The sequence below is a fragment of the Streptomyces sp. NPDC088350 genome (assembly GCF_044753545.1).
Lineage (GTDB): Bacteria > Actinomycetota > Actinomycetes > Streptomycetales > Streptomycetaceae > Streptomyces.
The window spans coordinates 1-57,671 of sequence record NZ_JBIVNL010000023.1; the positions used below are offsets into that span (position 1 = coordinate 1).

At 68.9% G+C, this 57,671-nt stretch carries 45 protein-coding genes and 7 pseudogenes (1 of these 52 running past the window's edge); 31 read left to right on the forward strand and 21 right to left on the reverse strand.

The genetic code is table 11. The features are described 5' to 3' along the window. Positions 1-300, forward strand: a 300-nt coding sequence (locus ACIQBL_RS46665) for a hypothetical protein (protein WP_401954825.1), incomplete at its 5' end; no start/stop codon positions are given. Positions 301-384: 84 nt separating this feature from the next. After that, positions 385-750: a DUF6193 family natural product biosynthesis protein gene (locus tag ACIQBL_RS46670; protein WP_401954828.1), complete on the forward strand. Its 366-nt coding sequence runs from the start codon at positions 385-387 to the stop codon at positions 748-750. Between the two features lie 104 nt (positions 751-854). On the opposite strand, the gene ACIQBL_RS46675 is transcribed toward ACIQBL_RS46670, so the two are convergent. Then, positions 855-1,202, reverse strand: coding sequence for a hypothetical protein (locus ACIQBL_RS46675; RefSeq protein ID WP_401954830.1), 348 nt, complete (start codon positions 1,200-1,202; stop codon positions 855-857). Positions 1,203-1,466: 264 nt separating this feature from the next. Here ACIQBL_RS46675 and ACIQBL_RS46680 point away from each other — a divergent pair. The 3 genes and pseudogenes from ACIQBL_RS46680 to ACIQBL_RS46690 all read left to right on the forward strand — a co-directional run bounded on the left by ACIQBL_RS46680 (position 1,467) and on the right by ACIQBL_RS46690 (position 6,026). Further along, a pseudogene (locus tag ACIQBL_RS46680) lies at positions 1,467-2,845 on the forward strand (IS1380 family transposase). Between the two features lie 1,722 nt (positions 2,846-4,567). After that, positions 4,568-5,113 (forward strand): RICIN domain-containing protein, encoded by a 546-nt coding sequence (locus ACIQBL_RS46685; RefSeq protein WP_401954833.1) that lies wholly within the window; start codon positions 4,568-4,570, stop codon positions 5,111-5,113. Between the two features lie 685 nt (positions 5,114-5,798). Further along, the gene (locus tag ACIQBL_RS46690; RefSeq protein WP_401954836.1) at positions 5,799-6,026 is read left to right on the forward strand and encodes a hypothetical protein; all 228 of its coding nucleotides are present in this window, start codon (positions 5,799-5,801) and stop codon (positions 6,024-6,026) included. 238 nt (positions 6,027-6,264) lie between these two features. Here ACIQBL_RS46690 and ACIQBL_RS46695 read toward each other — a convergent pair whose 3' ends face one another. Continuing rightward, on the reverse strand, positions 6,265-8,496 hold the full coding sequence (locus ACIQBL_RS46695) for a tetratricopeptide repeat protein (protein ID WP_401954839.1): 2,232 nt from the start codon (positions 8,494-8,496) through the stop codon (positions 6,265-6,267). Positions 8,497-8,627: 131 nt separating this feature from the next. Continuing rightward, on the reverse strand, positions 8,628-9,095 hold the full coding sequence (locus ACIQBL_RS46700; protein ID WP_401954842.1) for a hypothetical protein: 468 nt from the start codon (positions 9,093-9,095) through the stop codon (positions 8,628-8,630). Positions 9,096-9,686: 591 nt separating this feature from the next. Between ACIQBL_RS46700 and ACIQBL_RS46705 the strand changes: the two are divergent. Next, positions 9,687-10,433, forward strand: a pseudogene (locus ACIQBL_RS46705) (transposase family protein); the annotation flags it as partial. Between the two features lie 102 nt (positions 10,434-10,535). Here ACIQBL_RS46705 and ACIQBL_RS46710 read toward each other — a convergent pair. Together ACIQBL_RS46710 and ACIQBL_RS46715 are read right to left on the reverse strand one after the other, a co-directional pair. Continuing rightward, positions 10,536-11,141: pseudogene (locus ACIQBL_RS46710) on the reverse strand (IS3 family transposase); the annotation flags it as partial. Between the two features lie 840 nt (positions 11,142-11,981). Continuing rightward, positions 11,982-14,450 (reverse strand): SpoIIE family protein phosphatase, encoded by a 2,469-nt coding sequence (locus ACIQBL_RS46715; protein ID WP_401954844.1) that lies wholly within the window; start codon positions 14,448-14,450, stop codon positions 11,982-11,984. A gap of 73 nt (positions 14,451-14,523) precedes the next feature. Here ACIQBL_RS46715 and ACIQBL_RS46720 point away from each other — a divergent pair. After that, positions 14,524-15,250: pseudogene (locus ACIQBL_RS46720) on the forward strand (IS5/IS1182 family transposase). Beyond that, a complete protein-coding gene (locus ACIQBL_RS46725) occupies positions 15,237-15,545 on the forward strand; it encodes a transposase (protein WP_401954846.1) in 309 nt (102 codons plus the stop codon). Before ACIQBL_RS46720 ends, ACIQBL_RS46725 begins: the two are co-directional and overlap by 14 nt. A gap of 198 nt (positions 15,546-15,743) precedes the next feature. Here ACIQBL_RS46725 and ACIQBL_RS46730 read toward each other — a convergent pair whose 3' ends face one another. From ACIQBL_RS46730 to ACIQBL_RS46740, 3 genes are read right to left on the reverse strand one after another with little or no spacing between them, the layout of a single operon-like run. Continuing rightward, positions 15,744-17,264 (reverse strand): APC family permease, encoded by a 1,521-nt coding sequence (locus ACIQBL_RS46730; RefSeq protein ID WP_401954849.1) that lies wholly within the window; start codon positions 17,262-17,264, stop codon positions 15,744-15,746. 39 nt (positions 17,265-17,303) lie between these two features. Further along, a complete protein-coding gene (locus ACIQBL_RS46735; protein ID WP_401954852.1) occupies positions 17,304-18,662 on the reverse strand; it encodes an aspartate aminotransferase family protein in 1,359 nt (452 codons plus the stop codon). A gap of 50 nt (positions 18,663-18,712) precedes the next feature. Next, complete coding sequence (locus tag ACIQBL_RS46740) at positions 18,713-20,203, reverse strand: aldehyde dehydrogenase family protein (protein ID WP_401954855.1); 1,491 nt, start codon at positions 20,201-20,203, stop codon at positions 18,713-18,715. Between the two features lie 165 nt (positions 20,204-20,368). Here ACIQBL_RS46740 and ACIQBL_RS46745 point away from each other — a divergent pair, with 165 nt between their 5' ends. Further along, a complete protein-coding gene (locus ACIQBL_RS46745; protein WP_401954858.1) occupies positions 20,369-20,977 on the forward strand; it encodes a TetR/AcrR family transcriptional regulator in 609 nt (202 codons plus the stop codon). A 491-nt stretch (positions 20,978-21,468) separates the two neighbouring features. Here ACIQBL_RS46745 and ACIQBL_RS46750 read toward each other — a convergent pair whose 3' ends face one another. From ACIQBL_RS46750 to ACIQBL_RS46765, 4 genes are read right to left on the reverse strand one after another with little or no spacing between them, the layout of a single operon-like run. After that, positions 21,469-22,617, reverse strand: a complete 1,149-nt coding sequence (locus ACIQBL_RS46750; protein WP_401954861.1) for a M20 family metallopeptidase — start codon at positions 22,615-22,617, stop codon at positions 21,469-21,471. Then, positions 22,617-23,291, reverse strand: a complete 675-nt coding sequence (locus tag ACIQBL_RS46755) for a DUF1028 domain-containing protein (protein ID WP_401954864.1) — start codon at positions 23,289-23,291, stop codon at positions 22,617-22,619. Before ACIQBL_RS46755 ends, ACIQBL_RS46750 begins: the two co-directional genes overlap by 1 nt. Further along, on the reverse strand, positions 23,288-23,758 hold the full coding sequence (locus ACIQBL_RS46760; RefSeq protein ID WP_401954866.1) for a RidA family protein: 471 nt from the start codon (positions 23,756-23,758) through the stop codon (positions 23,288-23,290). The genes ACIQBL_RS46755 and ACIQBL_RS46760 overlap by 4 nt, the downstream gene beginning before the upstream one ends. 9 nt (positions 23,759-23,767) lie before the next feature. Continuing rightward, positions 23,768-25,054: a flavin-containing monooxygenase gene (locus tag ACIQBL_RS46765; RefSeq protein ID WP_401954868.1), complete on the reverse strand. Its 1,287-nt coding sequence runs from the start codon at positions 25,052-25,054 to the stop codon at positions 23,768-23,770. A 205-nt stretch (positions 25,055-25,259) separates the two neighbouring features. Between ACIQBL_RS46765 and ACIQBL_RS46770 the strand changes: the two genes are divergently transcribed. After that, the gene (locus tag ACIQBL_RS46770) at positions 25,260-26,180 is read left to right on the forward strand and encodes a LysR family transcriptional regulator (RefSeq protein ID WP_401954870.1); all 921 of its coding nucleotides are present in this window, start codon (positions 25,260-25,262) and stop codon (positions 26,178-26,180) included. Between the two features lie 26 nt (positions 26,181-26,206). On the opposite strand, the gene ACIQBL_RS46775 is transcribed toward ACIQBL_RS46770, so the two are convergent. The 3 genes and pseudogenes from ACIQBL_RS46775 to ACIQBL_RS46785 all read right to left on the reverse strand — a co-directional run. Then, positions 26,207-27,742: a GMC family oxidoreductase gene (locus ACIQBL_RS46775; RefSeq protein ID WP_401954873.1), complete on the reverse strand. Its 1,536-nt coding sequence runs from the start codon at positions 27,740-27,742 to the stop codon at positions 26,207-26,209. 1 nt (position 27,743) lies between these two features. Beyond that, positions 27,744-29,165, reverse strand: coding sequence for a purine-cytosine permease family protein (locus ACIQBL_RS46780; protein WP_401954876.1), 1,422 nt, complete (start codon positions 29,163-29,165; stop codon positions 27,744-27,746). A 236-nt stretch (positions 29,166-29,401) separates the two neighbouring features. After that, a pseudogene (locus ACIQBL_RS46785) lies at positions 29,402-29,677 on the reverse strand (transposase); the annotation flags it as partial. On the opposite strand from ACIQBL_RS46785, the pseudogene ACIQBL_RS46790 reads away from it, so the two are divergent. After that, a pseudogene (locus ACIQBL_RS46790) lies at positions 29,629-30,005 on the forward strand (IS701 family transposase); the annotation flags it as partial. The pseudogenes ACIQBL_RS46785 and ACIQBL_RS46790 sit on opposite strands and share 49 nt — an antisense overlap. A 160-nt stretch (positions 30,006-30,165) precedes the next feature. On the opposite strand, the gene ACIQBL_RS46795 reads toward ACIQBL_RS46790, so the two are convergent. Beyond that, positions 30,166-30,621: an Lrp/AsnC family transcriptional regulator gene (locus tag ACIQBL_RS46795; protein WP_401954878.1), complete on the reverse strand. Its 456-nt coding sequence runs from the start codon at positions 30,619-30,621 to the stop codon at positions 30,166-30,168. Between the two features lie 113 nt (positions 30,622-30,734). On the opposite strand from ACIQBL_RS46795, the gene ACIQBL_RS46800 reads away from it, so the two are divergent. Beyond that, on the forward strand, positions 30,735-31,352 hold the full coding sequence (locus ACIQBL_RS46800) for a LysE family translocator (RefSeq protein ID WP_401954880.1): 618 nt from the start codon (positions 30,735-30,737) through the stop codon (positions 31,350-31,352). Positions 31,353-31,686: 334 nt separating this feature from the next. Here the strand turns inward: ACIQBL_RS46800 and ACIQBL_RS46805 are convergent, their stop codons facing one another. Then, positions 31,687-32,235, reverse strand: coding sequence for a Uma2 family endonuclease (locus tag ACIQBL_RS46805; protein WP_401955002.1), 549 nt, complete (start codon positions 32,233-32,235; stop codon positions 31,687-31,689). Positions 32,236-32,526: 291 nt separating this feature from the next. Between ACIQBL_RS46805 and ACIQBL_RS46810 the strand changes: the two genes are divergently transcribed. The 10 genes from ACIQBL_RS46810 to ACIQBL_RS46855 all read left to right on the forward strand — a co-directional run bounded on the left by ACIQBL_RS46810 (position 32,527) and on the right by ACIQBL_RS46855 (position 41,309). Further along, a complete protein-coding gene (locus tag ACIQBL_RS46810; protein ID WP_401954883.1) occupies positions 32,527-32,859 on the forward strand; it encodes a transposase in 333 nt (110 codons plus the stop codon). Beyond that, the gene (locus ACIQBL_RS46815) at positions 32,843-33,937 is read left to right on the forward strand and encodes a transposase (protein ID WP_401954886.1); all 1,095 of its coding nucleotides are present in this window, start codon (positions 32,843-32,845) and stop codon (positions 33,935-33,937) included. Before ACIQBL_RS46810 ends, ACIQBL_RS46815 begins: the two co-directional genes overlap by 17 nt. 249 nt (positions 33,938-34,186) lie before the next feature. After that, positions 34,187-36,001, forward strand: coding sequence for a hypothetical protein (locus ACIQBL_RS46820; protein ID WP_401954889.1), 1,815 nt, complete (start codon positions 34,187-34,189; stop codon positions 35,999-36,001). After that, a complete protein-coding gene (locus ACIQBL_RS46825) occupies positions 35,989-36,477 on the forward strand; it encodes a hypothetical protein (protein ID WP_401954892.1) in 489 nt (162 codons plus the stop codon). Before ACIQBL_RS46820 ends, ACIQBL_RS46825 begins: the two co-directional genes overlap by 13 nt. Positions 36,478-36,560: 83 nt before the next feature. Then, positions 36,561-37,040, forward strand: coding sequence for a hypothetical protein (locus tag ACIQBL_RS46830; RefSeq protein ID WP_401954894.1), 480 nt, complete (start codon positions 36,561-36,563; stop codon positions 37,038-37,040). Between the two features lie 197 nt (positions 37,041-37,237). Then, a complete protein-coding gene (locus tag ACIQBL_RS46835; RefSeq protein ID WP_401954897.1) occupies positions 37,238-37,621 on the forward strand; it encodes a hypothetical protein in 384 nt (127 codons plus the stop codon). Between the two features lie 292 nt (positions 37,622-37,913). Then, positions 37,914-38,246 carry a transposase family protein gene (locus ACIQBL_RS46840; RefSeq protein WP_401954900.1) on the forward strand — a complete coding sequence of 111 codons (333 nt, stop codon included), beginning with the start codon at positions 37,914-37,916 and terminating at the stop codon, positions 38,244-38,246. Beyond that, on the forward strand, positions 38,231-38,665 hold the full coding sequence (locus ACIQBL_RS46845; RefSeq protein WP_401954903.1) for a hypothetical protein: 435 nt from the start codon (positions 38,231-38,233) through the stop codon (positions 38,663-38,665). Before ACIQBL_RS46840 ends, ACIQBL_RS46845 begins: the two co-directional genes overlap by 16 nt. A 328-nt stretch (positions 38,666-38,993) precedes the next feature. Beyond that, positions 38,994-40,124 carry an IS4 family transposase gene (locus tag ACIQBL_RS46850; protein ID WP_401954906.1) on the forward strand — a complete coding sequence of 377 codons (1,131 nt, stop codon included), beginning with the start codon at positions 38,994-38,996 and terminating at the stop codon, positions 40,122-40,124. A gap of 435 nt (positions 40,125-40,559) precedes the next feature. After that, positions 40,560-41,309, forward strand: a complete 750-nt coding sequence (locus ACIQBL_RS46855; protein WP_401954908.1) for a DUF429 domain-containing protein — start codon at positions 40,560-40,562, stop codon at positions 41,307-41,309. Positions 41,310-41,571: 262 nt separating this feature from the next. On the opposite strand, the gene ACIQBL_RS46860 is transcribed toward ACIQBL_RS46855, so the two are convergent. Together ACIQBL_RS46860 and ACIQBL_RS46865 are read right to left on the reverse strand one after the other, a co-directional pair. Beyond that, positions 41,572-42,192, reverse strand: coding sequence for a hypothetical protein (locus ACIQBL_RS46860; protein ID WP_401954911.1), 621 nt, complete (start codon positions 42,190-42,192; stop codon positions 41,572-41,574). A 323-nt stretch (positions 42,193-42,515) separates the two neighbouring features. Then, positions 42,516-43,271 (reverse strand): DsbA family protein, encoded by a 756-nt coding sequence (locus tag ACIQBL_RS46865; RefSeq protein WP_401954913.1) that lies wholly within the window; start codon positions 43,269-43,271, stop codon positions 42,516-42,518. Between the two features lies 1 nt (position 43,272). On the opposite strand from ACIQBL_RS46865, the gene ACIQBL_RS46870 reads away from it, so the two are divergent. Beyond that, positions 43,273-43,503 (forward strand): DUF6009 family protein, encoded by a 231-nt coding sequence (locus ACIQBL_RS46870; RefSeq protein WP_401955004.1) that lies wholly within the window; start codon positions 43,273-43,275, stop codon positions 43,501-43,503. Between the two features lie 33 nt (positions 43,504-43,536). Here the strand turns inward: ACIQBL_RS46870 and ACIQBL_RS46875 are convergent, their stop codons facing one another. After that, a complete protein-coding gene (locus ACIQBL_RS46875) occupies positions 43,537-46,281 on the reverse strand; it encodes an FG-GAP repeat domain-containing protein (protein WP_401954916.1) in 2,745 nt (914 codons plus the stop codon). Between the two features lie 623 nt (positions 46,282-46,904). Then, a pseudogene (locus tag ACIQBL_RS46880) lies at positions 46,905-48,677 on the reverse strand (IS481 family transposase). An 831-nt stretch (positions 48,678-49,508) separates the two neighbouring features. Between ACIQBL_RS46880 and ACIQBL_RS46885 the strand changes: the two are divergent. The 8 genes from ACIQBL_RS46885 to ACIQBL_RS46920 form a co-directional block, all read left to right on the forward strand. Next, positions 49,509-51,107, forward strand: coding sequence for a Mu transposase C-terminal domain-containing protein (locus ACIQBL_RS46885; RefSeq protein ID WP_401954918.1), 1,599 nt, complete (start codon positions 49,509-49,511; stop codon positions 51,105-51,107). Next, complete coding sequence (locus ACIQBL_RS46890) at positions 51,104-51,928, forward strand: AAA family ATPase (protein ID WP_401954920.1); 825 nt, start codon at positions 51,104-51,106, stop codon at positions 51,926-51,928. The genes ACIQBL_RS46885 and ACIQBL_RS46890 overlap by 4 nt, the downstream gene beginning before the upstream one ends. Further along, a complete protein-coding gene (locus ACIQBL_RS46895) occupies positions 51,922-52,764 on the forward strand; it encodes an AAA family ATPase (protein WP_401954922.1) in 843 nt (280 codons plus the stop codon). Before ACIQBL_RS46890 ends, ACIQBL_RS46895 begins: the two co-directional genes overlap by 7 nt. Positions 52,765-52,766: 2 nt before the next feature. Then, positions 52,767-54,239 carry a hypothetical protein gene (locus tag ACIQBL_RS46900; protein ID WP_401954924.1) on the forward strand — a complete coding sequence of 491 codons (1,473 nt, stop codon included), beginning with the start codon at positions 52,767-52,769 and terminating at the stop codon, positions 54,237-54,239. A 29-nt stretch (positions 54,240-54,268) separates the two neighbouring features. Then, positions 54,269-55,051: a hypothetical protein gene (locus tag ACIQBL_RS46905; protein WP_401954926.1), complete on the forward strand. Its 783-nt coding sequence runs from the start codon at positions 54,269-54,271 to the stop codon at positions 55,049-55,051. Beyond that, positions 55,048-56,202 (forward strand): hypothetical protein, encoded by a 1,155-nt coding sequence (locus ACIQBL_RS46910; RefSeq protein WP_401954928.1) that lies wholly within the window; start codon positions 55,048-55,050, stop codon positions 56,200-56,202. Before ACIQBL_RS46905 ends, ACIQBL_RS46910 begins: the two co-directional genes overlap by 4 nt. A gap of 21 nt (positions 56,203-56,223) precedes the next feature. Further along, positions 56,224-56,907 carry a hypothetical protein gene (locus tag ACIQBL_RS46915; protein ID WP_401954930.1) on the forward strand — a complete coding sequence of 228 codons (684 nt, stop codon included), beginning with the start codon at positions 56,224-56,226 and terminating at the stop codon, positions 56,905-56,907. 171 nt (positions 56,908-57,078) lie between these two features. Further along, a protein-coding gene (locus ACIQBL_RS46920; RefSeq protein WP_401954932.1) for a hypothetical protein crosses the window boundary here: on the forward strand, positions 57,079-57,671 show its 5' end (the start). It continues 727 nt past the right edge of the window; the window shows 593 of its 1,320 coding nt (coding positions 1-593); it begins with the start codon at positions 57,079-57,081; its stop codon lies off the right edge, out of view.

A 57,671-nucleotide genomic window follows, 5' to 3' on the forward strand; every position in this document is an offset into this window, starting at 1 on the left:
GCTACCTCACCCCGCATCAGGCACGGACCCTCTATCGGCAACGCCTCGACCTCGCGGCATAAAAAGGAAGTGTCGGACCTCAAGGGGTCACTTCAGATAGTCGACATGATCGACCTCGTCGTCACGAAGAAGGGTAAGATCTCCTTCAACATGCAGGGCATCATCAACATCGACGAGATGCTCTCAGGGGCTCAAACGTACGCCGGGCAGTCTGTAACGGCGGATGAACTCAGATACGTCTGCGGAAACGCAGCTGCGCGTGCCATCACCACGTTCTACAACGGCGACGCACCCTGCTAGTCCGGTGAAAGGCGTCGCCCGCATCACAGGGCGGCGCCTTTCACGTGTGTTGACGGAATGCCGCTGAAATCGGATGATTCTCCTATGCGAACACGCGAAGAAGAGTGGAATGCAATCCTGGATGAATACAGGCCGCCGCATCTGCCAGGCGGTCGTGCCACGGAGGAAATGTGGCGAATGCTTTCGGCCGCCTATAATGATCCGACGTTTCGCGCCCTTTACCCTTCTCTCTCTACGTGGTCGCTGACCGTGTCGGATGCCGACTCGTTCGCCGACATCAAAGACGAGTTCCCTGCCATCTCCGCAGCATCGGGAGAGTATCGCGTTCTCGCCTGGCCGCATCGTGAAGGTATATGCCTGTTTCTGACCAGTGATGCCCTGGAGGCAGTTGAATTTGCCGCCGAACTCATCGAGGATCGGCGCGCAACCACATCCGAGAATGGGCTCTGACGAGGTTTGCTGATCAGGTTGGTGCTGGGTGGATTTCGAGTCTGGTATGGGCGAGGAATGCAGTCGGCAGGGCGGGGTCGTGCTGGATCAGGGGCGATGCGCTCTCAGTCCTGCTGGACATTGCCATCACGGACTCCTATCCGGTCAACGAGGATTCGGATGTCGACCTCGCGATGCGTATCGGTTTCGCGTCGCGGCTGCTCGATTTCATCGATCGTGAGCTGCAGGTTCCCGACTGGAGTCGTATCGCCGACGAGTACGTGGGTTTCGCGCGCAAGGCAATAGAGGAGGGGATGCAGGAGATACATCCGAATCTGCAAGTGGATTCGGTGGTGGGGCGAATACTGGATTGCTCCTCCCTTACTCGCCAGCAGGCCATGCAAGTCGGCGATGCGAGACGCGAGCGTTACCAAGGTTGAATCGGCGATGTCCGGGCGCAGGGTCCCTTGCATGATCGAGGTCTGTCCGGATTCATCCGGTGAGTCCGAGGGCAGCCAGGGACCCTGTGTCCGGGCGGTCGTGACGAGTGGTGATCCCTGCGGTACGACGACCTCATGCAGTATGCGCAAGGGGGCGGGCGGACGCCCGCGGAGCAGGAGAAGTGGGAGGCCGTGCGGTTACTGTAGTTGCCTCGCGCTTTCATGGGCGTGCTCGTCCGCGTCTTGATCAAATAAGCAGAGAGTCCTGTTGGCTGCACGGAAAGAAGCACTCTCCAGGTGAGCAAGCGTATCGGGTTGTACCCGCGTGTCCGCGTCGAGGGCGGTGGCCGAGGGGCGGTCTCGCAGGCCGGGGCAGTGATGCTGGTCGAGACGGTCCGCAAGTGCGGCCTGGACACCGCGATATCGGCGGCACTGGCGCCGTGGCGCAAGCTGCGGGCGGTGCACGACCCGGGCAAGGTCCTGCTGGATGTCGCGCTCGCAACGGCTCTGGGCGGGGACTGCCTCGCCGACGTCGCCCTGCTGCGGGCCGAGCGCGGCGTGTTCGGGCCGGTGGCATCGGACCCCACGTTCTCCCGGCTCATCGACGCCCTCGCCTCAGCCGGGCCGAAGGCGCTCACCGCGATCCGCGCGGCGCGAGCCGAAGTACGGTCGCGGGTCTGGGAGTTGGCCGGTGCAGACAGTCCGGCCGCCGGTGGCAGCGTGATCGTGGACATCGACGGGGTGCTGGTCCTTGCGCACTCCGAGAAGCAGGACGCCACCGCGACCTGGAAGAAGACCTTCGGCCACCATCCGCTCGTCGCGTTCGTCGACCACGGCCAGGCCGGTTCCGGAGAGCCGGTGGCCACGCTGCTGCGGCCCGGCAACGCAGGCTCCAACACCGCCGCCGACCACATCGAAACCGCCAACTCACCCTGGCCCAACTCCCTAAACACCTGCGGCGGGGACACCAGACGCTGATCCGCACCGACTCCGCCGGCGGCACCCATACCTTCCTCAACTGGCTCTCCCGGCCCGGCCGGTGGCTGTCGTATTCCGTCGGAATGACCATCACCGATGCCATCCACCAGGCCGTCCTGAAGATCCCGAAGAAGGCATGGACACCGGCCTACGACGCCGACGGCGCCGAGCGGCCCGGCGCCTGGGTCGCAGAGATCACCGACATGCCCGACCTCTCCTCCTGGCCCAAGGGCATGCGGCTGATCGTCAGAAAGGAACGCCCGCACCCCGGCGCCCAGTTGCGCTTCACCGACCTCGACGGGCTGCGGCTGACCTGCTTCGCGACCAACACGAAAGGCGGCCAGCTCGCCGACCTCGAACTACGTCACCGCAGGCGGGCCCGCTGCGAGGACCGTATCCGAGGCGCCCGCGCCACCGGCCTGCGCAATCTGCCCCTGCACGACACCGCCCAGAACCGGATCTGGCTGGAGATCGTCTCCCTCGCACTCGACCTCCTCGCCTGGATGCCCACGCTCGCCCCGACCGGCGACACCCGCCGCTGGGAACCCAAAAAACTCCGCCCGCGGCTGTTCTCCGCAGCCGCCCAGCTTGTCACCGCCGGCCGCCGCCACTGGCTCCGCGTCACTGCGCGATGGCCCTGGACCGACGAGATCACCCAGGCAATCGGTCGGCTCAATGCACTGCCGAGCCCTGGCTGACCAGCCACACCGACCACCCAACGATCCGCACCACCACACCGGAGCAGTGGAACCCGGCGCCCACTCGACGCGACACTCGGGCTGTCGGCCTGCCCAACCTCAACCACCGAAAGCGAAACGGTCCGCCGACCCCGTCGGCGGACCGTCAAGAAAGATCGAGGTTAGGCGCCCCGGGAATCGGTGTGGATCTCCCGGATGTGTCGTGCCGGTTCTTCTTCCTCGTCCGCCCTCTGCTGTCATGTCTCTTTGTTCTTGTGCCAGGTGTAGTAGCCGCGGCGGTCCCAGCCCAGGGCGTCGCACATCCGCTTCACGCTGTGGGCGTTCCGGTGCTCGTCGACGAAACGGAAGCGGATCACCGTGTCGTCTCCCGCGCGAAATAGGCAGCGGCTTTCCGGAGGATCTCGTCGTCCTCCTTCAGCCGGGCGTTTTCCCGCCGCAGGCGCCTGAGTTCTTCTTGTTCGCCGGCGCTCATACTGGTATCACCCCGGCCGTCCGGCGTCCGGGAACGCCGGGTGGCGTCCTAGAGGACCCACTTCCCCAGGGTTTCCCGATGGATGCCCAGGCCCCAGGCCCCGGGCGATGTCGGTGAGAGTGCGGTCCTTCGAGGAACGCACGAGGTCGACTGCGTCTCGTTTGAACTCGTCCGGGAAATTCCTTCGCTTTGCCACCATGGATCACTTCCCCTGGATGACGAAACATCCAGCGTCCAGGTGTCGGAATCCCGGGGGTCACTCCACTTCCCACCTGCCGCGCAGGGCAAGCCAGTTCAGATGTCACCCGATCGTGCATCAGACCCGGTAGTCCGCGGCAGACTGAGGCTGGGAGCTACCCGCTGCGGACTGAGGCTCCTTGCGTATACGCGGGACTGCGCCCTGGCGAGCCTTTCAGCCGTGGGGTGTGAAGCGTTCTGACGGGTCGTCCGTTCCGTTGAACGGAACGGGACATGACAGGCGGTTCGGTGACCGGCCACCGTGTGGGAACCGTGCTTCGAATCGTCCGGAGCCCGGGTGTACGTCGGATCGGACACGGAGGTGGTCAGAATCGGCGAGGGAACACGGGGGTCGTTCGGCGACCCGTGGATGGATGGCTGCGCAGGACCTGCGGCTTCGCGGTGATGCCCGTGCGCCGGAACTTCAAGGACCGGGGAAATTCCGTATGCATTTACGCCATTGTGCGCAGACGGGTGAGTGCGCCCGCCGGAGCAGTCAGGACCGGCGGACGTGCGGCGTCGCGCTCAAGACAGGTGCGGCGCACACGGCCGAGGCGTCCGCTCGTCCGCACTGCCGTCATGGCGCTGAACCCTTACCTGTTCCTGCTCGGCCAGCAGGGTAGTGCCTCGGCAGCCGCCCCGCCAGAAGGCATGGCGCCGCTGATGGACGCCGGGGGCAGCTCGGTCGCTCCCGGCCAGTGGGGGAACTGCGCGAGCGCAGGTCATCGGCCACCGGTGTCACACGACCAGCGGCTTTCAGCCTTCGCCCGCCATCTACGGATGCCGTTCGCGACGCGTGTGAAGGTCCCAGGTGCCAATGCACCCGTCCGGCGGTTCTCGCCGGCAAGTTGATCGACCGGGCAAGTGAAAGATTCCTCGACCTTACAGACGGCCCTACGAGTAATTACACGCGGATCCAGATCTGGGACTGCTTCGATGGCAACACCAACCAGATTTGGAAATTGACGTAATTGCGCCATTCACCGAAAGACTCTTGAAAGAAGAAGAGAGGCATGGAAAGTATGAAGGCGATCAGCAGACGCAACACACTTCTCGGGCTTGCCTTCGCGGGCGCACTGTGTAGTGCGAGTGTGGTGGCGGCGCCGATGGCGGGTGCGGCCACCGACGGGACGCTGGCGGTCACCTACTACCAGGAGTACAACTACAACAGCGGCAAGTGCTTGGACGACCCCGGCGGCAGCCAAGCCACCCAGGTCGCCATCCAGCAGTACACCTGCAACGGCACCGTCTCGCAGCAGTGGGCCCAGTATCCGACCGACAGCGGCTACTTCCAGTTGGTCGTCGCGGCCAGCGGGCAGTGCCTGGAGGTCGAGGGGTCGAGTCAGGAGAACGACCACACGATCCAACAGAACAGCTGCAACGGCGGCTACAACCAGCAGTGGACGTGGCGCTCGAGCCCTGTCAGCCCCTATCGGCTGCTCGTTGCCAGGCACAGTGGCAAGTGCATGGGTGTCCTCTTCGACAGCTTGCTGAACCAGGCCAAGGTGGTGCAGTACACCTGTGACGGCGGCCCCTCCGAGGACTGGTACACCAGCTGAGGATCCGCGGGGCCGCCGCGGCCGGGCCGTCGCAGCCGTCCGGTAGAAGCCGGGGCAGTCCGATCCGGGGGACGTTGTGTGGGGCGGGAAGCGGCTCCGGCAACGACGAGACGTGCCGGTACTGCCAGACGTGGCGAGTCCGGCAGGCGGGGCCGGAAGGTGTACGTGAGGAACCTGCGCTCAAAGTTCCGTAAGCGTTGTACCGGCTCCAACCTCGTGGATCTGGGCCGGGAAGCAGTACGCGGCTGCCTTGCATGCAGGCCGCCGGCTCCGGAATCCGAGAACTCGTCGGGACCTGTGGCCGTGCCGCAGGACTTCGGCGTAGGCGCGGCGAGGCTGTCGGCGCAAAGCAGGGCACCCATCGTGGCGGACCGGCACATAGAGAACGTGGGAACCATCCGAGCCCTGCCCCCGCCCCGGCCTGGAAGGCCGGGGCGGGGGCAGGGCTCGTCTGAAGTGATCCCTTGAAGACCGATACTTCCGTTCTGTACGGCGAGGTCGAGTGGATCCTCTTCCGGTTGTAGTACTGGGTGTGACGTAGCTGGTTCTGCTACTTAATGATCTTGATTGTGGCCTGCTGTTGTTCGGCTGTACTGAGCGGTGTGTTCGCCCTGTTGGGGTAGCCGGTGTGTGAAGCTTCCCCGTGATCTTGGACACTCGTTGGTTATGCCGCGAGGGCGTGTTGATGCCGCTGCCTGGTCTCGGCCGGGGTGAGTCACGCGCCGTCGCGCCCCTGCGGATCGACGGGAGCCGGGGCGACTGGGACGCGATCGAGGAACTCCGGATCGCCGGCGAGCTCAGCGACACCGGGTTCGAGGACCACTTCGTCGACGACGTCATCGTGCAGGACATCGGTGAAGGCACCGGCGGATGGACCTTCGACGGCAGCTCGTACTCCGTTGAACTCAGGTGACACCGCAGGCCGGGCAGACACTGCCTGCCATGGCAGCTGAGAGAACCCGTGTATGAGCACGAGCCCTCTGGCGGCCCGTATTACCGCTGGTGGAGAGGCTGCCGTGAGGGCCCGGCGTCGGGGTGCCCGATCTTTGAAGCCGCAGGAAGGCCGGGGGAGGAACATCAACAGCCTTCTCCTGGAAGGAGCCGCACCCACCTGACCATGCCCGCTCAGGCCATCCCGAGGGACTGGCAGGTCAGTACGGGATGGGCGTCCCGTCGTCCTCCGGCTGTTCGCGCCAGCGTGCCAGGTTGGCCTGGGCGATGCGGGTGTAGGGGTGGTGGGGGCCCAGGACCCGCAGCATGTCGTGCAGGAGTTCCTCGGTGAGGGAGACCGCACCCGAGCGGTCCCCGGCCTCGCTCCGCCAACAGGCGAGGTTGCTGCGTGTGGCGAGGGTGCGCGGGTGGTCGGGGCCCAGAACGCGGGAGCGGTCCTTCAGCAGCGCGGTCAGGGACTCGGCGGCGGCCAGGGCGTCCCCGGCCTCTCCGTGCCAGCGAGCGAGCTCGTGACGGGTGGTGAGGGTGTCCGGGTGGTCGGGGCCCAGGATCCGATCCTGATCCTCAAGGAGTTCCGCGGTCGCCGCCGCGGCGGCCTTGTGGTCGCCCGCGCGGCCGCGTACGTGGGCGAGGTGGCTGCGCGCGGTGAGTGTGTAGGGGTGGTCCGGGCCCAGCACGCGCAGCATGTCCTCCAGCAGTTCGCCGGTCGCCACGGCGGCGTCGGCCGGATCACTCGTCCGGCCGCGCCAGTACTGGAGGTTGCTGCGTGTGGAGAGGGTCAGCTCATGGTCCGGGCCCAGGATGCGCGTCCGGTCCCGGAGCAGGTCGGCCGTCGCCGCAGCGGCCCCCTCGGGATCACCTGCCTCGCCCCGCCACCGGGCGAGGTTGCTGAGCGTGGTGAGGGTGTGGGAATGATCAGGGCCGAGGACCCGCAGAACGTCCCCGAGCAGGTCGGTCGTCTCGTCCGCGGCGCCGGAGGCGTCGCCCGCCTCGCCCCGCCAGCGGGCATGACCGCCCCGCGCAAGCAGCGTGTCGAGGTGGTCTGGGCCGCAGTACTGCCGCAGCGCGCGGGCGAGGTCCTCGAAGTGGTCGCGGGCTGCGCTTACTTGACCCGTCTTGCCGAGACTCCGGCCGATGCGGTGCAGCACGGGATGCGGCTGCGGCCGGTACAGGGGGTCACGCCCGTGCCGCATTAGCGCGGTGGTATTGGCCCGCAGGGTCTGGGCGAAGCCGGTGTCGCGCTCGATGTCCGGCCATACGGCCGTCAGCGCGTCGGCGGCGGCCCGCACCAGCCGCTCGTACTCGGCCGGGGCCAGCGCGTCACGGACCGTGCGTTGGATGAGCTGGTGGACGCGCACACCTTGAGGGGAACCACCCGGCGTGTGGTCGATCAGGTTCAGACGGTGGAGAGCGCGCAGGGCCCCGAGGGCCTCCTCGTCGGTGCATCTCCCTTGCTGCTGGCCCCGCCGGTGCCGCCCTCGGACCGAGGCTGACAGGTTGTCGAGGGCTGGGTCGCTGGTCAGGACCTTGGTGGGGATGCCGTTCGCGTCGAGCATGGCGGCCAGTTGGAGCATGGGCCGGCCCAGGCCCGCGGGGCGGAGACCGTTGGCGTGGTCGATCGACAGGGCCCAGGCGGCGGCCATGGGGGCGTCCTGGTCGTCGGGCAGAGTCTGCTGCTCGGGCAGGAGTTCGGCGAGGTTGCGGGCTCCGTCGGCGAGGAGCTTGCGATAGGCAGCTGCGTCCAGGCCCGCGTCCAGCATGAAGGCAGCGCCCTGGGAGAGCGCCAAGGGGAGGTATCCGAGATCCCTCGCGAGGTCAGCGAGGGCGTCCTCGGACTCGGCGCTGCCGTGGTCGGACAGCCTGCTGGACAGATAGGCGACGGCCTCCTCCGGTTCGAACAGGCCTACGCGCACCAGGCGTCGGCCGCCGCCGCTCAGCGCCGCGTCCCGGCGTCGAGTAGTGATCACCGTCCGGCCGTAGGGGCTGTCCGGGGGCCACAGGTGCCGCAGGTCGCCCGGGTCGCAGACGTCGTCCAGCACGATGAGCCAACGGCAGGGCTGAGCCCGCGCCTTGTGTTCCAGCCAGGCCAGGAAGGCGACGGCGGCCTGCTCCGGGCTGCCGGAATCCGTGCGGAGCAGCTCCGAGGCGGCCTGGGCGTACACGGTGACGACGCCGGCCCGCGTATTGGCGTTGATCCACAGCAGCAGGTCCAGTTGGCCGGACCGCCACGCGTCGCGCACGTACAGGGCGGCGAGTTGGGTCTTGCCAACCCCGGCCGTCCCGGTCAGCACATGAGTGCCCGCAGGCTGCCCGGTGGCCGACTCCTGGTTCAACGCCTTGAGGGCGGTCCGGCGTTGATAGCAGTCCGCCTCCCGAGGGATGGTCCCGATCTGGTTCAGACGCTCCGCCCGCTGCTGGGGGAGGGCCGGCACACCGCCGCAAGGATGGGCGTGAATGGCGCCGATCGCGATACCCCCGGCACCGGCCTGCGCGCTCACACTCCCCGGCCGGTCCCCGAAGAGTCCGGACCGGGCGGGGTCAGGGTCGGCAGGCGCCGGCCCGCTCAGCCACGGGAGGGATCCAGCGTCGTAGGGAGGCTGATGTGCGCGCCCCCGAACAGGTTGTTCGCCGCGATCGACTGGTTGTCGGCCCGTATGGTGACGTCCTGATCCACGATGACTCCCGCACCGTTCGGCCGGGTGCGGGGGACGACGTACGGGGCGAGCAGATGCTGCAACTGCGCTGCGGCACGCTCCTGTTCATCACTCTCCAGACCTTCGAGCACCTCGGCGATACGACCCCGCCACAAGGACTCCTGGTCGGCTCTCACCTGCGCCGACCCGTTCGCCGTACGCAGTTCGCCTGCGGTCCCGTTCAGCCGCTCCAGCTCGGCCTCCTCCGCCCCGGTGTGTCCTCGCCCGAGCCACTGAGCCACCCGGCCGCTCAACTGGTCCCACGCCTCCGTCCCAGCGGCCTGTACCACCGCGGTACCGCCGGACGCGGCTAAAGCCACCAAGACCTCGGGAAGCATGCGCCTGTCCTTCCTTGACCGTTCCATACGGTCGGCTGGATGGAGACCGTACCGGTCCAGGCAGGCCGGAACCGAGGGTTTCGGAGAATAGGGTACCGTCCGCTGAAAAGGGGGGAGGAAGCCCGCACTTCAGCGTCAGGCTCGGGTACGGACCCTGCCCTCGCCATCACTTCCTTTGGGTATGGCTCCCTCTGGGGAACCGGCTGAGTCGGGAACTTGAGCCTGTGGCTGCGGTTCTGGCGGGTGGCTCTTACGGTGTCGTCACGACCTTTGGAGCAGTGATGGGCTCGTTGTTCGAGGTGGACGCGGCGGCCCGCGCCTGTATCGAGGAACTGCGGCAGCAGATCAACAAGTTGCCCGAGTCGTTGGAGTGCGAGCACTACCGGGGGAACAAGGAGCCACATCTGCGCTACGACCAGGCGCTGGAACAGGGGCCGGCCCTCCGCAACCGGCGCCCCGGACCGGGCGGGACAGCGAGCCGTTTCAGTGTGGCCACTGATCAGGTGACGACGTCGGCGTCCGCAACGGACAAGGCTCCTACGCCGTTGAGGAAGGTGTTGGACGTCTCAACTCATTGGCGCAGGAGCCTTGTTGGCTGCCTATCCTGCCGCACTCGACCTGCCGCATGCCCTGGTCGAGTGGGTCACCTTGCTCATCGTCACCCGGGAGGGTGACCGCTGATGCAAGCTCCCGCCGCACCAGCGTGCGCTGGTCGGCCTGGTGTACCTGCGCCGGCGCGACACCCTCGCCCAGTTCGCGGCCGACTTCGGTATTTCCGTCGGCACCGCCCACGCCTACACGGCAGCCGTCATCGACCTGCTCGCCGACCGGTCACCCGGGCTCCTGCGGACCCTGCGCGAAGCCGACCCCGACTACGCCCTGCTCGACGGCACTCTGGCGGAGCGCGACCGGGTCGGCGACAGCTGAGCCGACTTCTCCCAAAAACACCGACGCAACGGCGTGAACGTGCAGGTGGTGACCGACCCGGTCGGGCGACTGCTGTGGATCTCACCCGCACTGCCGGGTCACGCGCACGACCTGACCGCCTCCCGCACCCACCGGATCATCAGGATCTGCGAACGCCAGGGCATCCCGATCGTCGCCGACCGGGCCTACGTGGGCGCCGGCCCATGGGTGACGACAGCCCTCGGACGCCCGCCAGGACGTGACCTCACACCCACCCAACAGACCGTCAACCGTGGGCTGTCGGCGGCACGCGCACCGGTCGAGCGCGGCATCGCACGACTGAAGTCATGGCGGATCCTCCGCAAAGCCCGGTGCAGCCCGAACCGAATGACGTCAATCGCAGCCGCCGTCCTCACCCTGGAGCGGCACCGCTGCAAAGGCTCAGCGCACGCCGATCACAACACCCAGGGTGGATTCAACTGGTCGTCGCACACCTCCGAGACCAAAGTGTTGCGACGACCAGTCGAATCCACCCTGGGCTCCGTTGTCGCTGTGGAAGACTGCCCCGCTCAGGTCGCCGCCGCGGGTGCGGGCAGCGGGGTCGAGTGCGTCGGTGACCAGCTCGGTGCGCAGGTGGTCGGCGATCGCCCAGCCCGCCAGGCGCTTGGAGTAGAGGTCCAACACCGTGGCCAGGTAAAGGAATTGGCCGTCGCCGACGGGCAGGTAGGTGATGTCGCCGACGTACTCGGTGTTCGGTTCGCCCGCGGTGACGTCGCGCTGCAGGGGGTCGGGGACCTGGGCCGCGTCCGGGGCGGGCACCGTGGTGGTGACCTTCTTGCGCAGGTGCATGCCGACGATGCCGGCCTTGCCCATCACGCGCTCGCCCCGCTTGTTGTTGGCCTGCCGGACCTCGGCCCGCAGCTCGGCGGTGATGCGCGGAGAGCCGTGGGTGCCGTCCCATTCGGTGTGGATCTCGCGGATCTTCCCGGTCAGCTCGATATCGGAGAGAGCCCGCCCGGCGCGGGTGTCGGTGGTGGCCCGCCACCGGTAGCAGCCGGAGCGGGAGGCTTCCATGACTCGGCACAGGCGCTTCACCCCGAAGGCGTCGCGATGATCATCGACGAACTGGAAGGGGCTCAGGAACCGTAATTTAACTACTGCTTCGAGCGTGCGGGGAGAACGGGTCCGCTGGAGGACGAGGACTCTGGCGAGTTCGGGCCCGGCGAAGGCCGGCGTCGGCTTGGACCTTCCGGCGTGGTAGCTGAGCACGTTGCGTTTGCGGCCCATCAGCTCGGCCGCGAGGGGCAAGGTGACGGTGTTGCGGCTGCGGAGCACACGGGACAGGACGCGGTGTCGGTGATCGGGGGTGCCGCAGCCGGGGTTGCGGCCACGGCCATCCCTGCCTGCGCTCTGGCGTTCGGCTTCGGTCGGGACCGGTTGGCACGGTTCGAGCTGGAGCGCGGGCTGTTCGAACGGTTCTCGGGGCGTGCCGGTGAGTGCGGGATGGATGCGGAGTCAGGTGGCTTCGGCCGGGACCGCAGGTCCCGACTCGTCGCGTGGATCTTCCGGAAACTGTTGGTCGGATTCTTGCGGGGCGATGGGGTATCACGGATGCGGCAGCGAAGTTCCACACGGCCGAAGCGATGACCGATGGTCACGTGGTCACGAAGAGGTCGTCCAGTTCAAGATCCCACTGCTCGGCAGCACTCTCGGAGATCACGTGGGGAGCTTTCCCACCCGCTGTCATTACCTGCGGCGTTGTCGCACGTTCAAGGGGCCCCGGTAGACCGCCCCTGGCCACTCCACAGCCCGCCACACTCCAGCCGTCCAGTGGAACCCGCAGGTCAGACAGCGAAATCCAGCTGGAGTACCAACGCTCCCGCGGGACATCGTGGTGCATCCCGGTCACGGAGGCAGCAACACCATCGGAGTTGAAGCACATCATTGGGACACGGTCCGCTCTCCCACACGTACCGGTGACTAGAGCGGGTCCAGGGCCAGCTCCGCCCAGATTGTCTTGCCGGTGCCGGTGTGTCGCGTTCCCCACCCGCGACTCAGCTGCGCCACCAACAGCAGACCACGACCGCCTTCGTCGTATGTACGGGCACGGCGCAGGTGGGGCGCCGTGTTGCTGGCGTCCGAGACCTCGCAGATGAGATGGCGGTCCCGCAGCAGCCGTAGGCGGATCGGGGCTTCGGCGTGGCGGATCGCGTTCGTGACGAGTTCGCTGACCACCAGCTCGGCGGCGAAGGTGACGTCCCGGGCGCCCCACTCGTCGAGTTGCGCCGTGACGAGTTTACGGGCTCTGGCCACCACAGCGGGGTCGGCGGGAAGGTCCCAGGAGGCGACGTGCCGGGGGTCGAGCGCTTGAGTACGGGCGATGAGCAGGGCGATGTCGTCCGCAGGGTGTTCGGGCGGCACGGTGGCCAGCACGGCGTCACAGAGATCGTCCAGGGATGTCACGGGACCGCCGAGGACGCTGAGCAGACGGTCGGCTCCCTCGTCCATGGCCTGCTCTCGGGACTCGACCAGTCCGTCGGTGTACAGAGCGAGCAGGCTTCCTTCCGGTAGGCGGACCTCGGCGGTTTCGAAGGGCAGCCCGCCCAGACCCAGTGGAGGTCCGGCGGGTACGTCCAAGAAGCGCACGGCGCCCCCCGGGCTGACCACAGCCGGGACGGGGTGGCCCGCACTGGCCAGTGTGCAGATGCGGGAGACAGGGTCGTAGACGGCGTACAGACAGGTGGCCCCGAGGCCCGCAGCCAGCTCGGCGGTCTGGTCGCCAGGCGATCCGCCGTCACCGTCTGTGTCCGCCGAAAGCCTGATGACCAGGTCGTCAAGGTGCGTGAGAAGTTCGTCGGGGGAAAGATCGATGTCGGCGAGAGTCCGGACGGCAGTACGCAACCGACCCATGATCGCCGATGCCTGCACACCGTGACCGACGACGTCACCGACGACGAGCGCGACCCGGGCTCCGGACAGTGGGATGATGTCGAACCAGTCTCCGCCCACGCCTGCCAGTGTGTCCGCCGGCAGGTAGCGGAAGGCCGCCTCCACCGCCGGCTGAGCGGGCAGCTTCTGAGGGAGCAGAGCCTTTTGCAGTGCCAGGGCCGTGTCCCGTTCCCGGGTGAATCGGCGCGCGTTGTCGATGCAGAGTGCGGCCCGAGCAGTGATCTCTTCGGCCAGCAGCAGATCGCCCTCGCTGAAGGACTCGGGGCGTTGGTGCCGTAGAAAGACGGCCGCACCCAGAGTGTGGCCACGGGCTTTCAACGGAACCGCCATGATGGAGTGAATGCCGAAATGGCGGACCGAGCCCTCCCGGCCCGGGTGTCCTACCGACCAGTCGGCAGACTCCGCAGCGAACTCGGCGTACAGCATGGGCCGACCGGTGGCCAGGCATTCACCGGTCGGTGAGTGCGCGGCGTAACCGTCCACGTCGCCGGGGCTGAGGACAGCCTCGGCCGTGTCCCGAAGCACTGACTGATGTGCCACTCGTCGAAGCAGATACGTACCCTTCGGGGTCGGCCCGGGCGCGGCGGCTTCCGGTGATGTCATCTCGGCGCGCTCGACGTCCGGAAGCAGGTCGACGGTGACGAAGTCGGCGAGTTCGGGGACGGCGACATCGGCCAGTTCCTGAGCGGTACGGGTGACGCTCAACGTTCTTCCGATGCGGGCCCCCGCATCGTTCAGTACCTGCAGGCGTTTGTGTGCCCAGTACTGGTCGGTCCTGTCGTGGGCCGACAGCCCCACGCCTCGCAGCACGCCGTCGTCGTCCCGAATCGGATACAACGAGAGGTTCCAGGCCTGCTTACGGATTTCGCCGGCGACCTGGACCTGTACCTCCACATCCTGGGGTTCGCCGGTGTCCAGCACCTGTTGCATGCGCTGCTCGACCTTCTCGAACTCGGGATGGGCCACCAGTTCGGCGTGCCGGAAACCCCGCATCTCCGCTTCACTCATGTTCAGGGCACGCTCGGAGAATCGGTTGGCCTGCAGCAGTCGCAGGTCCGTGTTGTACGTCTCCATCGAGCAGCAGTTCGCCCCGTAGAAGCTCCACGTGGCCAGCTTCTCCGCTTTCTGGACTGAGCCAAAACCAGCGGGCGGGGACAACACCAACCAGTCGGGGGGCTTACCCTCCGCCTGCCGGTGGTGAGCGAGCAGACGCAGCTCCACGCCATGTCCGTCCTGGTGCCTCAGCCGGACCGTGCCGCACCAGGACGGCAGATCCAGGAGACGACGCAGAGCCGTTGCTGAGATCTTTTCGTCGACCAGATCGGCGGCCGGTCTGCCAATGACCTCCGCAGGGGTATAGCCGAGCAGTCGGCTGGCGCCCTCACCCCATTCGGTGATCGTGCCGTGAGCGTCCACAACTGCCCGCGCGGTGAGTGGAACGTCCGTGGTGTCGACCGGGTTCGATGCGGCAATGTCGTCGCCCTCACGCCGTCCCTCCACCGTCTCACCTCCAGGGGGTTTGCGGTTCGCAATTGGCTGTCCGCTTCGAAGGCCTCTCCATTGGTTCGGCAGGGTGTCGGTCGTGGGTTCGGTCGGTGAGCGGCTGGTGCTGGATGAGTTGCGGGGGCTCTTCCCGCGGGTTGTTTGAGGCCCCGTCGTGGTCTCAAGGCAGCGGTTGGCGGCGGCATGGTGACCGGGAAGTGCCGGCCTCAATCGTGTTCGTCCACGTCGGGCTGTACATAGCGGCAGGTGCCGTCCGCGTCGTCCGGTCCGTCAGCAGCGGCCGTGCGGCGGCGCTCCGCCGCGTGGACGAAGGCCAGGGCGTGGGCCAAACTCCACCGCCTGGTCCTGGACGAACTCGGCTCGCGCGGGGATTTGGACAGGTCCAGGCGCGCGATCCACTCGGTGAATATGCGAGCTTTGAAAAGGGGACCTGACAGGATCGAATCCTGCAGGTCGGGGTAAGTGCGTATCGAAAGTCCAGTTTATCACCGAGGGGGTAAATTCCTCCTCGTATGTCGGCATCTCAGGGGCGGACCTCCATGACAGCCAGGCTCTGATCACCGCTCGTGAGGGACGTACCGCCCATTCGCTCCCGGCGCGGCCGACGGCGACGCGGACCGGGCAAGCTCCATGCCGACAAGGGCTACGACTACGACCACCTGCGGCGCTGGCTACGCGGGCACGGCATCCGGCACCGCATCGCCCGCTGAGGTCGCCGACTGCACCGGCGCTACGAGCGCGAAGGCGCGCACTTCCTGGCCTTCACCAGCGTCGCTTGCACTCGTGCTGGTCTGTGACGGGCTCAGGGGCCTGCCCGACGCCGTGGAGACGGTCTGGTCTCGCGCGACTGTCCAGACGTGTGTGGTCACCTCCTGCGCAATTCGTTCCGTTACGCGGCCCGTCAGGACGGGGACAAGGTCGCCAAAGCACTCAGGCCCGTATACACAGCCCCCCAGCGAAGACGCGGCGACGGAGAGGTTCGGTGAGTTCCAGGAAACCTGGGGCCGGAGGTATCCGGCGATAAGGTCGTCGGCGTCCGCGGAAACTTCCCCAACCAGGCCGCCGCCCTCAAGTGCGTCCACATGGCGCTGATGAGCCCGGACCCGACGGGGAAAGGGCCGCAAGAGGTGGAGCATGCGCTGGAAGACACCCTTGAACGCGTTCCGGATCGTCTTCGGGGGCCGCCTGACCCCGAGCAGCACGTGACCACTCAACAACGCAGCATGTGACCACTCAACAACCAGGATCAGCCGTGAAATCGACACACTCGAATACGGCGCAAGGAGTGTCTCAGGGCTCTTGCGAACCTCTGGACACAGCAGTTGAGAGACAGGCCGCGCGGCCCTCGACGTTGACTGAGGGCTTCCGGCTCATGGTGTACCCGGCGGCGCCGATCACCAGCAGCAGGACGACCGTGCCGAGCGTGAACGCCTCGAAGGTGGCGCGGGAGACGCCCCAGGTGCCGTGGAAGTCGTAGTCGATGCCGAGGAGGGCTTCGAGTGTGCCCGGGAACAGGGCCACCCAGGAGCCGATCAGGATCCAGACGTAGACGAGCGCGGCGTACACCGTGAAGCCGGTCGTGCCGAAGGGCACCCGGTAGGGGCGGACCACGTCCGGATGGCGCAGACGCAGGAGGAGCAGGGCCGGAACGACGGTGAGGTAGGAGAGCAGCAGGGTGGTGATGGCGACCGTGAGGACCACGCCGAAGACGGCGGCGGCGTCGCCGTGGACGAGGGTCATGGCGGCGATCGTGAAGGCGGTCGCGGTGATCCCGGAGACCAGGTTCATGCGGACCGGGGTGTGGAGCCGCGGGTGGAACGCCCCCAGGGAGGGGCGGAAGAAGCCGCCGTCGGCCGCGGCCATGGCCTGCATGCGGTCGCTGACGATCATCCAGGCGCTGCCCTGGGTGAGCAGGGCGAAGACGAACATCACGGCGGTGACTGTGAGGAGCGGTCCGCTCCAGCCGCCGTACACGTCCGTGTAGACCAGGCGGGCCGCGTCCATGAAGCCGCCGATGCCGGTCACCTTTCCGGGCGGGGCGGCGGACAGGATCGCGAGCACCGGCAGCAGGTAGCAGCAGGTGGCGATCAGCGCGGAGACGCCGATGGAGACCGGTACGTCGCGCTGCGGGTCGTGCATCTCGTCGCCGGCCGCGTTGGGCGCCTCGAAGCCCACGTAGGCGAAGAGCAGCACGGGGACCAGGGCGAGGAAGCCCGCGGTGGTCGGGCTGAAGGATGTTCCGTCGAGGCCGTGGAAGCCGTGCTCGGTGCCGTAGGCGAGGGCGGTGGCGGTGAACCAGGCGATGGCGAGGACTTTCACCGCCGCGCCCGCGGTGGTGATCCACTTTCCGCGGCGGAGTGAGACGACGGCGGTGAGGATGGCCGCCCAGATGAAGAGCAGTTTGAAGGTGTAGTCGGCGAACGTGCCGGTGCCGAGGTGGAAGACGAAGCCGTCCCAGGTCTGGGCGGCGATGAAGACGAGTGAGCCGCCGAGCCAGATGGGGTTGGTGACCCAGTAGAGGAGAGTGGTGACGGCCGCCGCGGCCCGGCCGAGGCCGAGCCGCACCCAGACGTACGGCCCGCCCTCCTGAGGGAAGGCGGCGCCGGTCTCGGCGAAGATCAGGGCGTACGGGAGGAGGAAGCCCAGCGCGATGACGGCGATCCAGGTGGCTGCCTCGCCGCCGCCGGAGGCGATCTGCCCGATGGTGTCGAAGGAGATCACGGCGGCGACGCCCATCGCCATGATGTCGAAGCGGCGCAGGCTGCGCCGCAGATGCGGTACGGGGACGGGTGTGGATTCGGTGACGGACACGGCGGGGCCTCCGGTGTGCAGGGGCTCGGCGGGATGCGCTCAGTCGCGGATCCGGCCGGTCGGCAGGGTGCGCTCCAGGACGGAGCGGATGGCGTCGGCGGTCTCCTTGGCCTCGGCCTCGGTCATGATCAGCGGCGGGGACAGCACCAGACTGTGCGCGGAGTCGCGCACGATGACGCCGCTCTCACGGCGGATCACGTCGTGCGGCATGCGGGTGGGGTCGAGGGGGAGAGGCTCGCGGGTGGCGCGGTCCGCGACGAGTTCGACGGCGAGCATCATCCCGACGGACCGGATCTCTCCGACGACGTCCAGCCCGCCCAGCTGGGATTCGAGTTCGCGGTGCAGGCAGGCGCCGATCTCGACGGCCCGGGCGAGCAGGCCCTCGCGTTCGATGATGTCGAGGTTGGCCAGGGCGACGGCGGCGGCGACCGGATGGCCGTTGTAGGTGTAGCCCATGGGGAAGCCCTGCTCGCGCAGCAGCTGCTCGGCGACGTGGTCGCCGACGAGGAGCGCGCCGAGCGGGATGTAGCCGGAGGTGAGGCCCTTGGCGGAGACGATGATGTCGGGGCGGACACCGAAGTGCTGGGCGGCGAACCACTCGCCGACCCGGCCGTACGCGGTGACGACCTCGTCGAAGATCAGCAGGATGCCGTGCCGGTCGAGGACCTCGCGCACCCGCGGCCAGTAGTCGGCGGGCGGGACGAGCATGCCGCCGACGCCCATGATGGGCTCGCCGATCATCGCCGCGATGTTGGACGGCCCGATCTCCGCGATGCGCTCCTCCAGCTCGCGGATCAGGAAGTCGGTGGGGTCCTGCCCGGAGTAGAGCTCGGTGCGGTACGGCCAGGGCGGGGTGAGGTGGGAGACGTGGGGCATCATCGGCGCGAACCCCTCGTGGTAGACGGGGAAGCCGGTGGCCGAACCACCGCCGTAGCCGATGCCGTGGTACGCCTTGTCGCGGGCCAGGATCCAGGTGCGGGAGGACTCGCCGCGCCGGTGGTGGTAGTAGCGGGCCATCTTGATGGCGGCCTCGTTGCCCTCGGAGCCGCCCGAGGTGAAGTAGACGTGGCCGAGGCCCTCGGGGCCGATGTCGGTGAGGCGGGTGGCGAGTTCGATGGCGCGGTCGTTGGAGAACTCCCAGAAGCTGGTGAAGTACTCCAGCTTCCGCATCTGTTCGTGGGCCACGCGGGCGACTTCCTCGCGGCCGTGGCCGATCTGGGCGAGCCAGAGTCCGCCCGTGGCGTCGAGGTAGCTGCGGCCGTCGGTGTCGGTGAGGCGGCAGCCGGAGCCCTCCGTCATGATGACGCGTTCCTGGGCGTCTCCGGGCAGGTAGGGGTGGATGATGCGGGCTCGGTCGGCGGCGGCCAGCTCGCTGGGGGAGAGGGTGGTGCGGCTCATCGTCAGGTCCCTTCTCGACGTTCGGCGGGGGATGGTGGTGACGTGCCGGCTCAGCTGTACGCGATCCACGTCGTCTTGAGGCCGGTGTACTTGGCGAACGAGTGCGGGGAGAGGTCACGGCCGTAGCCGGACTGCTTGAAGCCTCCGAACGGGACGACCGTGTCGAGCGCGTCGACGGTGTTGACCGAGACCGTGCCCGCGTGAAGGGCGTCGGAGAGACGGTGGGCGCGGGAGAGGTCGCGGGTCCACACGGAGGCGGCGAGCCCGTACGGGGAGTCGTTGGCGATCCGGACGGCCTCGGCCTCGTCGCCGAACGGCAGGACGGTCAGGACCGGGCCGAAGAGTTCTTCGCGGGCGAGCGGGGCGTCGGGCGCGAGGCCGGTGACGATCGTCGGGTCCAGGTAGGCGCCGTCGAGGTCGGGGCGGGTGCCGCCGCAGACCACCCGCGCGCCGTGGCCGGTGACCGCGGAGGTGACGGCGTCGGCCAGGCGCCGGGCCTGCCGCTCGTCGACCACCGGGCCGAGCCGGGTGGCCGGGTCGAGGGGATCGCCGGGCCGCCACGCGGCGGCGTGTGCGGCGACCCGGGCGGTGAACTCCTCGGCGACGGAGGCCTCGACGAGCAGCCGGGTGTTGGCGGAGCACACCTGTCCCGTGTTGTAGAGGAAGCCCCAGGCGGCGCGTTCGGCGGCGGCCTCCAGATCGGCGTCGGCGAAGACCAGGTTGGGGCTCTTGCCGCCGCACTCGGGCCACACCTGCTTGAGGTTGGACTCACCGGCGTACGTCAGGAACAGTCTGCCGACCGAGGTCGAGCCGGTGAAGGCGAGGACGTCGACGTCCGGGTGGCGGCCGAGGGCCTGCCCCGCGATCTCGCCGAGGCCGGGGACGACGTTCAGTACGCCGTCGGGCAGACCGGCCTCGGCGGCGAGGGCGGCCAGCCGGAGCGCGGACAGCGGCGACTGCTCGGCGGGCTTGAGGACGACGCTGTTGCCCGCGGCCAGCGCCGGTGCGAGCTTCCAGGCGGCCAGGTCCAGCGGGAAGTTCCACGGGACGACGGCGCCGACCACGCCGAGCGGTACGCGGCGCACCAGCGCGAGGCTGCCCGGGGCGGTGGGCGCCACCTCGTCGTACAGCTTGTCGATCGCCTCCGCGTGCCAGGCGAAGCAGGCCGCGGCCGACGGTACGTCGACGGTCAGTGCGTCGGTGATCGGCTTGCCCATGTCGAGGCTGTCGAGCAGCGCGAGATGCTCGGCGTCGGCGGCGATCAGCTCGGCCAGGCGGAGCAGCCGGCGCTTGCGTTCGGCGGGTGCCAGGCGCGACCAGCGGCCATCCTCGAACGCGGCGCGGGCGGCGCGCACCGCCCGGTCGACCTCGGCGGCCCCGCAGGCGGCGACCTCGGCGACCGGCTTGGCGCGGGCCGGGTCGACCGTGGTGAACGTGGCGCCGTCGGCGGCGTGGGTCCATTCCCCGCCGATGTACGCCCTGGTCTCGGGCCGCAGCTCGGCGGCCCTGCGCTGCCAGCCGGAGTGGGTGATGTGGGTCATGAAGAACGGCTCCCGGGTCGGCCCCGGAGCGGGGCGCCGATGTGGCCGCCGTACGGCCGGCCAGAGTTCTTTGAATCGAAAGTCAAACTATTTACCGGTGGACTGTCAATGGTCAAGAGAGGGAGAATGTGGATTCATTGACCTGAGAAGTGAGAAATTAACGCCATGGCAAGACCGAAGAATCAGGGCGCTCGACGTGAGGCGCTCATCGAGGCGGCCGGCCGGGCGATCACCGGGCGCGGGCTGGCCGGACTGAGGATCAAGGACATCGCGGCCGAGGCGGGGGTCTCCGCGGGATCGGTCCTGTACTACTACCCGGAGCTGGACGACCTGGTCTTCGAGGTGCACCAGGACGCGGTCGAGCGGTACCTGGCCGTACGCCTGTCCCACACCTCCGCCGTCATCGCGGGCGATCCGGTGGACCGGCTGCGCAGGGCGATCGACAGCGGACTGCCCCGCGACAGCGACGACCCCGTGCATCGCCTGCTCTACGAACTGCACGGGCTCGCCGACCGCAGCCGGCAGCACGCCGCCCTGATGTCCTCGCTCTTCGCCCGCGAGGTCGCGCTGTACACGACGATCCTTGAAGTCGGGTGTGCGGAGGGGGTGTTCGCACCGTCCCAGGGGGTCGCGGAGGTGGCCCGCGACCTGGTGGTGCTGGAGGACGGCTATGGCCTGCACATCGTCAGCCGGAACCCGGCCGTGGACCGCGACACGGCCCGCGACGCCCTGGCCGGCCTCGCCCGGACACTCACCGGCTGCCCGCGTCTGTGAGCCACCGCCGCTCCCATGGGCCGACGGCCACCGTCGCGGAGGGCGGTGCCGGAGCGGTCGCCCCGCGCGGCACCGCGTCCGGCGCGGCACACCCTGTGCGCGAGGGTGCCCGCCGGTGACCGTCCTGCCGGGCGGGCGGACGAGCGCCGGTACTTCTGTCACCGCCCGCGCCCGGCGGTCCGGGCGGGTGTCGGCACCGGTCGTCCGCCCGCCGGTGTGAGGGGCGCCCAGCGGCGACCTGCCCTCGGCCGGCAGCCCGGACTCCCGGTCCGGTGTCGCGTTCCGGCGTTCGGCAGCCGGGCGCGGCCCGTCCTCGGCGTGTGCGTGAACCTGACGGCGTCGACCGCGCCGGGTCACCCGCGGCCGAGCCACGAAGACGAGGTACGCATCGCGGAGGGAGGGCGGGCCCGGTCTGGCGGCACGCTCGGACAAGGCGCGGCAACGACGGCACCGGGCGGCCGTGACGCCGGGCCCGACGGACTCTTGTCCCCTCACGCTCGATCACGTGCGGCGGCCGACGCACCGCGGTCCACACCCGTCCAGGCCAGCGCGACCGCTCCGTCGAGCAGGGCCCGCTGCGCTGCCTGGCCCACGCAGTACGCGGCGAACTCGTGCTGGTGGTTGGTGGCGGGCAGGGAGCCGATGCCGATGTAGGGGTGGATGGCCGGCACCACTTGTGACACGTTGCCCATGTCGGTGGAGGCGCGGTTCATCCGCGCCGCCTGGCCGGGCGGCGCGAACTCCCGACCCAGGGCGAGGGCGTTGGCACGGTAGTGGGCGAGGGCGGTCTCGTCGGTGCGGAACTCCGCGTACGGCTTGCTCTCCGGCTCGATCTCCAGCCCGCAGCCGGTGGCAAGGGCCCCCGCCTCGAAGGCCCGCATGACACGTGGCTCCAGCTCCGCCAGTTCGGCGAGCGTCTCGGCCCGGACGTACCAGCGTCCGGTCGAGCGGTCCGGGATGGCGTTCGGAGCGTCCCCGGCGTGTGTCACCACGCCGTGCACGCGCACCGACGCGGGCAGCTGCTGGCGCAGCAGCCCGATGGCGACCTGGGCCACGGTGAAGGCGTCGGCCGCGTTGATCCCCGCCTCCGGATAGGCGGCGGCGTGCGCGGACTTCCCTGTGTAGGAGATCTTCGAGTGGCTTACCGCGAACGGCCGGGCCTCGGCGACGTCGACCGGCGCCGGATGCACCATCATCGCGAGGTCGACCCCGGCGAAGGCGCCCCGGTCGAGCATCTCGATCTTGCCGCCGCCGCCCTCCTCGGCCGGGGTGCCGTAGACCTCGACGGTGAGTCCGGCGTCGTCGGCGACGGCGGCCAGGCCGAGCGCGGCGCCCACGGAGCCGGCCGCGATGAGGTTGTGCCCGCACGCGTGACCGAGGCCGGGCAGTGCGTCGTACTCGGCGCACAGCGCGATCCGCACCGGCCCGCTGCCGAACCGGGCGTGGAACGCCGTGTCCAGGCCCAGGTAGGAGGAGGTGACGTCGAATCCGGCGCGGTCCAGCAGTTCGGGGACGGTTGCGGCGGCCCGGTGTTCCTCCCAGGCGGTCTCCGGGTCGGCGTGCAGCCGCTCGGAGAGCCCGATCAGTTCCTCGGCGCGACGGTCCACCGCCGTGCGGACGGCCTCCTTCACCGCGTCCATCACAGATCTCCCGGTACGCCGTACGAAGGGGCCGTGGCGGGATCCAGTCCGCGCCGCACGTAGTCGTCGCGCTGCGGCAGCCAGACGCCGAGGAGGTCGCCGAGCCGGTCCACGGGGTCCTCGGCCCAGTCCACCCGCAGGTCGGTCACCCGCCAGCCCGCGTGCGCGACGACCGCCACACCCGCGGAGTACAGCGGGCCCTCCTCACCGCCGGCCGCGACGGCGGCCTTCATCGCGGTGAGCAGCCTCTCCTCCAGCTCGCCCGCGGCGGCGGCATACGCGTCGAGGAGCACGCCGGGGATGTGGGCGCCGGACAGCATGTTGCCGGCCGCCACCGCGCCGTCCGCGGCGGCCGAGGCGTGCCTGCCCAGGGTTCGCGCACCGCTGTAGGCGAACCCGGGGCCGGAACGGCCCAGCACGGTCAGCTGACGGTAGGCGATGGTGTCCGCGTTCCCCGCCGCACCGGTCACGTCGTCCAGGGCGCGGGCCGCGTCGCCGTGGTCCGCTAGCCCCTCCAGCAGCCGCGTGCCGAGCGTGGGGTCGGTGATGTTCTGCGAGGTCGCCGCGCCGACCCCGGGCCGCAGATGGACGACCCGGGCCGCGACCGCCGGGCTCGATGAGCTCGCAGCGATGCCGAACCGCTCGCCCTCGCGGACCACCAGGGAGAACGTCATGCCCGGTCCCCCTCGGGGATCACGGCGACGGCGTCGATCTCGCACAGCCACTCCGGGCGCGCCAGGGCCGACACCACCAGACCGGTCGAGATGGGGTGGACGCCCTTGGTCCAGCGGCCCACGGTGCGGTACACGGCCTCGCGGTAGCGCGGGTCGATCAGGTAGATGGTCACCTTGACCAGGTGCTCGATCCGGCTGCCCGACTCTTCGAGCAGCATCTTGATGTTCGCCATGGCCTGTTCGGCCTGGGCCTCGGCGTCGCCGATGCCCACGGACTCACTGGTGTCGAGGTTCTGGCCGATCTGGCCCCGGACATACACCGTGTTGTCGGCGACGACGGCCTGACAGAGGTCGTTGTCGAGGCTCTGCTCGGGGTACGTGTCGCGTGTGTTGAACGGCCGGACGCGGGTGTGCCCGCCGGCGACGATCGGAGCCCTCACCTCGTGGCCCTCGTTCGTGGGGGTCATGGCCACTCCTCAGTTCGTCGGGGTCGCCCGCGCGGCGACGGGCTGGTCGGCGGTGCCGTACGCGAGGTATCCGCGCCGGGTCGCGATGTGGTCGGCGACGTAGCGGGCGTCGTGCCAGACACCCCAGATGAAGGCCGACCCGCGACGGGACAGCCAGGGCAGGCCCAGGAAGTAGACGCCGGGCTCGCGGGACACCCCGCGGGCCTGGTCCGGGCGGCCCCGCTCGTCGAACGTGTCGACGTGCAGCCAGGTGTAGTCGGCGGCGAACCCCGTCGCCCAGACGATCGAGGTGACGCCCGCCTCGGCGAGGTCGAGCTCCAGCCGGGGGGCGGTTACGCAGTCCGGGTCCGGGCCGAGGATGTGTGCCTGCGGCTCCTCGGGGAGGTCGAGCCCGTTGCGCTCGACGTACGCGTCGGCCGCGCGGAGAAGTCCCAGGTATTTCTCGTCGCCGAGCGCGATGTTCACCGCGAGGTCCGGCGCGAAGCGCAGTACGCCGTCGTCGAATGCGGCGGTCATGCCGACGAGTTCGATGCCGGAGTCGGCGAGCGCGCGGAAGTCCACGGTGTGGCCGCCGCGGGCGCCGCTGACGGCGATCGTGACGTGCTCGGCGCCCCGGGCGGGCGTCTGGGCGTCCCAGAGCCCGAGCACACCGAGCCACCAGCAGAAGTCACGGCCGCGGTACTCGCGGGGCGGACGGTCGTGCGGGCCGACGGAGAGGAACACCCGGCGGCCGGACCGGCGCAGCTCGTCGGCGATCTGGACGCCGGAGGAGCCCGCTCCGACCACGAGGACCGCGCCCTCGGGCAGCTGATCCGGGTTGCGGTACCCGCTGGAGTGGATCTGCGCGGATACTGCGCCGTCCGCGACGACGGGCGGGATCACGGGCCGCTGGAACGGACCGGTCGCGGCCACGACGAACCGTGCGTCGATGGAGCCCTCCGACGTCTCGACCAGGAATCCGGGCCGACCGGTATGCCTGCGCACCGAGGTGACGTCGACACCGCACCGCACCGGGGCGCCGATCTTCTCCGCGTAGGCGGCGAAGTAGTCGGCGACCTGTTCCTTCGAGGCGAAGGCGTCGGGGGCCACGCCGGGGAACTCCATCCCCGGGAACCGGTCGTGCCAGGCGGGCCCGTTCGCGACCAGGGAGTCCCACCGCTCCGAGCGCCATCGCTCGGCCACGCGGTGCCGTTCCAGGACGATGTGCGGTATGCCGTGGGCTCCCAGGTGCTCGCTCATAGCGACGCCTGCCTGGCCGGCCCCGACGACGACTACTTCGGTCTCTTCACTCGGCATGTCAGCCTCCCCTCGGGCGGCAGCCCGTCCTTGTGTCGCGTCGACTGTGCTGCCGTACGAGTCATCCTCGGCCGCAGGGAGAATTCTGTCGAACAGATGTTTTCGTTATGGGTGATCTGATTTCTGGATGCGAAAATCCGATTCGAATCACATGGATAGAGTTTTTTCCTGATGTACATCTGATGGGCAGATGTACCCTGGAGGCATGACAGCGCTGGTCGGCTTCACCCTTGTGCAGTTGCGCTACTTCGTCGTCGCGGCCGAGTCGGGCTCCATGACGGCCGCGGCGGGGCAGCTGCACATCGCCCAGTCCGCGGTCTCCACGGCCGTCTCCAACCTGGAGAACGACCTGCGGGTGCAGCTGTTCATCCGCAGGCGGGCCAAGGGGCTGACCCTCACACCGGCCGGGGAGCGGATGCTCCAGCAGGCGCGGCAACTCCTCGGCCACGCCCGTGAGGTGGCCGAGGAGGCCCGCGGCACCGGCGCCTCGCTGACCGGCACCGTGAACCTGGGCTGCTTCATGACGCTGGCCCCGACCCTGCTGCCCCCGCTGTTCACCGTCTGCGCCGAGCGCCACCCGGACCTGGAGATCTCCGTACTGGAGGCCGAGGCGGAGGAACTCGCCCTGGCCCTCCAGGGCGGCCGGATCGACTTCGCCCTCACCTACGACCTCGGCTTCGACGGCGACTTCGTGCGCGAGCCGCTCGCCTCCGCCCCGGCATACGCGATCGTCCCGCCGGACCACCGGCTGGCCGCCCGCGGTGCCGTCGATCTCACGGAGCTGGCGGGCGACCCGCTGGTGCTGCTGGACCTGCCGCACAGCCGTGACTACTTCCGCTCCCTCGTCGACGCGACCGGAACCAGCCCCGACGTGCGCTACCGCACCCGCAGTTACGAGACCGTCCGCTCCCTGGTCGCCCAGGGACACGGCTACTCGGTGCTCAACCAGCGCCCCGCCACCGACCAGACGTACGCGGGCGGTTCGGTGGTCTGTCTGGCCCTGACCAACGACTATCCGCCGCTGGAGGTGGTGCTCGCCCGCCTCGACGGAGTCCGCCAGTCCGCGCGGGCGCGGGCACTGATGGACGTGGTGCGCGAGGTGGTGGCGGGCGCCGGGCGCGACTGATCCCGTCGACGGCGCCGGCCGTGGCGTCACTCGCCGGCGCGCAGCAGGTCGACGGCCCGCTCGGCGAGCATCAGGACGGCGACCACCGGGTTGACCGTGGTCAGGGACGGGAACGCCGACGCGTCCGCCACCCGCAGCCCGCCCGCCCCGCGCACCCGCAGTGCCGGGTCGAGCACCGCCTCACGGTCGGCGTCCGCCCCCATCCGCGCCGTGCACGAGACGTGGTAGACGGTGTGACTCGCGGCTCGGGCCAGCGCGGAGATCTCCTCGTGGGTGACCACGTCGGGGCCCGGGAAGACCTCGCGGGCCACCCACCGTGACATGGGCGCCGCCGCCGCGATCCGCCGCGCGAGCCGGACGCCCTCGACCAGCAGCCGCTCGTCGTGGCCGTCGGGGTCGGTGAAGTACCGGTAGTCGATCAGCGGCGGTGCGTCGGGGTCGGCCGAGGCCAGCCGGACGGTGCCCCGGCTGCGCGGCCGGGCGACGTTCGGCGTCATCGAGACGGTGTGCTTGGGGATCTCGTAGCCCAGCCGCTCGGCGTGCACCGCGTAGGTCATCAGGGGCACATGGGTGAGGATCTGCGGCACGGCGGCATCCGGGTCGACCCGGGCCATGACACTGATGTCCCAGTCGGTGGCCCCGGTCGCGGGGATCGGCTCGGTGGCCTCCCACACGACCAGACCCTCCGGATGGTCACTGAGGTTGCGCCCCACGCCCGGGGAGTCCAGCACGACCGGGATGCCCAGCGCGCGCAGTTCCTCTGCCGGACCGACGCCCGACAGCAGAAGCAGCCGCGGTGTGTCGATCGCTCCCGCGCACAGGACGACTTCACGCCGGGCCCGCACAGTGTGCGTCGAGCCGTCGGGGCGGCGGACATCCACCCCGTACGCGTGCCGGTCCGGGGTGAACAGGATCCGCAGGACGCGGCTTTCGAGCAGCATGGTCAGGTTCGGGCGTCCGTCCATCACCGGATGCAGATAGTCCACGGAGGACGACGACCGCACCCCCGTCTCCGGGTAGTAGCCGATCTCCAGGAACCCCGCACCGTCCGCGTACGCCCGGTCGTTCCACCGGTCCTGGACCGGGACGCCGAGCGTCGTCGCGGCGGCCTCCACGACGTCCGCGAGATACGGGTTACGGTGCTCCCGCGCGACCGGCACGATGTGGGTGAGCAGCCGGTCGTAGTACGGGAACAGCGTCTCCGCGTCCCAGCCTGCCGCGCCCCGCTCGACCCAGTCGGCGAAGTCCGCGGCCGGCGGCCGCAGCGCGATCATCGTGTTGTGGGTGGAGCAGCCGCCCAGGATCCGGGCGCGGGACTGCCGGATGTGCGAGTTGGCGTGCGGCTGGGGCACGCTGCGGTAGTCGAGGTCGTACTCGCCCTCCAGCATCTCGAACCAGCGCCGGATCTGGAGGGCCCGCGGTTCCTCGCGGTCGCTCGGTCCCCACTCAAGGAGACCGACCGAGACGGCGGGGTCCTCACTGAGCCGGGACGCGATCACCGCACCGGCGGTCCCGCCGCCCACCACCACGTAGTCGAAGAGGTCCTGCTCCGCCCCGGTCATGTCAGCCCACGGCCTTCTGGGCGGCGGCCACGGCGGAGGCCGGGACCGGTGCGGGGGCGCGGCCGGCGAAGGAGCGGGCCAGGAAGTAGTAGGCGGGACAGACGACGACCAGTCCGACGATCCAGGAGATGTCCACTCCGCCCAGGGCGTCGGCGACCGGCCCGGTGTACATCGTGGTGGCCACGAACGGCACCTGGATCGCCGCGCCGAGCAGGTAGCAGGCCACCGCGACCCAGTTGACCCGGCCGTAGATCCCGCCGTCGGCGCGGAAGAATGAGTCCACGTCGTACTCCCCGTGCTGCAGCAGGTAGTAGTCGACCAGGTTCACCGCGGTCCACGGGACCAGGACGTACATCAGCAGCAGGATGAAGTTCTCGTAGTGTTCGAGGAAGTTGTCCTTGCCCGCCAGAGCGGTCGCCAGGGACAGCAGGAACATCACGGTGGCGGTCACGGCACGGGCGAGGCGGCCGGGCGACCAGTGCGGTACGAAGGTCTGGCCGACGGTGATGGTGGACAGGACGCCGCAGTAGAGGTTCATCGCGTTCGTGGCGGCGATGCCGACCGAGAAGGTCACGACCACCAGCGTGCTCACCTCGCCGGTGAGCGAGGTCAGACCGCCGATGACGTCGTCACCGACCGCGGTCCCGATCATCGCGCCGAGCAGCATGGGCAGGATCGAGCCCAGGGAACAGCCCGCGTAGCTCGCCCAGAACGCGGGGCGGGAACCGGTGTCGGCCGGCATGTATCTCGAGTAGTCCGACACGTACGGGGCGTACGCGATCTGCCACAGCGCGGCGGCGGTGACCGTCCCGAGGAACCCGGCGATCGTGGCGCTGCCGTGCGAGGTGAAGCCCTGCGGCAGTCCGTGCACGAAGACGATCCACACGAACGCGAGCAGCAGGGCCGCGCCCGACAGATACGTCATCACCCGGGTATAGGCGTGGATCAGGTCGTGCCCGAAGATTGTCGCGATCACCCCGACGACACCGACGAGCACGATGCCGGCGTCCACGCTGATGTGTACGCCCAGCGTGGCGAGCGACTGTCCGGCCAGCACCAGGTTCGAGGCGAAGAACCCGATGTACATGAAGATGACCAGCGTGATCACCAGCAGCGAGCCGTACGACCCGAACTGGCCGCGGGTCTGCACCATCTGCGGCACCCCGAGCCGGGGGCCCTGCGCCGAGTGCAGGGCCATGAGGACCCCACCCAGCAGATTGCCGACGACGATGCCGAGGGCCGCCGACCAGAAGGGCAGCCCGTAGACGGTGGTTGCGAGGGCGCCGGTCACGACCGTCAGCATCATGATGTTGGAGCCGAACCAGATGGTGAACAGGTCACGGGCCTTGCCGTGCCGCTGGTTCAGGGGGATGGGCTGGATGGTCTTGTCTTCGATGCGCTGTGGCGTCTCGATGGCTGCCATGGGGCTCTCCGCTCTTCCGTGGCGTGCTTCCGTGACCTGAAGTGCGGTAACTGTCTGCCCGGCGGACTTCTTCTGTCCAATGTTCTTTTCCGTGGAGATTCCACTGTTCTATGGATGGCCGCAGCTCGGAGACGGGTGCCTGGGGTGCGTAACCTCGGGGTAACGGCGATGTGACCGGCTCGTGCGGTCACAGGTGGGGCGTCAGGCCCTCGGATCGCCGGTGCGGACGGTCGCGTTCACTGCGGAGGCCCGCCCGTGAGTGCCTCGCGGGCGCCGTCGCGGAGCACTGCGAAGAGCACGTCGGCTCGGCGTCGGGCGAGGCAGAGGATGGCCTGGGTGCGGTGGTTTCCCTGGGTGATCTTCTTGTTGTAGTAGGTGCGGGAGGCCGAGTCGGCCGGCGCGGCGAACGCGGAGCGGGAGAAGGCTCGCGTGAGCTGCTTGTTTCCCCTCCGCGAAGGCTGTTCGCCACGGATGGAGGACCCGGAGCTGCGGGTCGCCGGGGGGATGCCGGCGTCGGGTTCTCGCCCGCCGCAGTGACAGCAGGCCCGAGGAAGTTCCCTACCGCATCGCCTACTGCCCGGCCGACACCGCGCTGGACGAGTTGATCCGCATCGCGGGCAGCGAGTGGGCGGCAGAGGAGTGCTTCCAGAGCGCGAAGCACGAGTACGGTCCGGATGACTACCGGGTCCGCCGCTACCCCGACCGGCGCCGCCACGTGACCCTCGCCATGGTCGCCACGTCTGTCTCACCGTCCTGCGCGCCCGCGAACCGGACACCGGCAGAGCAGAAACGGATCCTCCCAGCTCGTCCACCTCGACCTTGCCGAGGTCCGACGCCTGATCACCCGACTCGCCCACCGCGGCCCCGCCCCGGTCGACCACATCCTGCATTCGTCGGCATGGCGTCGCCGACGCCGGCACCAGGCTGGCGTCAGTCACCACCAACGACATGGACACAGCCCTTGAGCCGGCCAGTAGTCACGGCAAGCGCCGTTGCGGTACTAGCGCTCAGGCAGCGGGCGGTCGTTCACGACGTGCTTCATGACCAGGGTGGACGTGAGTCGCTGGACTCCGGGCAGGGTCGCGAGACTCTGGTCGTAGAGCTGTTGGAATGCTGCGAGGTCGGCCGCCACCACCCGCAGGAGATAGTCGGGCTCACCGAACAGGCGCTCGGCCTGGATCACGTGCGGTACGGCGGCGACAGCCTTCTCGAAGGCGGTGACGGTGTCGGGATCCTCCCAGCGCAGCGTGGCGAAGACCAAGGCCTCGAAATCCAGGCCCACGGCGCCTCGGTCCACGATCGCGCGGTAGCTCCGGATGGCGCCCGACCGTTCCAGGTCGCGCAGGCGTCGGTGGCACGGGGAGACACTCAGGCTCACGCGCGCGGCCAGTTCGGTCACGGTCAGTCGGCCGTCCTGCTGTAGCTCGGTAAGAATCTTCCGATCTAAGTCATCCATGAGGAAATTATGCTCATCGATCCTGCGAACAAGGGTAGATACGGAAACATGTTTCGGCAGTCTCCGGCTAATCTTCCTCCGGTAAAAGTGGGTGGAAGAAAGAGCAAGTGATCATGACTGCAAGCATGTTGATGGCTTTCCTGGCCGTGGATCTGCTTCTGGTGTTCAGTCCCGGGGCGGACTGGGCCTACGCGATCTCGGCCGGGTTGCGGGGGCGGTCGGTCGTCCCCGCGGTGGCGGGGCTGGTGGCGGGGTATGCCGGATACACCCTGCTCGCCGTGGCCGGCCTCGTGGTGATCGTCGCGAGTTCCGCGACTCTGCTCACCGTGCTGACGGCCCTCGGCGCCGCCTATTTGATGTGGCTCGGCTGGACGGTCCTGAGGTCGCCGGTCACCCTGGGCACCTCCACGGAGGCCATGGCCACCTCCCGTCGTCGGATCATGCTGAAGGGCGCCGGTATCAGCGGCCTGAACCCCAAGGCGCTGCTGCTGTACTTCTCCCTGTTCCCCCAGTTCATCGACCCTGCGGCGGGCCTGCCCGTCGCCGTTCAGACCGGCATGCTCGGCGTGTTGCACATGGCGCTCTGCGCCGTCGTCTACCTCGCCGTCGGGATGTTCTCCCGCACCGTGCTGCAGAGCCGGCCGACGGCGGCGCGCGCCGTCACCCGCGTCAGCGGCGTCATGATGATGGTCATCGGCGGGTTCCTTCTCGTGGAACGGCTGGCCGGCTGACTGCTTCAGCAGACCGCGATCCGCTGGATCCGCAGGGCTTCCGTCCTGCCTGCGCGGTGGCGCCCCCTAAAGGGGATGCCCACGCCTGCGACCCACTTTGGAAGGTTCCCGGGTGCGAGAACGCGGGCTCACACTGCTCGCCACCCCTCAGCCCCGACCACCCAGGTGCCGGGCGTGCCGCTGAGCAGGAGACGACGATGTCCCCGACCACCGAAACAGCGACGGACAGACCGCCCAAGGCCACGATGCGCCGCATCGCCATGGCCAGCTGCGCGGGCACCACGACAGTAGTGGTGGCCTGCTGCGGCGGGCGCCGGCCCACCGCCCCTCTGGGTCACGGTACGAGCGCGTCGAGATCGATATCCATCGGGAAGGGAACAGAGACCTTCAGCCGACCTCGGTGGATGCCTGTGGGCACATAGGTACTGGTCATGGCATCGAGCTCGTATGTGTGGACAGTGGGGGCGCCCGCCTCGTCCTCGATACGCCAGAAGTGGGGGATCTTGGCCTGGCCATACTTGAAGGGTTTCAGAGACCGGTCACGGTCCGCCGACTCCTCCGAGACGACCTCGACGACCAAAGCGACATCCTCGGGCGCGTACCACGTGCGGTCAGGATCATATGCGGCGGTGGAGACAAGGATGTCGGGCTCAGGCCGGCTCTTCCTGTCCAGGCGGACCGTCATCTCCCGCTCCGCCTCGAAGCCCGCGGGAGCTGCCTGTCGCAAGCCGAACGTGAGACTCTCCACGAGCCGGGAATGCCAGGACCGCTGCGGCGACATCATGAAGATCAATGCTCCGTCGATGAGTTCAGTGTGCCGCGGCGCCTGCGGAAGATGGTCAAGGTCCTCCGCCTCCCAACCACTCGGCCTGGGCGGGATCATCCAGTCAGGAAGTCCGGCGGTCACGGCTGCCTCCAGGCGCCTTCAAAAGTGGTCAAGGGACCTTGCTCCCGGAACACGGACACAGGCCACACGATCAGTAACAGCCTAGTTGATGCAGCCAGAGGCCTGGTAGATCGGGCAGGCGCGTGGTCGGATGCAGGGGTATCTGTTGCGGGGGACCCGGCAGCAGTTCACCACCTACCGGTAGTCCGTTAAACCCGGCGGTAGCGGGACTTGACGGCTCCTCGGAGTGCTCGTAGAGCGGAAGGAGACCGTTCTCAGGGAGGAGCGATGACCGAGCGACGTGCCTGCCCGCCCGCTCCGGGCCCGCTGGAGGAGTACGCGGCCCGCTTTGATGACCTGCTGGTCTCGCTCGCCCAGCGGCGCGGCCTGCGCGAGTACCTCGCTGCCCTGTTGGCGCCGCGCGACCGCAACAAGACTCTGACCTGTCTGGCCGGAGCCGAGCCGGTGACCGGCTCGAAGGACGCGGCCGTGCAGCGACTGCAGTTCTTCCTGTCGGAGTCCAGTTGGGACGATGTGAAGGTCAACGACCGGCGTCTGCAGTTGATGCGCGCCGATCCGGCCACCGCCCCACACGATCAGAGGGGTGCTGGTCATCGATGATTCCGGCGACCGCAAGGACGGCACCGCCACCGCGCACGTGGGCCGGCAGTGGCTGGGCCGGCTGGGCAAGACCGACAACGGGATCGTCACGGTCACCAGGGTGTGGACCGACGGGCGGATCCACTACCCGCTGCACGCGCAGCCCTACACCCCGGCCCACCACTTCGCCCGCGGCCGGGCCGACCCCGACTTCCGTACCAAGCCGCAGATCTCGGCCGCTCTCGCGGCCCAAGGCAAGCAGGCGGGCTTCGCGTGCCGGGCCGTGGTGGCCGACTGCGCCTACCCGGTCAGTGACGACTGGTACCTGGCACTGCGCGAGGCCGGCCTTCCCTACGTGGTGGCACTGCGGCCGCACCGCGGCAGCTGGGCACCCGCCGACGAGCCGCACACCCCGATCGACGCCGCCCGCGCCCTGACCGGCACCGATCCCGAGAATCCAAGCGACTGGAGGCCCATCGCGCGCCGCTTCCGCGACGGGCACACCGAGACCTGGTGGGCCGCCGATGCGACGCTGGGCGGCTACGGCCCGAACAGCACCTGCCGCCTGGTCGTGGCCACCAGCGACCCGGGCACCCTGCCGGAGAAGGCCACCTGGTATCTGACCACCAACCTGCCCCATCCCGACGCTCCGCACGCCGCCACCAGCACGCATTCGCCCGCCGACCTCGCTGAGATCGTCCGGGTCTACGGGCTGCGGCCATGGATCGAGCAGAGCTACAAACAGATCAAGGACGAGCTCGGCTGGGCCGACTTCCAGGTCCGCTCCGCGAAGGCCATCCACCGTCACCAGACCCTGGTCAACTGCGCGTTCTCCTTCTGCTGGGACCAGTGGTTCGCGCCGCCCGTACCGCTGGACACCACCGCACCAGAGTCCTGCCCCGACGAGAGGGCAGAGAGGGGGACCCGGCATGCCCCACCAGCCCCAACCGCCCTGCCGGCCCAGGGCCTTACGCGCCGTCCGCTCCTGGCTCACCCCGGCGATCAACCTGGCCCACTGGTGGCGGGCCTGGACCGACCAAGACCCGCCACCCGAACTCCAAGCCCTCCTCGACGCCGTCACCGCCGGAAGACCCCTTGATCTCTACCGCCGGGTTTAACGGAATACCAGTAGGTGGTGAACTGCTGGTTCTGCGCTAATTATTGACGAGGTGCCAGGGATGATCAGGCGATGGATTCGTGCAGGTCAGCACCCATCAGCCCTCATCTTCTTTATGCTTCCTTTAGTCAAGGATCGTTGTTTGTTTAAGTAAGTGATCTTTACGATCCTCCGACATGGACATGCCTCCCATCAGGGAGTGAATTCCATGAAATATAGGGGGGTTCACATATGTTGCAAGCGAGACGTACAAGACATAGACGTCTGTCCCTGGCCGTCGTCTTCTTCACGGTCCTTGCCGGCTTCGGCCTGACCAGCATCGCCCAGGCAGGTGCCACCACTACGAGCGGGAACTTCTCCGCTATCTCGCCCTCTGCCAAAATCGTCGACACGCGCTCGGCGCTCGGCGTCGGCAGCGCGCTCGGTGCGGCTTCGACCGCCGCCTTCCAGGTACTGGGGCAGGGCGGCATCCCCAGTTCCGGTGTGTCGGCCGTGTCGCTGGACATCACCGCGGCCAACGCCACCTCGTCCGGCAGCTACCTGGAGCTGTGGCCCGACGGCACCACCAGGCCCAACCCGGCGTCCGTCATCAACTTCTCCAGCAGCGCGGACGCAAGCAACTCGGCCATCGTGGCAGTCGGTTCGGACGGGAAGATCGACGCCTACAACTCCAGCGGCACCGTCGACCTCATCGTGAGCGTCAACGGCTATTTCACCTCCGACGGCGGCACCGCCTCCCCGGGCGGGTACGTTCCCGTCACGCAGTCACGACTCGTCGACACCCGTGACGGCACCGGCGCCACACAGGCGAAGATCGCACCCGGTGGCACGCTGAACGTCCAGATCGACGGTAAGGACGGCATCACCGACGAGGGGTCGGTCTATGCCAACATCACCGTCCCCTCTCCCGGCAGCGCCGGGACCCTGTACGCGTACGCCACCGGAGGATCGTCCGGGCAGCCGGTCGTCGACTACAAGAGCGTCACCACGTCGCAGGGCGCGGTGATCCCCGTAGGCGCAAACGGCCAGATCACTCTGAAGAACGGGTCGTCCACCCAGTCGGTCGACGTGATCCTCGACGTCTACGGCTACTTCACCCAGGCAACTTCCGGTGACGGGGTCTTCACCGCCACCCAGGACCGCCTGCTCGACACCCGCACCACCACCGCCATCCCGGCCGACAGCAGCGTCAGCGTGACCGTGGCGGGCAACGACGGCATCCCCACGTCCTTCGGCGCGGCCGTACTCAACCTGACCACGACCGGTCAGCAGAACTCAGGCTATCTTCGCGTGTGGCCGACCGGGCAGCCAATGCCGTCGACGACGTCGGTGGACAACTTCCAGGCGAACACCTCGACCACCGACCTCGTGATCGCCCAGCCGGGTGACCAGGGCGCGGTAAGCATTTACAACGCCAGCGGTGGCACCATCCATCTCATCGTCGACCTGCAAGGATGGTTCTCCGCCGACGGCAACGACGACAGCGGCACCCTGAGCACGCTGCCGCCGGTCGATCCCGCGGAGACGGACCTGACCGACGCGCCGACGGACCCTGCGGCCGTCACGTCCGAGCCGGCGGCCCCCACGGACACCCCGACCGGCAATGTGCCCGCCGGTCGGTTCTGCGACTCGGGCGGTGTCTACCGGCCCACTCACCTCGGAGGCAGATATATTCAAGGCATCGGCGCCACCCAATCCAACTTCAACAACAGCCCCCTCAAGCAGAGCGCCACGTTCTCGGCCGAGGCGTCAGGAACCGTCGGCATCAGCTTCAGCGGCTCGCTGAAGGTCACGCTCAGTGAGCTCGTCTCACGCCAGGAAGCCACCTTCGGCGTCAACCTGTCAGCATCACTGACCGCGAAACTGGGCAACTCGGTAACCTCCGCCATCCCGGCGCACAAGACCCTCAACGCCAAGTACGGCGTTTGGCGACGACGTGTCACCGGCACCAGCTACTACGTGTACAGCAACTGCGAGAGCTCCAAGGCTTCGACAATCGTCTCGTACACGCCTTACACCGTCGGCTGGTACACATGGCTAAGCTGACCAAGGTCCGTGCGGTAGTGACGATCGCCTTCGCGGCGAGCGTTCCCCTCATCGTGGGCTGCACAGCGCACAACGGTCAGAGCTCACCGCGCAAAACCCCGACAGCCTCAGCATCGCCTTCCCCTCGTTCTTCTGTCATTGATCTGACGAAGACTCCGCCCGACATCTCCGGTTCGGCCAAGGCCCTCATCCGTCTGGCGAACAGGACAGGGTCGGAAGAGGTGGCCGTGATCGGGAACATCAAGGCGGGGACTGTTGCTGTGGCGACCGAATGCACCGGCGAGGGGAAAACGACCATAGTAATCGGGAAACTGGCCACCTACACCATCCCGTGCGCGGCCACACCCTCGACGACCTACAACGAAATCGGCTTGGGCAGCAGCAAGCAACAGGTCAAAATCACGGTTACGGCCAGCCCTGGAGTCCACTGGGGACTATCCGTCGGATGGCGCTCTGGATTCCAGCGTCCCTCCTGAACAGTGCGGCTCCGTGCATCGGGCCCCAGGGATGTCTCGACTGATTCTCCGGGGCCCGGAGTGTTTTTATGCTGGGCTCTCGCGTGCGACTCGGGCACCGCACCCGCGACCACGCCCACCACCGCGAGGAGATCCGCCGGCTCAAGGTTGCCGCGTTCAGCCACCTCGACTACCCCGGCGCCCGCCAGGCGATCCAAGTCGTACGGTGGCGACGCGACTTGAGCACCGGGAAGCTGACCATCGAGCGCGTCTACCTGATCACCAGCCTGAGCGTCTTCGACGCCACCTGCACCGAACTCGCCACCTGGATCAGAGGCCACTGGGGCATCGAGAACCTCCTGCACCACGTGCGGGACGGCACGTTCCGCGAGGACGCAAAGTCTGCACCGGCACCCTGCCCCGCGCCGTGGCCTCCCTGTGCAACCTCGCCATCAGCGTCTTCCGTCAGGACGGCCAGACCAACATCGCCGCCGCCTTCCGCCACACCGGCCGCGACTACCACCGGCCCCTGCGAGCCCTCGGTCTCACGTGACGAACCCAGACAGATCTCGATCATGCAATGACCCTGCGCAGAGACCCTCGGTCCCAGCAGGGAATTCGTCGTGCGCTCGACCAGAGGCGAAGCGCATGAATGAGAACTGGAGTATCGAACTCCGAGCGATGACCTGGGCATTTAAGGCCAGCCGAAAAAGCATGGGCATGTTGCATTACCGCTGACAACCTTGCTACTGCATGTCAGGTCCGCGCCCAGCGCGCGAACTTGATCCAGTTCACAGACCACATCAACAGGGGAGAATCCGTGGCAGGTTCACTCAAGAGGCTTGGCATTGTTTCCATGGGCGCCCTCTCCCTGATCGGCAGTGTCGCCGTCGGCACAGCTTCGGCCGCTGGTCAGAGCGCCGACACCGTCACCCCGAACATCGTCACGACGCCCTGTGCCAACTACAAGAGCAATGGCGTCTCGTGGGGGGCCAACTGCACCATCCCCTCAGGCAACGGCGGATCGATAACATACTGCTCTAGCGGTACCAAGATCGTCGGTCCGCTTCTCACTCCGACGTACTATCCTGAGACGTACTACTTCTTCGGAAGTTGCGCCGGCTACGGCACGATCACCAGTGTCACCGTCTACTGGACCGCGTGACGGTCGAGTATAGGCTCTCCGCAGGTTGTTGTGACCCCGTCCTCATTTCGGCGGCCAGTCGCTCCAAGCCATCGCTTGGCATATCGGGATGGGGTCGCTCGGATTTTCCGGTGTACCGGTCCCGCCCGCGAACACGGTCTCCCGCGCAGCGGAATGAGGCTCGCCATTATGTGGCTCCTGGCCGGCTTCGCGGGCGGCTCCGATCTGTTCGGCTTCCGCCCACGCGGCAGTCACCAGGGCGATTTCAAAATCGAGATGGTCTCGTAGGTGTGCAGGTCACGGCGGTGTGACGATGATCGGTGGGCGCGCGACGTATGCAGCGAAGCCCCGTTGTGCAGGTGACCTTCCCAAGTCGCCCTCGCGTCAGCACCGCGCGCATCCACGTCTGTCGCGGCGGCTGGTCACGCTGGCCGATCCGCGCCACCGGCGCGGGAGGCGTCACTCGTTCGTGAGCGTTCTGCTGGTCGCCTGCTCCGCCGTACTGGCCGGAGCCCGCTCGTTCACGGCGATCGGACAGTTGGCCAAGGCAGCCCCGCAGACAACCCTCGCCCGGCTCGGTGCCGCGTCGCCACGGTGTTCAGCGTCCGCATCGCACGGAGCGCGGCGACCGTGCGCCGCATCCTGAACGCGGTCTGCCCGGGCGGGCTCGCCGATCTGCTCGGCACCGATCCAGCCGGGGCCGGCACCCTCGCGGTGGACGGCAAGAGCGCCCGGGGCTCGCGCACCGTCACCAGCCCGGCCGCGCACCTGCTGGCCGCGATGACCGGTGCCGGGCAAACGGTCACCCAGTTGCGGGTGCCGGACAAGACCAACGAGATCACCTGTTTCGCCGCCCTGCTGGAGCCGTTCGACCTGGCCGGAGTGACGGCGACCGCCGACGCGCTGCACATCCAGCGCGCCCATGCCCGGTTCCTGGTGGTCAAGGCCAACCAGCCCGGGCTGTTGCGGCAGTTGAGGGCACTGCCGTGGAAACATGCCACGGCCCGGCGCTACGACCGCGAGACGGGGCACGGCCGCAAGGAAACGAGGGCGACCAGGCCTTGACGGTCACCGACCTCGGCCTGGACTTTCCCCACGCTGTCCAGGCCGTGAAAATCCTGCGCCACCGAACCGACATCAGGACCTGCAAGGTCACCCGGCAGACCGTTTAGCGCTCACCGACCCGACAGCCCGCCAGGCATCCCCCGTTATCTTCTTCGCGGTTCCGCAATGGGACCGCTGGCCTCCGGGCCCGGCATGACTGTTCCCCCCTGTCGAACGGATGACAATGCCGTTGCTTTTGCGAGGGTCGAGTGGTTGAAGTCGTGTGCTGATATCGCGACTTGAGCGACTGGGGTTGGGAGTCCTGACCCGGTCGTGTCCGCCTGAGCTGGTGGACCGGGTGGTGGGTGACGCGGGGCGTTCGGAGAAGCGTCGGCGTCTGTTGTCCGCCCGGTTCACGGTGTATTTCGTCCTGGCGATGTGCTTGTTCCCGCAGGCCGACTACCTGGAGGTCCTGAAGCTGGTGAAGACCGGCGACAAGGGATTGCGGTCCTGGTCCGGGGTGAACAAGTCGTCGCTGACCAGGGCCTGGCAGCGACTCGGCTGGCCGGTGATGCGGGAACTGTTCCGGTCCGTGGCCCGGCCGCTCGGCGCGGACGGCGAGCTGTTCCGAGGGCTGCGGGTGCTGGCCCTGGACGGGATACTGCTGGCCGTGCCCGACTCCGCGGGCAACAACGACGCTTTCGGCAAGTCCGGATCCCAGCGCAGTCCCATGGGCTATCCGCAGGCCAGAGTGGTCGCGGTGGCCGAGTGTTCTTCTCACGCCGTCCTGGACGCCGCGATCGGCGGTTTCAAGGATTCCGAGCGCATCGTCTCCGACGCCCTGGACGCTCATGCCGGGACGGGCACGCTGTTGCTGGCCGACCGGGGACTGCGGGGTCTGGCCCGCTGGCACCGGCTCCGGGACCAGGGAACACACCTGCTGTGGCGCATCGAACGACGCAAAGCCCGCCGCGTCCAGGACGTCCTGCCCGACGGCAGCTACCTCGCCCGGATCGAGGCGAACAAACACAGCAAGGCGGCCGGAACCGTCAAGGCGCCGCCGGCGCTGGTCCGGGTGATCGAGTACCGCGTCGACGGGCAGGCCGACATCGTCCGGCTCATCACCAGTCTGACCGACCACGAGAAGTACCCCGCCGAAGAACTCGCCGTCCTCTACGCCCGGCGCTGGGAGATCGAGCTCGTCTTCGACGAGATCAAGACCCACCAACGCGGGCGGCCGGTGCTCAGGTCGCAGACACCGGACGGCGTGCGGCAGGAGATCTATGCGCACTTGATCGTGCACCATGCCACCCGGGATCTGCTGGAGGAGGCCGCCCGCCTGCACCGCAGCATCGCCGAGCGGACCTCGTTCACCCGGGCCCTGCACGTCGTCCGCCGCTCGGTGATCTCACCGAGCGGCTTTTCCCCCCTCAGCCCGCAAGCGGGACCGACGCCTGGGACTCTCCGAAATCGGTCGTAGTCTGCTGCCCCGCCGAAGATCCCGTGACTGCCCTCGCAAGATCCGTTCCTGCGTCACCGGCTACACCAGCAAAGCCCCAGGCGAACCCTCCAGCAGCCGTCGCCCACCGGTCGCCGTGACCTTGAACAACCGGTGGCACGACCACTAAAGCAACGGCATTGCCGCGCCGGGCATGGGGGGCAGCAGCCCGATCTCTCCCCGGTGTGCCGGCGGTTGCCGCAGGCCGGCCGGCGCTGCCGGGTACAGACCGGGGCGCCGTTTCGGCGCGGTCCTCGACTGGCTGCTCCGCCGTAGGCGAGGGGGACCGGGTGGCTGCGGCAGATCTGCGCTGTGCGCGGGGCGGCGGGTGCGGACGGAGGGAGGCAGACGTCCACTGCAGGCATAGTCTGACTGTCTTCGACGAGAGACCTGCAGCGCCTACAGGGGGAAGAACAGGTGGAGCGCACCATCGGTGTCGATCTGGCGGTGGGGTCGCGCTCCACAGCGGCTACAGCGGTCTGCTGGGGCCCGGACGGGGCAGAGGCGATGACTCCGACGGTCGGGTGCGGGGACGAGGATCTGCTGGAACTGCTTTCAGGTCTCGCGCCGGGCGAGCGCGCGGGGGTCGACTGCCCGTTTGGCTGGCCGGCGGCGTTCGTCGAAGCCGTGGCGGCGCACGCGGGCCACCAGCCGTGGCCGGGGCGCACGGGTCGGGCAGAGCACTATGCCCGGCTGCGGTTGCGGACGACTGACCGGGCCGCGGATGCGGTGCTCCGGCCTTTGGTCGGGCGCGGTCCGCTCTCGGTGTCGATGGACAAACTGGGGGCGACCGCAGCGCGCTGGGCCTACCTTGCTGACCAACTTGCCCTTGGAGGCCACCCCGTTGACCGGACCGGCGCCGGACCGGTGGTGGAGGTGTATCCGGCCGGCGCCCGCGCCGTATGGCGCCTGGACGGTACGCGCTCCACAGAGGCACTGCTCAAGGCAGCCCCATGGCTACGGTTCGAACCCGGCACCCAGCAGATGTACGAGAAGAATGAGCACGCCTTCGATGCGCTGATCGCCGCCCTCGTCGCCCGGGCCGCAGTCCTGGGCCTGACATCCAAGCCTCGAGGCGAACAGGAGGACCGGGCTGCCGCCGTGGAGGGTTGGATGCACCTTCCCGAACCTGGCAGTTTGATCAGGCTCGACCCATCAGCCCCCTGACCACCTGCTCTTGACCGTCCCGCCTCGGTCGCCCTTGCCGGCGTCGCGGCAGCAAGCGGAGCCCCTTACCGTCCCCAGATCACCGACGAGTTCGGCGTCGCTCGCCCCACCGTCTACCGCCACCTCTGCAAGGCCACCGAGCGGACGAAGGCTCCCGCACAGGTGCACCGCCCCAGGCCATCGTGACGTAGGGCTCGCCGGTCGACTGGGTTTCCTTCGCGAGCCTGGCTCCGGGCGCGTCCCAAGCGTTGTGTCCTGTGCTCTACCTGGTGAGGCCGGCGCGGCGCTGGTAGCTGCGGAGCGCCAACCAGACGGGCGGGACAATGGTGAGCAGAGTAGCGGGCCACACGGAGGCTGCTGCGCCGTTGCCAGCGCTCAGCCAGTGCCACAGCCAGGCTATCCACGCGGGTTCGAGGGCGATGAACATCCAGCCCAGATCGGCGTTCGCATGCCGGTCGGCAGCCCGGCGGCGCAGGAAATACCCCACTACAGCGGGCAGAGCCATCGCGGCTGCCAGCAGGGCCACGGCGATGACGGCACCTTCTCCACTGTCATCATGATCGGAACGGTCAGCTGCACCGAACTGCGAATACGCCGGACCGGAAGCTACGGGCTCGAATGGCGGGCCCAGCGGCTCGGCGATGGCCCACTGGTTGGTGGGCGCGTGTGGTCCGGCGCTGGCGGTAGGGGGTGATCCGGTGTAGTAGGTGTAACCGTATCGCTCCTGCGGACCGAGCTGTTCGTTGTGCGTGTAGGTGTTGCCGTGCCCGTCGTGCGTCTTACGGCTGTAGACGGCGCCGTTGGCGTCGTTGTAGTACTCCGTCGTCCCCTGGCCAGGGTGCAGGATCTGATTCGGATCGGGGATGTACCGCTCGTGATCCACTCTGCCTCCAAGAGCTCAGCACAGGGTGACAGGGGATCACCGGTGCATAGTCTGGCAGCGCATGACGCCATGCGGTGCGAATTGTGCTGCATCCCGTCGGTCTGCTTCAGGCGCAACGTCTCGGCTTGACCGTGTTGCCCCAGGCCGGCACGAGCGACGGAGCGGATGCCCGATACAACGCAGGTGAACTCACCGTCCATCAGATTGCCGAAGGGGTCGGCGTCACTACAGCTGCTCAAGACAGCCCTTCCTCGTGACAGTGGGGAAAGAGCATGGCTGGCTGGTGGGCGGTCGGGCCCCGGAAGCCTCCGGCAGATCTCGCCTCATGTTGCTGCGCTGATCACCTTTGCGAGGTACTGGTCGAAGAGGTCGGCCTTGTAGAGGAGTCCGCTGTATTTGACGGGGATGCGGTACCCGTTGACTTCGGCGGTGGGTGTGCCGGGCCCGGCGTGCCCGTTGTAATGTCCAGCGGTGGCGAACACCTTCTCTGCGGAGTCCACGAAGGCCTGGTACTTCATGGACTTCACGGCGGTGTCGAAGGAGGGGTTCCGCAGCCCCTTCACCTTGCTGGCCAGTTGCAGCAGGCGCGCGGTGGTGAAGCCGTCCACCTCCTCGGAGGGCTGGTTCTGGTAGAGGACGGTGTGGTACTCGGCGAACTTTCCCCTCGCCAGCGCCGCGCGCAGGGCGTTGACCGCCTTCGTCGACCCGTTTCCGCCCAGCCGTGGGTCCAGGAATGACGCCATCGTGTACTCGACCTTGACCTTGTGCCGCAGAACCCATTTGGTCAGGACCGGGCCGCCGCCCGTGGTTTCGAATTCCTTGCAGTAGGGGCAGCGCGGGTCTTCGTAGAGGTGCACGGTCACCTGCGCCTGTGGGTCGCCCACCAGAATGCTCGTGCCGTCCGATTCCACCTGCTCGGGCACGTCGCCCAACCGGGGGTAGTCGGTTTTGGCCGCTGTTGGTTGCCCGCCGTCGGCCGCGGTGACCGGGTGCCGGGACCCGCAGCTCACCAGGGCCGCACCGAGCACGCCTGTCAGTACGGCTGCCGTCAGCCGTCTACTTCCGCGGTTCAACCGCATGATGCCCCCTGTGGTCTTGGAGTGGGAGGCTAGGCCATCCGCTGTGGGACCGAGGCTGCGGGGTTCGATTCTTCCGTCGCACGACCGTGACAGCCTTCCCGGCGGCTTGTACCGGGAAGGCGCTCCGGGCGAAGCCGTGGACCCGCGCACCATCGAGGTGAAGAAGGTGGGGGGGGAGGAGACCTCGTGCTCGCAGAGCGGGCCGGCCGCCATAACCGGCTCCCGCTCCTGAGTCAGGCTTCTTGGCCATGTGCTTGGTTCCCTCTTAGAAGAGACCCTTGTAGCCCTGCCAGCCGCTGGCGATCTTCACACGCCCCCCAAACGATCCCTTGCCGTCGCCGTTGTTGCGCCAGACGCTCCCGCTGCTGTCCCGGGAGACCAGGTCGGCCTTGCCGTCTCCGGTGATGTCCCCGACGCCGATGATCGCGTTGTACGAGCCGCCCCAGTTGCCGAACAGCTTCACCCGTGCCGTGAAGGTGCCGTTGCCCTTGCCGTAGTACCGGTACAGGTTGTTTGACGTGTCCTGGGCGAGCAGGTCGCCGATGCCGTCGCCGTTGAGGTCCCCGGCGCCCACGACCTTCTTGTACGTCTTCCAGTTGTCGTACAGCTTCACCCGCGCCGACAGCGTGCCCGCGCTGGTGCCCTTGTAGAGGTAGACGGTCCCGGTCGAGGAGTTTCGCGCGATCAGGTCGGGGCGGCCGTCCTTGGTCACGTCACCGGGCGCGGTCAGCACGTCGTACTGGTTCCAGCCGGACGTGCCCAGCGAGGAGTACGGCGTCGACGGCTTCAGCGCGGCGCCGCAGCCCGGCTTGTAGGCGCGCAGGGCGCCGTTGCTCAGCCGCACCAGGACGTCGTTGCAGCGGTCCCCGCTGAGGTCGCCGAACGGCACCGCCTTGACCGAGGCCGCCCAGCCGCTGCTGCTCACCTTCTCCAAGAAGATGCCCTTGCCCGTGCCTTGCTGGAAAGTGAGCGCGCCGGAGGAGTTGAGTGTGAGTAGATCGCCGATGCCGTCCCGGCCCGCGTGGTCCCGCCGCACGGGAGCAGCGAGAGTCCCGGCCGTCATCAGATGGATGCGTTCGCCGGCGTCCACGAAAGCCACGCGGCCGCTGTCAGGGTCCAGGGTCCAGCGGATCCGTCGGTCTGAGGTGCTGCCCTCGGGCATGAGGTTCTTGGTCGCGGGCTGATCAGCCAGATCGGAGGTGACCGCCTGCCCGGAGCGGACGTCGGTGCGCACCAGCTTTCCGCGCTCGTTGTCATGGCGGACCAGGAACCCGTCGGCCAGCAGCGCGTCCCCCACGGGCACAGACACCGACCGTCCGCGGGAGCGGTCGAACACGCCGGCCTTCTTCTGCGCGGCGCACGCCCAGTAGACGAAACGGCCGTTGACCTGCAGCTCGCTGGGCACGCACGCCGAGCCTACGTTGACGTCGACCGCCGAGGCGGTCGAGCCGAGGCGGCTCATCGACAGGTGTCCGGCGGTGGAGGTCGTGGTCCACAGCTGTCCGTCCCACAGGGTGGCGGCCACGGCCGTGCGTGTCGACACGACCTTGGACTGCGTCCAGTCGACGAGGAACTGCTTGCGGTTCGGGCCGCCCGAGAGCAGCGCGTACCGTCCCTCCGCGGCGCTCACCTCACCGTAGAAGCCGTCAACGGTCAGCGTCTGGACCTCACCGGTGGGTGTACGGCGGTGTACCAGCCCGGAGTTGTCCAGGTCGTTGTAGACGACGGATCCGTCGCCGGTGCCGAACAGCCGCACACAGCTGTACGTGAAAATGCACGGTTTTATCCCTCCGCCGGCCTGCCGGACCGGCCCCACCTGGGGGACCGCGTCGGCCGACACGGTGCGCGTGTTGAACATGACGTCGTAGGACGGGGGCGCGGTCTGGTCGGTCCAGGCAAGGGTGCCGCCCGCCAGCGACAGCCCGTCGACGGGCGCGGGCACCGGCGGCAGGTCCATCAGCGCATCGGTGACGATCTGCCCGTCCGGTGCCTCGGAGAGCCGGTACATGCCCCAGTGCGCCTTGTCGGGACCGCCCACCACGACCGCCGATCCGTCCGCCGACGCGTGGACCCAGCCGTCCATCTGCGGGAGCAGCGTGCGCCATTCCCCGGCGTCGGTCAGGGGCCGCGTGAGCACGGCACGTGTCTCGTCGCCGTAGGTGGCCACCACGACGTCGTCACCGACGACCGTGAAGTCGGTCTTCCCCTCGGTGCCCTGGGCCGGAACGGTGATTACCGGTCCGTCCAGCGTGTCGCGGCGCAACAGCCGCGCACCGGCGCCTGGGTACCACCAGCCGACATAGTCCCTGCTCAGGACAGGCAACCGGGCCGAGTTCGTGTTGTAGGGGGCGAACACCTTGGTCCAGGTTCCGTCGCGGACGTCGACGAGCACGAGCTGGTTGAGGAAGACCTGGGGGTCCTCGGTCGGCACGCGGTAGCGCAGCAGCAGCGAGCGGCCGTCCTTCCCACTCAACGCGAGGAGCTGCGCGTCGGCAGGCCAGCCGGTCACCTTCGTGTCCTCGGTGCCGCCCCCGGCCGCCCGCTTCAGCAAGTGCAGTTCGCGCACGTTGGTCGAGCCGCCCAGGTACGCGACCACGGCACCCTCGCCGGCCGTTCCCGCATAGGTCAGACCGGCCGGGACGGTCACCGAGCCCCGGTCCTCGCCGGAGCCCATCGCGCGGAACCGCACGACGCGTCGGCCCTCGGCGTCGGTCGACAGGGTGTAGGTGGTGTCCGACTGGGCGAGCGCGTTGGGCTGTTGAGTGTCGGCGAACTCCGTCACCTGCCGGGTTCGGCGCGTCGCATAGTCGGTCCAGAGCCAGCCCGTGGAACCTTCAGGGTTCGACAGCACACCTGTGTCTCCGAAGCCGATGAACACCGGGTTGCGCGTGGTGCTCCGGTCCGCAGCGGGGAGCACGACCTCGCCCGCCCCGACGACGTCAGCACCGACGGCCACCGCCATCCCTGTCGGCACGGCGCCCGGAGCACCCGCGGCGAGAGTGACGGTCACGAATAGGGCCGCACCCCCTCTGCCGAACAGACAGCGTCGCACGACCTTGCTGACCCCCATGGAACCCCCGGCCCCTCGCCCTGCCAGCTGCGGCCCCAGTAGCCCCGACAGCTGTGAATGAAATGTGCATGCCCTGAGTGGGCGACGGGAGCCTATCAGTGCACGCCAGTGGGGCCGCCGGGATTACCGGGGCAGGGGAAGGGCCCGCACGACTCATGGGTTCGACCTGCGCGACGCCTTTAAAAGAGCGTTTTGTCCTGTCAGGGATGTTTGGTAAGTCGCGCGCCACATCACTGACCGGCCCGGCGGCGGCCTCTGGTGCTCACCTGTCACAGCGCGGGACGACACCGGCGCCCCCACGGGCACAGCGTGGACCGCCTGGTGCCAGCAGAGCGACGACCTGCGTGAGGGGGAGTACCTCCACCCCGAGTACGGGCTGCCCTACGACCAACTCGTCACGGTCGAACCACTGCCTGGGTGTCAACGGCCATTTGTAATCCCCGGTGGCGGCCAGATGTCCCTTGCGCTTGTGAGGTCCGGGGAGATGCTTGACAGTTCAGTCCCGGGACTTACTTGACGGTGTCCCGCATGATCCTTGACGGCTCCAGGTGATGGTTGACGGGTCAGCGCGCGTCTGCGCGGTAGCGGGTCACAGGGTCGCCCTTGCGGGGGTGGGTGGAGATCTCGACCTCGCCGTCGAGTACACGGAAGCAGGTCTCCTCGATGACCACGGTGACGGTCTTGCCGGCGTGTGCGACGCCGGGACGGAGTTTCTGCCGTGCGACGACGAAGGTGCCGTCGGCTCCGACGCGCCGGATGGCCCGCCGTGGCTGGGACGGGGGCGGCGGCAGCGGTGTCGTGGCGACCCGGGCGCCGGTGAGTTTGGCGCGTCGCTGGTGCGGGATCGGGCAGGGTCTTGACCAGGAGTCCGGCGTGGATGACGTACATCATGCTGCCGTCGAAGCGCAGGATGACGCGTTTGCCGATGAGTTCGGAGCCGAGGGCGACGGGGGTCTGCCCGAGCGAGACCAGGCCGTCCTTGGACGCCTTGCGCTCGACCTCGACCACCGTTGCGGGCGCCAGGGGTTTGTCCGCGCTGATGCCTCCCCGTGGCTCGGGCCCGCCGGGCCGGCCGCCCCGCATGATCAGCCAATGAAGGTCGGCGTCGGTGAAGGCCATCGAGCGGGTCCGTATGAGTTGTCCGTCGAGCAGGACGTGGACGGTGCGGTGGCTCACCCAGACCGTGACAGTCCGGCCGACCAGGGTCGGGCTGAACTTCAGGCTCTGTCCCTGCGGCCGGGGCTGATCAGCGCCTCAAACTCCACCGCCTGGATTCGGGTGCTTTCCTCGGACGAGCTGGGTGGAGGCAGCACTGGAAGCCGCATGGGCTCGGAGGGCGTCGGCGCGGGCTCCGCCGCCACCGTGGCCGAGGGTGCCGAGGCACCGGACGTGAGCGTGTGCGGCCGGAATACTTGGGCCGGGGTGGCCATCTCCAGCGACTGATGAGGGCGGGTGTGGTTGTAGGCGTGGACCCAGGCGTCGATCGCGGTCTGTGCGGCGGCCGGGTCAGCGAAGGGCCCGGAGTGGTCCAGCATCTCGCGACGCAGAGTCTTGTGGAATCGTTCGATTTTGCCCGTCGTGGTTGGTGACCTGGGCTTGGTCAGGCGCTGGTTGATGCCGTTCTCGCGGCATACGCGCTCGAACGTCACCTCGTTCGGCAGCGGTTTGGAGTAACGGCGGGTGAACTGCTTGCCATTGTCGGTCAGCATCTCCGACGGGACTCCGAACCGGCGCATCGCCCCGATGAACGCCTCGCACACGGCCCGCCCGGTCGGCTGCACCACCACGGTGGCGATCACGACGAACCGTGAGCAGTCGTCGATCCCGGTAACGAGCTTGCACTCCCGTCCGTCCGCGAGGAACACCCCGCCCATCAGGTCCATCTGCCACAACTGCATCGGCGCGTCCCGCTGCCACCGCTTGTAGACGCGGCGGTGGACCTGGACCTGATGGTTGACCAGGCCGTTGCGGACCAGGACTCGGTGCACCGTCGACCGGCCCGGCGCGTCCGGCATGCCGCGGACCACCAGTTCGTGGGCGATGCGGCGGGCTCCCCACTTCGGGTACGTCTGCCGCAGCTGGCAGATGGCGAGTTCGACGTCGACCGGTACTCGCGACGGCGACGTGTGCGGCCGGCGCGAGCGGTCCCTCAGGCCGTCCCGTCCGCCTTCGCGGAATCGCCGCAACCAGGTGTGCAACGACTGGCGCGACGTGCCGTACCGTCGGGCGACCTCGGCCACCGGCGCCCCGTCCAGCACCTCCGACACGGCCCGGAACCGATGCTCCACTGTCCAGTCTTCGTCTCCTGCCCCAGGAGACTCGGGTATTTCGATCATGCTCAACGCAACGAAGCGGCAGTCAAGAATGTCCCCGGCCCGTTAAAGATCACCTGCGACCGTCAAGCAAGTCCCGCGTCTCCTATGTCAAGCATCTCCTGGGACTGCACAGTCACCTGGGGCTCGCATCTATCGGATCAGCACCCGAGCAGACCTTGACCAGCTCGTCGGGGAGTACCCGCTACCGGCGGGCACGTTCCCACTCCTGCATCGCTCCGCCCCGGACTGGGAGGACCTTTCCGAAGACGGCTGGGACGCGGTGTACGCCTCCCCGGAGGGATTCGCGGCGAACAAGGAGCGGGGCATGTATGCGGAGCCGACACTGGCGAACTGGGATTGCTCGAGCGTGTTGTGGCTGCGCGCCACCTACCGTCTCGCCCGGGCAGGATCACGCCGATCAGCGTGAGAACCGGTTGTCTGTGAGGTTCGGGGAAGGCGTCACTGGAGTTTCGGGGCTTCCTCGCCAGTGACATGGGCTTGTCTTTGTGCTGGTCGGTTGGTGTTTCGGCTGGTTGATCATGGTGGTGGTGTTCCGGATTTGGCGGTGGCGTGATTCCGGATCGTCCAGTGGTGTGTTCGTCGGACCTCCTTCTTTGTGGCGTGCGCTGTAGCGCATGAGGGTGCGGGGTGGTGGCAAAACGGGGTCGCTGTCACCCGTCCAAGTGGTCGACGGCGCTCTTGTCGGGGTGTGGGTCATAGCGTCTCGTCCGTCGCGCTTGTTGCGGGTGCTTCGTGAACTGCCCTGTGTGGGGCTGTAGTTGACTGCCCGGAGGCTGGCTCTGTGATCACTGCTTGGTTGCCGGTTCGCTCTGTGCGCGCATGCCGGCTCCGGTGACGGCCGGCGACGTGTCCGAGACCGTGGATGACGGTTTGGGGCGGGATCGGGACGAGCTGCGGCCTGCCGCGGTGGGCCAGCTGCTATGGCTGCGCGAGGCGGGGGAGCTCCGGACTACGCATGTGCGGATGGTCGCTGATGTGGTGGGTGTGCACATCAGGACGGTGTGGAGCTGGCTGAGGCAGGCGGAGAAGACCGGGGGTCCGGAGAAGCCGGAGCGCCGCCGGTTCCGTGTCACCGAGGAGGTCACCGAAGTCCTTGCCGACTATCAGGGCAACGTGAAACGCGCTCACGAGCGTCTGGTCGAGCTGGCGGTGGCGGCGGGGGAGAAGCCGGTGGGGCTGACCACGCTGCATGACGCGATTGCCCGGGATCTCGATCCGGGTTTCATGGCGGGTCTGCGGGAGGGGATCCCGGCGGCGAGGGGGTTCGATCCGTGTTTTCAGCGGCCGGCGGTGGCGCGGAACGAGGTGTGGGAGGGGGACCACAAGCAGGCCGAGACCGTGGTGATGATGCCCGATGGGAAGCCGTCGAGGGTGTGGGTGACGTGGTTCGAGGACCGCGGCACGGGCTATGTGATGGGCTGGGCGGTTACCGCCGGCTCGGCGCACCGGGGTTCGGTCCTGGCCGCGGTGCGCATGTCGGTGCTGCGTGAGGGCCCTTACGGTCCGGTCGGCGGTCTGCCGCGCCTGGTGCGCGTGGATGGCGGCGCGGACTTCCTGTCCAAGACCGTCCGGCGGGCTTTCGGGCTGCTCGGTGTTCCCGTGCACCGGGTGCGCAGTGCCCGCCACAAGGGCGGGATCGAGCGGTTGAACCTCACGAGCATGACGCGGTTCTTCGCCGATCTGCCCCGTTACACGAAGGCGCCGCGGCTCGATCACCGGCGCCGCGTGGGCGAGTCGGATCCGCCGCTGACGTTCGAGGAGTTCGTGCGTCTGCTGGGGGAGTGGGTCCACAAGTACAACACCGAGCACGTCATCGAGCGCACCGGGATGACGCCGCTCGAGGCATGGCAGGCGGATCCCACCGAGATCAGGCCCGAGCCGAGCGCGTCCGAGCTGCGCGCCTACATGCTGGAGAGCGACCACCGGGTCCGCAAGATCACCAGCCATGGGGTGGAGTTCGCGGGCCGCGCCTATATGCCGGAGAACGGGGTGGGCCGGATCGGGCTTCAGGTGCGCGTGCGGTGGATGCCGCACCACAGCCACGAGATCGACCTGTACACCTTCCGCGGCAACCGCTACCTGGGCCGGGCCTTTCTCAGCAACGAGGCCAGCGAGGAACTGCGCGCCAAGGTGCTCCTCGAACGCGACGAGCACAGCAGGGCGCTGCGCCAGGCCCTGGAACGCTCCGCGGAGCGCAAGCGGGACCGCCATCTGCCGTCCACCCAGCCCGAACTGCCCGTCCGTGCCCTGCGCATGACCGAGCAGGAGGCCCGCGCCGAACTCGACGGCGCGAAGGCGCCCGAAGCGCCGCGGCGCCGCACCCAGCCCTACCGGCCCCTGACCCCTGTCCCGGCCGCGTGGAAACGCCCCGGCCAGGACCTTGACCACACCGCATCCACCGACACCGCATCCAAGGAGGACGCCTCGTGACAACTGCCCCCAAGCGCAAGCACATGGGCCGGCGCCGCCAGCCGGCCGCCGCCCCGGCGAACGAGACATCCAGGCGCCGACCCGACCTGCGCCCGCAGCATTTCCTCGGCCTCAAGGACTCCACCCTCGTCGTCACGGACACCTTGATGGAGATCAAGGACACCGTCATCGACACCGTCGAGTCGCGGGCGATGTCCGTGATCTACGGCGACCCCGGACTCGGCAAGAGTTTCTCCACCCGCGCCACGATCCAGGAGATGAACCCCGACCTGATTCTTCCCCTCGACTTCGCCCGCTCCCGCCCCGGGCCCAAGGACCTGCGCGAGGAGCTGTTCCACCAGATGCGGCTCAACTGCAAGATGCCCGGCACACCGACCGCGTTCGACAAACTGCTGCGCGAGAGCCTGCCACGGCGCCCGTACGTGATCGTCTGCGATGAGGCGCAGCAGTACCGGCGGGAGAATTTCGAATTCCTGCGCAAATTGTGGGACAACTGCGATCCCCAGCCCGCGATCGTGTTCGTCGGCGGCCGTGAGGCCTACGAGACGCTGCAGAGCGATCCGGCGCTCGCTTCCCGGATCTACATCCGTCTGGAGATCCTCGCGATGACCGAGGACGAGATGCTCAAGGCGGTTCCCGACTCCCATCCCGTGTGGCGCGGCGTTGACGGGGCGCTGCTGAAGCGGGTCGACACCCAGTACGCGCTCGGTTCCTTCCGCGAGTGGGTCAAGGTCACCAAGCATGTCCTGAAGGGCATGGAGCACCTGGGGACCGAAACGGTCGACGAGACGGTCGTGGACTGGGCGTTGAGCCGATGCTGACCACCGACTCCACCGACTCCACCGAGCTTTCCGCGCGCCCGGTGTGGGGCGTGGCGGCCGCGACCGGACCGTTCGCCGTCCTGCCCGACGACGCTGCCTTGTCCAGCCTGCATTTTCTGCGTGTTGAGGGGACGCGTACGCTGCTCACCCCCGGCATGCTCGCCGTGGGCGGCGCGCTCGCCGATGCCGTGGCCAAGCGCCGGTTCCTGTGCGTGCTGGGTGATGCCGGGATCGGCAAGACCTTCGCTGTCCATGCAGCCGGGCGCCGGCTCGGGGATGTGCTGCCGCTTCACGTGCGGGCGCAGCCGGCGCCGGCGGACCTGCGCACGGCCCTGCACCGGGCACTGGCGCTGCACGGTGAGGCACCTGCTGATCCGGGGGCCGCGGACACGCTGATCCGCCATGCTCTGGCAGACCGGCCGCGGATCGTTGTGGTCGAGGACGCCCATCGGCTGTCGGCGTCCTGCATGGAGTACCTGCGCTTCCTGCACGACGGTGTTCCGGGCGGACTGTGTGTGGTCCTCATCGCCGCCCGCCGCGGCGAACGGCGTCTGCGCGCCCAGCAGATGCTCGCCACGCGCACCGCCGGCTGGCTCCGCCTGGAACCCCTCACGCGCGATCAGATCCCGCTGGCGGTGCCCGCGCTGCACCCGGTGTGGGAGGGCGTCGATCCCGGTGACCTGATGGCACTGGACGCCCGGCTGGCCGGCGGCGCGCTGCGCCGCTGGGCCGTGATCACCCATCACACCCGACAGGTGATGGCCCGCACCCAGACCGACGTGCCCGATGGGCGGCTGCTTGAGGCGGTCGCCGACCGGATCGACGGCGGGCGGTGAACATGACGGTGACGGCGCCCGCCGCCGGCGGCGTACCGGCCCACCCAGCATCGACACCGTCCCTGCCGGCGGCCAAGGCGGCGGGGACGGTGCGGCTGCTGCTGGACGGAGAGGACGACCGCGCGGTGCACCGGACCGCCTACCAATGGGCGGACGCGGCCCGCGGCAAGATCACCGCCGATCCCACCCCCAACACCACCAGCCCCGCCTACCTGGCGCTGGACGTACTGCGCGCCATGGGCCGTACCGGGTTCTCCCGCGAGGGCGCGGAGCGGATGTCCACCGACCCGGCCTGGCGGGCGGTGACCTGCTGGAGCCTGGCAGGCGGCGTACACGAGGTGATCGTGCTGCGCGCCCACCGCTTCACCGTCGAGCGGCTGCGCCGCCTGGCCGCCTGGCGCACCGAGACCGGGATCCGCCTCACCCTTGTCGCCCACGCCCCGGATCCGGCCGACATCCGGCGCCTGATGGAGCACCTGGCCGCCGCCCGTCTGACGGACGTGGTGCACGTGAGGGGTACGGCGGCGATCCTCGATGCGATCGGCCCGGCCGTCGCCGACCGGCGTTCCGGCCCGCCCCCGCACGATCACGCGCACCCCCTTCCCGCCGTACCGCGTGCCTCGGTTGCCGCCTTCCGCGCGCAAGTCTGGCGCCGCCAGAACGGGGCCGACCTCGCCCGCACCGACGGCCAGTACCGCGCCGGCTACACCGCCGCCTGTACCTGGCTGGCCCGCACCCTGCCACCGAAACCGCCCCCTGTCGGCGGCGCCGAAGACGCCGCCGCCCCGGCCGAGCCCGCCCCCTTCGGCCTGCGTGAGACGGAGGCGCTGCGGCTGTTCCTGGCCCGGCTGACCGTCTCCAGCCCCAGCCCCGAGCACACCGTGGCCCGCGTACGCGGCGCCCAGGCCGGCCTGCTGACCCGCTCCGTGCTGCTGAACGTGCCCGACGACCTCACCCGCCGCGCAGGTCCCGGGATCACCACCGTGCCCCTGACTCCGCGCACCGTGCACACGATCACCACGCATCTGCCCAACCCGCTGCGCGCCGCTGCCATCGCAGCCCTGCTGTTCACCGGCACCGCTACGCCGCTGCTGTCGATGACGCAGATCGCAGGCGTCGACGAGAATGCCACCCACATCACCATCGACCGCGACGCACGGATCAACATCGGCGCGCCGCCCACCCCGCGGCACCTGTACGCGATCCCGCACCGCGCCCGCCCGCTCCTGCGCGCCGCGCTCGAATTCCGCCGCCGCACCCCGCGCACCGCTGCCGCCCACGGCCTGTTCGCGAACTGCTTCGGCACCACGCCCCGCCTTGAAGCCCTGATCGCCGATGCCGGCCTGGCCGTCCCCGCCCTGAACCACCCGCACACCGACGACGACTGGCACACCGCCGCCCGCGGCTGGCACCTGCACACTCCCACCCTGCCCGCCCCGGATGTCCTGCCGCGCCTGGACCGGGTGCGCTCATGAGGGGCCAACTGCCGCCTGGTGAGCGGGACATGACCGCCTTCGACCTGACGTTCTGCCGCGAGCGCGCCCGTGCGCGCGCTCTCACCGACGAGGACCTGGCCCACCTGACCGGCATCCCCACCGCCGACTGGGACAGTCGTCTTACCCCGCACAGCCTGACGGCCGCAGCACTGTTCGCCCTGGCCCGCGCCCTGGACACCGCTCCCGCCTCGCTGCTGCGCACCTCCGGACAAGCCCGGCGCCCGCGACGTCGCCCAAGCAGGGCGGGGACGGAGGGTCAGGTCGCGCATGCCACCGTGTTGCACGCCGCCCTGCTTCAGACCGGCCGTATCCACCCCGACGACCTGGCCTCGGCCCTTCAATGGCCGGCGCACCGTCTGCAGCGGGCCGCCAGGGTCCTGGCCGTCCAGCTCGAGCAGCAAGCGGGCCCGCACCGGCTCGTCCACACCGACACCACCCTCCACCTGGCCGCGCAGCCCGGCCTGCTCACCGCCGGGCAGCAGCAGAACCTGCACGAGGGCGGTCACACCGCCGCCAGCCTCAGCCCGGGCGAGGCCGCCGCCCTGACACGCCTGCTGCACGCAGCCGTCCACGGTCTTCCCGCTACCGTGCCCGCCGGGCAGGTTGCGCGCCTTCAGGGGCGCCGGCTGCTTGCCCCCTTCGGCGGCGGGCCAGCCCCGCATCCCGACGTGTTGTTCGCCCTCGGCCTGGCCGATCGCCCCCTGCCCGCCTCCTCCTCGGCCGCTGATGCCGACGGCCCCGCCACCGCGGCGGCCAGTACGCCACCACCAGGGGGAGGGGCCGGGCGATGACGCCGCGCGAGACGGCCGGGCCAGAGCAGACCACCGGCCCGTGGCGCCCGACATGGTCACCAGGCCACACCCGCCCCGGTCTGCCTCCGCTCACCATGGTCCACGACCGCAGCGACGACTACGCCTTCATGGCCGCCGCCCTGGCCGCCCATACCCCCGCGAGCGGCCGCATCACCATCCATCCCACCCCGGTGGCCGGCGCCCCCGCCGCGCTCGCCCACGACGTGCTGCGCAGCTTGGGCAAACACCTCCCGCCGCACGGGAGCCCAGAGGCCGTCGGGTGGGCGGCACAGGCCGAGATCGCCTGGCGCGTGGCGGCCGCCTGGATGTCCGCGCTGCGCATCGGCCATGTCGTCGTCACCCGGACTCACCGCATCAGCTCCCGGCACTTTGAACACCTCTTCGCCCTGCGGGAGTTGACCGGTATGCGCCTGACCCTGCTGTGCCACGGCCCTGTGCCGCCCGCCCTGGCCACCGCCCTGTCCGCGCTGGAGTACGAGACGGTGCACACCCTGGCCGCGGCCCGCCGAACCCTTGCTGCCATCGAGCCGGCCGACCCGCCCACGGCCGCCCGGTTCGCGTGGTGGGAGGCAGCCGCGCACTTCCCGCCCCGCCCAGGCGAGCCGTGCTTCTGGCTGCCGGCGCGGCGCACACCATCCCGCACCGACATCCAGGCGGCCTCCCGCCGCCTGGACCTGGATGCCAACGTGCTCCCGCTGCCCGCGGTCGGCCGCTTCCCACCCGAGCCGGATGAGCACACCATGCTCCTCGCGCACCGGCTGCACGCGCGTATCGTCCACCCCGTCCACGCCGCAGCGCTGGCCCTGCGCATCCTCACCGGCCGCCCGCAGGCCCAACTGCCTCACCCCGCCACGCCAGGGACTAACACCCGGACAGAACCCGGCCGTTGGACAGGAATACCGACGTGGGCTGTGGACCTCATCGAGGCAGGAGACTGCTTCGGGAATCTGGACCGGCCGACCCGAGCCGAGGGGCCGCTGCGGCTCAGCGGATGGGACCAGACGGCCGTGACCGAAGCAGCCCGCACCTGCGCGCTGCACGAGCTCCCGGCGCCCGGCTCGCGGCGAGGGCGAACCCGCGGGCGGCCGGGCAGCACGCGGCCCGGCCGTTCCACCCCGACCACCCGCTGACTTAAGACCACGGAGCAGACGATGACCAAGCCGTCCGCCGAACTCTTCGACGCGATCCGCCGCGACTACCACGCGGGCGAGCAGCAACCCATGGCCCTGGCCGAGCGCCACGGCGTCGACCGACAGAGGGTCATGGAGGCGCTCACGGCCGTAGTGCCCATGGAGCTCGACATCCCGGCCGACGCAGAAGCACTCGCCGAGGTCCGCCAGTGCCTTGCGATGCTGCTGGAAAAGGACCAGACCACCCCGCCCGACCAGCGCCGCGGTGTCTTCGAGCTGTACCGGGAACTGACCTGGCGCACCGGCCGGTGCCCGGTGTCCTACCAGTGGGTGTGGCGGCACATCACCGACCACCGCACGCAGCGGGCAGGCACCGGACCGGCCGAGCCGGTGCCCCACGAGCGCACCTGGGCGTACGCCGTAGACCTGGGCAGGGCGGAATTCGTCACCGAGCTGATCACCGATGCGGTGCGCGACCTGGCCGGCCTGGCCATCGAAGGGACGATGCCGGCCACGGACGGTGTCGAGCTCGCCCTGGTCGGACTCGGCGCCGCCAGGGCCCGCATCGACCGGGCCCTGAACGAGATCGCAGGGACCGGTCTGGTCAGCGGCCTCACCTGCGCCCGGATGAGCACTTTCACCCGCATCCCCGAAGACGAGCTGGTCCAGCGGATCGAGGACAATCACCGCCTCATGGAGACCTGAACCAGAGCCTGCCCGGAACCCAAGCAGGCCCGGGCAGCCGGAATCTGACGCTTGAAAGGACTTCAACAGGAGTTCGAGGCGCCTCTGGTATGCCGGGGCAGGTTTGGTTCGTTCCCCTGCACCGGATGTGAACGCCGCCAGGACCGCCGCGCGGCCTTCAGGGACGAGCGGGTGGTCGCGGCTCAGCTCGATGGTGTGCATCTGATCGAGCAGCCGCTTGGGCAGCTGGGGCAGGTCGTTGTCCACGATGATGATCTGGTGGGGCCGCGCGCGCAGCGCACCGCCGCTGCGCACCCCGGCGATGTGATCGAGGAAGTGGGTGTAGAGCCGGCCGACGAGTTCCTGGTCGTCGTCCCCGTACCCGACGTTCTTGCGGGGGGAGTCGATGACGAGGAAGGACGGCAGGTCCGTCGCCCCGGTCACCAGGGCGTAGCTGAGGAATGCCATCCGGTACACGACGTTGATCGCGCAGCGCACCCCGTGCCCGACCTTGGTGAGGTTCCCGGCGCGTACCTGCGGCAGCAGCGAGGTGTGGTTGAGCCGGGCGCCCGGATCTCCGGGCAGGCCGACGGAGCCGGCGAGTTCGGTGAAGTGCTCCTCGAACTCGCCGAGCGTGGTCCGCCGGTGGGCCAGCAGGTTCTTACGGGTGCGGATCTCCTCCCGCACGCCCTTCAGCTCGTCCTCGCACGTCTGGACGGAGCGGTGCAGCTCGGCCGGCCGGCGGTGCGGCTCCAGCTGCCGTTCCAGCAGCGTGGTCCGGGTGC

Coding starts and splice junctions, on each gene's coding strand:
- ACIQBL_RS46770 (WP_401954870.1), top strand. CDS start 25,260: ATGACAGCGCTGGTCGGCTTCACCCTTGTGCAGTTGCGCTACTTCGTC.
- ACIQBL_RS46690 (WP_401954836.1), top strand. CDS start 5,799: ATGCCGCTGCCTGGTCTCGGCCGGGGTGAGTCACGCGCCGTCGCGCCC.
- ACIQBL_RS46810 (WP_401954883.1), top strand. CDS start 32,527: ATGACCGAGCGACGTGCCTGCCCGCCCGCTCCGGGCCCGCTGGAGGAG.
- ACIQBL_RS46870 (WP_401955004.1), top strand. CDS start 43,273: ATGCCCCCTGTGGTCTTGGAGTGGGAGGCTAGGCCATCCGCTGTGGGA.
- ACIQBL_RS46685 (WP_401954833.1), top strand. CDS start 4,568: ATGGAAAGTATGAAGGCGATCAGCAGACGCAACACACTTCTCGGGCTT.
- ACIQBL_RS46755 (WP_401954864.1), bottom strand. CDS start 23,291: ATGACGTTCTCCCTGGTGGTCCGCGAGGGCGAGCGGTTCGGCATCGCT.
- ACIQBL_RS46865 (WP_401954913.1), bottom strand. CDS start 43,271: ATGCGGTTGAACCGCGGAAGTAGACGGCTGACGGCAGCCGTACTGACA.
- ACIQBL_RS46775 (WP_401954873.1), bottom strand. CDS start 27,742: ATGACCGGGGCGGAGCAGGACCTCTTCGACTACGTGGTGGTGGGCGGC.
- ACIQBL_RS46915 (WP_401954930.1), top strand. CDS start 56,224: ATGACCAAGCCGTCCGCCGAACTCTTCGACGCGATCCGCCGCGACTAC.
- ACIQBL_RS46700 (WP_401954842.1), bottom strand. CDS start 9,095: ATGCTTCCCGAGGTCTTGGTGGCTTTAGCCGCGTCCGGCGGTACCGCG.
- ACIQBL_RS46805 (WP_401955002.1), bottom strand. CDS start 32,235: ATGATCCCGCCCAGGCCGAGTGGTTGGGAGGCGGAGGACCTTGACCAT.
- ACIQBL_RS46750 (WP_401954861.1), bottom strand. CDS start 22,617: ATGGACGCGGTGAAGGAGGCCGTCCGCACGGCGGTGGACCGTCGCGCC.
- ACIQBL_RS46780 (WP_401954876.1), bottom strand. CDS start 29,165: ATGGCAGCCATCGAGACGCCACAGCGCATCGAAGACAAGACCATCCAG.
- ACIQBL_RS46895 (WP_401954922.1), top strand. CDS start 51,922: ATGCTGACCACCGACTCCACCGACTCCACCGAGCTTTCCGCGCGCCCG.
- ACIQBL_RS46820 (WP_401954889.1), top strand. CDS start 34,187: ATGTTGCAAGCGAGACGTACAAGACATAGACGTCTGTCCCTGGCCGTC.
- ACIQBL_RS46670 (WP_401954828.1), top strand. CDS start 385: ATGCGAACACGCGAAGAAGAGTGGAATGCAATCCTGGATGAATACAGG.
- ACIQBL_RS46735 (WP_401954852.1), bottom strand. CDS start 18,662: ATGAGCCGCACCACCCTCTCCCCCAGCGAGCTGGCCGCCGCCGACCGA.
- ACIQBL_RS46675 (WP_401954830.1), bottom strand. CDS start 1,202: ATGCAAGGGACCCTGCGCCCGGACATCGCCGATTCAACCTTGGTAACG.
- ACIQBL_RS46795 (WP_401954878.1), bottom strand. CDS start 30,621: ATGGATGACTTAGATCGGAAGATTCTTACCGAGCTACAGCAGGACGGC.
- ACIQBL_RS46910 (WP_401954928.1), top strand. CDS start 55,048: ATGACGCCGCGCGAGACGGCCGGGCCAGAGCAGACCACCGGCCCGTGG.
- ACIQBL_RS46840 (WP_401954900.1), top strand. CDS start 37,914: ATGATCGGTGGGCGCGCGACGTATGCAGCGAAGCCCCGTTGTGCAGGT.
- ACIQBL_RS46905 (WP_401954926.1), top strand. CDS start 54,269: ATGACCGCCTTCGACCTGACGTTCTGCCGCGAGCGCGCCCGTGCGCGC.
- ACIQBL_RS46745 (WP_401954858.1), top strand. CDS start 20,369: ATGGCAAGACCGAAGAATCAGGGCGCTCGACGTGAGGCGCTCATCGAG.
- ACIQBL_RS46740 (WP_401954855.1), bottom strand. CDS start 20,203: ATGACCCACATCACCCACTCCGGCTGGCAGCGCAGGGCCGCCGAGCTG.
- ACIQBL_RS46765 (WP_401954868.1), bottom strand. CDS start 25,054: ATGCCGAGTGAAGAGACCGAAGTAGTCGTCGTCGGGGCCGGCCAGGCA.
- ACIQBL_RS46760 (WP_401954866.1), bottom strand. CDS start 23,758: ATGACCCCCACGAACGAGGGCCACGAGGTGAGGGCTCCGATCGTCGCC.
- ACIQBL_RS46825 (WP_401954892.1), top strand. CDS start 35,989: ATGGCTAAGCTGACCAAGGTCCGTGCGGTAGTGACGATCGCCTTCGCG.
- ACIQBL_RS46800 (WP_401954880.1), top strand. CDS start 30,735: ATGACTGCAAGCATGTTGATGGCTTTCCTGGCCGTGGATCTGCTTCTG.
- ACIQBL_RS46900 (WP_401954924.1), top strand. CDS start 52,767: ATGACGGTGACGGCGCCCGCCGCCGGCGGCGTACCGGCCCACCCAGCA.